Origin of the sequence: Microbispora sp. ZYX-F-249, assembly GCF_039649665.1 — a bacterium.
GTDB lineage: Bacteria > Actinomycetota > Actinomycetes > Streptosporangiales > Streptosporangiaceae > Microbispora > Microbispora maris.
Map to the genome: position 1 here is coordinate 1 of NZ_JBDJAW010000027.1, position 57671 is coordinate 57671.

General features: G+C 72.4%; 43 protein-coding genes (1 of these 43 running past the window's edge). 21 read left to right on the forward strand and 22 right to left on the reverse strand.

What is annotated here, in order from left to right; translation table 11 throughout:
* Positions 1-60: 60 nt before the first annotated feature.
* Positions 61-1281, reverse strand: a complete 1221-nt coding sequence (locus AAH991_RS27460) for a DUF6716 putative glycosyltransferase (protein ID WP_346228804.1) — start codon at positions 1279-1281, stop codon at positions 61-63.
* Positions 1278-2324: a hypothetical protein gene (locus AAH991_RS27465; RefSeq protein ID WP_346228805.1), complete on the reverse strand. Its 1047-nt coding sequence runs from the start codon at positions 2322-2324 to the stop codon at positions 1278-1280. Before AAH991_RS27465 ends, AAH991_RS27460 begins: the two co-directional genes overlap by 4 nt.
* A gap of 99 nt (positions 2325-2423) precedes the next feature.
* On the opposite strand from AAH991_RS27465, the gene AAH991_RS27470 reads away from it, so the two are divergent.
* From AAH991_RS27470 to AAH991_RS27495, 6 genes are all read left to right on the forward strand, one after another.
* Positions 2424-3242, forward strand: a complete 819-nt coding sequence (locus AAH991_RS27470) for an aldo/keto reductase (RefSeq protein ID WP_346228806.1) — start codon at positions 2424-2426, stop codon at positions 3240-3242.
* A 153-nt stretch (positions 3243-3395) separates the two neighbouring features.
* Complete coding sequence (locus AAH991_RS27475) at positions 3396-4898, forward strand: sulfatase family protein (RefSeq protein ID WP_346228807.1); 1503 nt, start codon at positions 3396-3398, stop codon at positions 4896-4898.
* Between the two features lie 330 nt (positions 4899-5228).
* Complete coding sequence (locus AAH991_RS27480; protein WP_346228808.1) at positions 5229-6578, forward strand: ABC transporter substrate-binding protein; 1350 nt, start codon at positions 5229-5231, stop codon at positions 6576-6578.
* An 84-nt stretch (positions 6579-6662) separates the two neighbouring features.
* On the forward strand, positions 6663-7637 hold the full coding sequence (locus tag AAH991_RS27485) for a carbohydrate ABC transporter permease (RefSeq protein ID WP_346228809.1): 975 nt from the start codon (positions 6663-6665) through the stop codon (positions 7635-7637).
* Positions 7634-8524, forward strand: a complete 891-nt coding sequence (locus AAH991_RS27490; protein ID WP_346228810.1) for a carbohydrate ABC transporter permease — start codon at positions 7634-7636, stop codon at positions 8522-8524. The genes AAH991_RS27485 and AAH991_RS27490 overlap by 4 nt, the downstream gene beginning before the upstream one ends.
* A 41-nt stretch (positions 8525-8565) precedes the next feature.
* Complete coding sequence (locus AAH991_RS27495) at positions 8566-9957, forward strand: GH1 family beta-glucosidase (RefSeq protein WP_346228888.1); 1392 nt, start codon at positions 8566-8568, stop codon at positions 9955-9957.
* A 164-nt stretch (positions 9958-10121) separates the two neighbouring features.
* Here the strand turns inward: AAH991_RS27495 and AAH991_RS40665 are convergent, their stop codons facing one another.
* Entirely contained in the window at positions 10122-11555 is a 1434-nt protein-coding gene (locus AAH991_RS40665) for a TetR/AcrR family transcriptional regulator (protein ID WP_507185156.1), read from the reverse strand.
* On the opposite strand from AAH991_RS40665, the gene AAH991_RS27505 reads away from it, so the two are divergent.
* On the forward strand, positions 11482-12219 hold the full coding sequence (locus AAH991_RS27505; RefSeq protein WP_346228812.1) for an NAD-dependent epimerase/dehydratase family protein: 738 nt from the start codon (positions 11482-11484) through the stop codon (positions 12217-12219). The two genes, AAH991_RS40665 and AAH991_RS27505, sit on opposite strands and share 74 nt — an antisense overlap.
* A gap of 46 nt (positions 12220-12265) precedes the next feature.
* Here the strand turns inward: AAH991_RS27505 and AAH991_RS27510 are convergent, their stop codons facing one another.
* The 9 genes from AAH991_RS27510 to AAH991_RS27550 are packed head-to-tail and all read right to left on the reverse strand — an operon-like array spanning position 12266 to position 29616.
* Positions 12266-15376, reverse strand: a complete 3111-nt coding sequence (locus tag AAH991_RS27510; protein WP_346228813.1) for a non-ribosomal peptide synthetase — start codon at positions 15374-15376, stop codon at positions 12266-12268.
* Positions 15373-17313 carry a non-ribosomal peptide synthetase gene (locus AAH991_RS27515; protein WP_346228814.1) on the reverse strand — a complete coding sequence of 647 codons (1941 nt, stop codon included), beginning with the start codon at positions 17311-17313 and terminating at the stop codon, positions 15373-15375. The genes AAH991_RS27510 and AAH991_RS27515 overlap by 4 nt, the downstream gene beginning before the upstream one ends.
* On the reverse strand, positions 17310-18755 hold the full coding sequence (locus AAH991_RS27520) for a condensation domain-containing protein (RefSeq protein WP_346228815.1): 1446 nt from the start codon (positions 18753-18755) through the stop codon (positions 17310-17312). Before AAH991_RS27520 ends, AAH991_RS27515 begins: the two co-directional genes overlap by 4 nt.
* A complete protein-coding gene (locus AAH991_RS27525; RefSeq protein ID WP_346228816.1) occupies positions 18752-18964 on the reverse strand; it encodes an MbtH family protein in 213 nt (70 codons plus the stop codon). Before AAH991_RS27525 ends, AAH991_RS27520 begins: the two co-directional genes overlap by 4 nt.
* Position 18965: 1 nt before the next feature.
* Positions 18966-20732 (reverse strand): condensation domain-containing protein, encoded by a 1767-nt coding sequence (locus AAH991_RS27530; RefSeq protein WP_346228817.1) that lies wholly within the window; start codon positions 20730-20732, stop codon positions 18966-18968.
* Entirely contained in the window at positions 20729-20962 is a 234-nt protein-coding gene (locus tag AAH991_RS27535) for a phosphopantetheine-binding protein (RefSeq protein ID WP_346228818.1), read from the reverse strand. The genes AAH991_RS27530 and AAH991_RS27535 overlap by 4 nt, the downstream gene beginning before the upstream one ends.
* Entirely contained in the window at positions 20956-22512 is a 1557-nt protein-coding gene (locus tag AAH991_RS27540; protein WP_346228819.1) for a condensation domain-containing protein, read from the reverse strand. Before AAH991_RS27540 ends, AAH991_RS27535 begins: the two co-directional genes overlap by 7 nt.
* A 1-nt stretch (position 22513) precedes the next feature.
* A complete protein-coding gene (locus tag AAH991_RS27545) occupies positions 22514-24040 on the reverse strand; it encodes a class I adenylate-forming enzyme family protein (RefSeq protein ID WP_346228820.1) in 1527 nt (508 codons plus the stop codon).
* Positions 24037-29616 (reverse strand): non-ribosomal peptide synthetase/MFS transporter, encoded by a 5580-nt coding sequence (locus AAH991_RS27550; protein ID WP_346228821.1) that lies wholly within the window; start codon positions 29614-29616, stop codon positions 24037-24039. Before AAH991_RS27550 ends, AAH991_RS27545 begins: the two co-directional genes overlap by 4 nt.
* A gap of 501 nt (positions 29617-30117) precedes the next feature.
* On the opposite strand from AAH991_RS27550, the gene AAH991_RS27555 reads away from it, so the two are divergent.
* The 6 genes from AAH991_RS27555 to AAH991_RS27580 all read left to right on the forward strand — a co-directional run bounded on the left by AAH991_RS27555 (position 30118) and on the right by AAH991_RS27580 (position 36845).
* On the forward strand, positions 30118-31041 hold the full coding sequence (locus AAH991_RS27555; protein ID WP_346228822.1) for a thiamine pyrophosphate-dependent dehydrogenase E1 component subunit alpha: 924 nt from the start codon (positions 30118-30120) through the stop codon (positions 31039-31041).
* The gene (locus AAH991_RS27560) at positions 31038-32015 is read left to right on the forward strand and encodes an alpha-ketoacid dehydrogenase subunit beta (RefSeq protein ID WP_346228823.1); all 978 of its coding nucleotides are present in this window, start codon (positions 31038-31040) and stop codon (positions 32013-32015) included. Before AAH991_RS27555 ends, AAH991_RS27560 begins: the two co-directional genes overlap by 4 nt.
* Positions 32012-33205, forward strand: a complete 1194-nt coding sequence (locus AAH991_RS27565) for a 2-oxo acid dehydrogenase subunit E2 (RefSeq protein ID WP_346228824.1) — start codon at positions 32012-32014, stop codon at positions 33203-33205. Before AAH991_RS27560 ends, AAH991_RS27565 begins: the two co-directional genes overlap by 4 nt.
* A 4-nt stretch (positions 33206-33209) precedes the next feature.
* The gene (locus AAH991_RS27570; protein ID WP_346228825.1) at positions 33210-34532 is read left to right on the forward strand and encodes a GH1 family beta-glucosidase; all 1323 of its coding nucleotides are present in this window, start codon (positions 33210-33212) and stop codon (positions 34530-34532) included.
* A gap of 402 nt (positions 34533-34934) precedes the next feature.
* Complete coding sequence (locus tag AAH991_RS27575; RefSeq protein ID WP_346228826.1) at positions 34935-35831, forward strand: aldose 1-epimerase family protein; 897 nt, start codon at positions 34935-34937, stop codon at positions 35829-35831.
* A 9-nt stretch (positions 35832-35840) separates the two neighbouring features.
* A complete protein-coding gene (locus AAH991_RS27580) occupies positions 35841-36845 on the forward strand; it encodes a phosphotransferase family protein (RefSeq protein WP_346228827.1) in 1005 nt (334 codons plus the stop codon).
* A gap of 2 nt (positions 36846-36847) precedes the next feature.
* On the opposite strand, the gene AAH991_RS27585 is transcribed toward AAH991_RS27580, so the two are convergent.
* Positions 36848-37015, reverse strand: a complete 168-nt coding sequence (locus tag AAH991_RS27585; RefSeq protein WP_346228828.1) for a hypothetical protein — start codon at positions 37013-37015, stop codon at positions 36848-36850.
* A 129-nt stretch (positions 37016-37144) separates the two neighbouring features.
* On the opposite strand from AAH991_RS27585, the gene AAH991_RS27590 reads away from it, so the two are divergent.
* Positions 37145-38392: an FAD-dependent oxidoreductase gene (locus AAH991_RS27590; RefSeq protein WP_346228829.1), complete on the forward strand. Its 1248-nt coding sequence runs from the start codon at positions 37145-37147 to the stop codon at positions 38390-38392.
* Positions 38393-38403: 11 nt separating this feature from the next.
* Positions 38404-39756 carry a class II 3-deoxy-7-phosphoheptulonate synthase gene (locus AAH991_RS27595; RefSeq protein ID WP_346228830.1) on the forward strand — a complete coding sequence of 451 codons (1353 nt, stop codon included), beginning with the start codon at positions 38404-38406 and terminating at the stop codon, positions 39754-39756.
* A 101-nt stretch (positions 39757-39857) separates the two neighbouring features.
* Here the strand turns inward: AAH991_RS27595 and AAH991_RS27600 are convergent, their stop codons facing one another.
* The gene (locus AAH991_RS27600) at positions 39858-40223 is read right to left on the reverse strand and encodes a thioredoxin family protein (protein ID WP_169982374.1); all 366 of its coding nucleotides are present in this window, start codon (positions 40221-40223) and stop codon (positions 39858-39860) included.
* A gap of 122 nt (positions 40224-40345) precedes the next feature.
* On the opposite strand from AAH991_RS27600, the gene ctaD reads away from it, so the two are divergent.
* Entirely contained in the window at positions 40346-42034 is a 1689-nt protein-coding gene (gene ctaD / locus AAH991_RS27605; RefSeq protein ID WP_346228831.1) for an aa3-type cytochrome oxidase subunit I, read from the forward strand.
* 56 nt (positions 42035-42090) lie between these two features.
* Here ctaD and AAH991_RS27610 read toward each other — a convergent pair whose 3' ends face one another.
* The 3 genes from AAH991_RS27610 to AAH991_RS27620 form a co-directional block, all read right to left on the reverse strand.
* Positions 42091-44481: an ExeM/NucH family extracellular endonuclease gene (locus AAH991_RS27610; RefSeq protein ID WP_346228832.1), complete on the reverse strand. Its 2391-nt coding sequence runs from the start codon at positions 44479-44481 to the stop codon at positions 42091-42093.
* A gap of 162 nt (positions 44482-44643) precedes the next feature.
* Positions 44644-45513, reverse strand: a complete 870-nt coding sequence (locus AAH991_RS27615; RefSeq protein WP_346228833.1) for a universal stress protein — start codon at positions 45511-45513, stop codon at positions 44644-44646.
* 81 nt (positions 45514-45594) lie between these two features.
* Positions 45595-46065, reverse strand: a complete 471-nt coding sequence (locus AAH991_RS27620) for a universal stress protein (protein WP_346228834.1) — start codon at positions 46063-46065, stop codon at positions 45595-45597.
* 412 nt (positions 46066-46477) lie between these two features.
* On the opposite strand from AAH991_RS27620, the gene AAH991_RS27625 reads away from it, so the two are divergent.
* Positions 46478-47209, forward strand: a complete 732-nt coding sequence (locus tag AAH991_RS27625; protein WP_346228835.1) for a permease prefix domain 1-containing protein — start codon at positions 46478-46480, stop codon at positions 47207-47209.
* Here AAH991_RS27625 and AAH991_RS27630 read toward each other — a convergent pair.
* Positions 47169-47492, reverse strand: a complete 324-nt coding sequence (locus AAH991_RS27630; RefSeq protein WP_346228836.1) for a helix-turn-helix transcriptional regulator — start codon at positions 47490-47492, stop codon at positions 47169-47171. The two genes, AAH991_RS27625 and AAH991_RS27630, sit on opposite strands and share 41 nt — an antisense overlap.
* Before the next feature lie 83 nt (positions 47493-47575).
* Here AAH991_RS27630 and AAH991_RS27635 point away from each other — a divergent pair, with 83 nt between their 5' ends.
* The 4 genes from AAH991_RS27635 to cydC are packed head-to-tail and all read left to right on the forward strand — an operon-like array spanning position 47576 to position 52945.
* Positions 47576-48763 carry a cytochrome ubiquinol oxidase subunit I gene (locus AAH991_RS27635; RefSeq protein ID WP_346228837.1) on the forward strand — a complete coding sequence of 396 codons (1188 nt, stop codon included), beginning with the start codon at positions 47576-47578 and terminating at the stop codon, positions 48761-48763.
* Between the two features lie 12 nt (positions 48764-48775).
* Complete coding sequence (locus AAH991_RS27640) at positions 48776-49522, forward strand: cytochrome d ubiquinol oxidase subunit II (protein WP_346228838.1); 747 nt, start codon at positions 48776-48778, stop codon at positions 49520-49522.
* Between the two features lie 10 nt (positions 49523-49532).
* Positions 49533-51215 carry a thiol reductant ABC exporter subunit CydD gene (gene cydD / locus AAH991_RS27645; RefSeq protein ID WP_346228839.1) on the forward strand — a complete coding sequence of 561 codons (1683 nt, stop codon included), beginning with the start codon at positions 49533-49535 and terminating at the stop codon, positions 51213-51215.
* Positions 51212-52945: a thiol reductant ABC exporter subunit CydC gene (cydC, locus tag AAH991_RS27650; protein WP_346228840.1), complete on the forward strand. Its 1734-nt coding sequence runs from the start codon at positions 51212-51214 to the stop codon at positions 52943-52945. The genes cydD and cydC overlap by 4 nt, the downstream gene beginning before the upstream one ends.
* 57 nt (positions 52946-53002) lie before the next feature.
* Here cydC and AAH991_RS27655 read toward each other — a convergent pair whose 3' ends face one another.
* The 4 genes from AAH991_RS27655 to AAH991_RS27670 all read right to left on the reverse strand — a co-directional run.
* Positions 53003-54304: a S1C family serine protease gene (locus AAH991_RS27655; RefSeq protein WP_346228841.1), complete on the reverse strand. Its 1302-nt coding sequence runs from the start codon at positions 54302-54304 to the stop codon at positions 53003-53005.
* A gap of 134 nt (positions 54305-54438) precedes the next feature.
* Positions 54439-55974, reverse strand: coding sequence for an acyl-CoA synthetase (locus tag AAH991_RS27660; RefSeq protein ID WP_346228842.1), 1536 nt, complete (start codon positions 55972-55974; stop codon positions 54439-54441).
* Positions 55975-56033: 59 nt separating this feature from the next.
* Positions 56034-57173, reverse strand: coding sequence for a Fic family protein (locus AAH991_RS27665; RefSeq protein WP_346228843.1), 1140 nt, complete (start codon positions 57171-57173; stop codon positions 56034-56036).
* 78 nt (positions 57174-57251) lie between these two features.
* Positions 57252-57671: the 3' end of a MetQ/NlpA family ABC transporter substrate-binding protein gene (locus AAH991_RS27670; RefSeq protein ID WP_346228844.1), read on the reverse strand. Its footprint extends 420 nt past the window's final position; the window shows 420 of its 840 coding nt (coding positions 421-840); its start codon lies off the right edge, out of view — the gene reads right to left on this strand; its stop codon occupies positions 57252-57254.

Consider the following 57671-nt stretch of genomic DNA (forward strand, 5'->3'; position numbering starts at 1 on the left):
GAACCTGGCGGCGGCCGGGCGGGCGCGGGACTGAGGCCACCGTGCCGATTCGGGCGGGGGCTACAGCGCCTTGAGGTAGCGGCGCATCCGGCGCTTGGCGCGGTAGCCGTACCGCAGCATCCGGGGCGGCACCTCCAGCCGCAGCCGGGCGCGGCGCCGGGCCGCCGCGTGCTCGGGGCCGTCGAGGAGCGAGCGCGCCGGCACCAGCGTTCCCGCGCGGGCCGCGGCGACCAGTGCCGCGACCCGGCCGGTCCAGTCGCTGACCGAGGAGTCGTGGAAGTAGTTGGCCCGGCACCACTCCTCGGCCGGAACCCGGAAGTCCGCCTTCGCGAGGTCGTCGAGGGTGCCCAGGCAACCGCTGCCCTCGAACACCAGGTTGATCATCTCCGCGCTGACCCCGAAGTCGGACAGCACGAGCAGCGGCACGCTCCCGGCGATCGCCTCCAGCGCGGCCGTGGAGCTGACGGTGACGAATCCGGCGGCGCGGCTCAGGTGCTCGTGCATCGGTCCGGCGGCGAAGCGCACGGCGCCCGCGGGCACCCGGCCCTCGGCCTCCATCACGGTCCACAGCCGCTCGTAGTGGTGACGTTCGTTGTGCGTCTGCCGTTCGTCGTCGCGGGCCCGCAGCTTGACCACCACGTCCAGGTCGGGCCTGGCCCGGCCGAGCTCGGCCAGGGCGAGCAGGACGCGCTCGCGCTCCTCGCGCCGCCGGGGCACCTTGGCCTGGGTGGCGAACACGACCCGGTCGCGTACGCCCCCGGCGCCGGGTGCCCCGGGTTCGCGGGACAGGAGGTCGAGGTAGGGCAGGCGGGCCAGCGCCACCGCCCCTCCCCCGCCGAGCCGCGCGCCGATCTCGGAGAACTCGGCGACCTCCCGGCCGCTGTGCACGACGAACAGGTCGCAGCCGCTGCGGAACAGCCACGCCTTCTCCGTCGCGGGCACCGAGATGCCGGGCAGGCCCGACACGAGCACCGGCCGGGGGCGCAGCCCGGCCAGCGTCTCCGCCGCCAGCGCGTCCACCACGGGGCCGGTGCAGGCCAGCAGCACGGCGTCCGGCCGGAACCGTTCGGCGGCCCGACGCAGCTGCCGGGCCGGCAGCACCGGGGGAAGTTCCCGCGTGCGGGTGCCGCTCACGGCGGCGGCGATCTGCGCCGCCGACGGGGCGATGGGCGTACGGACGACGGCCAGCTCCGTGACCCAGTCCCGCGGGGTCGCGTCGAGCAGGCCCGCGGCCCACTTGAGATAGGAGTCGGAGTCGGCCACGGCGAGCAGGCGGGTCAAGGAGCGACCTTTCCGGGATCGTGCTGGTGGGGCTGGTGGGGCAGGGGCTCGTGGGGCTGATGGGCGAACAGCTGGAGATGCGAGCGCAGCGAGGGGGCGGCCGAGGCCGTCCACCAGTCCTCCGGCACGTCCACGGTCTCCACCGGCACACCCCGTGCCGACAGCAGGACGCGCAGGGAGGTCACCGCGGTGGACGGCAGGCTCAGCACCCGCTGGTCCGGCCGCAGGTCGCGCAGCGTCATCTCGGCGGGCGCCCCGGCGTCGTACACGGTCAGCCCGGCGATCCGGCGCACCCGGTCGAGGTCGCGGGGGTCCTCCCGGCGGTGCGGGAAGTACGCGACGGGCTCGCCGATCCGCTCCAGCCAGCGCAGGTAGCGGTCGCGGTGGATGAGCCCGTTGCGTACGAGCGAGGTGCCGAGCACGACCGTGCCCTCCCGCGGCGGCGGGTCGGCCGGCTGGGCGCGCAGCCAGGCGAAGTCGTGCCGGACGAGCCGGACGCCCGCGCCCGCCACCTCCTCGGCGAGGCCGGCGGGCACCGGGAGCGCGGTGAACACCGTGGGCCCGCGGGTGCGCAGGCGGAACCCGGCGGCGGCGCCCAGCACCTTGCGGCCGGCGCCGGGCGTCCCCCGGGCGCGCAGCAGCGGGCGCCGCGCGACCAGCAGCTCCAGCAGGCGGATGGTGGCCAGCCCGTCGTCCACGAGCACCGTACGGCCGGGGACGGCCGTGAGGAGGGCGAGCTGGACGCGCCCGGAGAAGGCGTCGCCGACCGCCCACGTCCGGGCCGGCCGGGGAGCCCGCTGGGACGGCTCGGCGAGCTCCAGCCCCTCGGGCGGCCCGAGCCGCTCGAGCTCGCGGCGGGTCAGCCGCAGCGCGGGCAGCCCGGCCCGCGGCACCACCCTGGTGGCGGGTCCGAGGAGCCCCGCGTGGTGCGCCTCGACGACGCACAGCAGCTGCAGGGGGGACTCCACCCACGCGACGGCCTGCCCCTGCCCGGCGGCGTGGCGCCGTCCCTCGTTCTCCACGCCCCGTAATGAAACGTTCACGACGCGCTCACCCTAGCCGTCCAACACGACGGCGGCGGGAACGCCCGGTGAACAGACCTGGAAGGGATCTTCGCGGGGCGTTACGGCAGCATGGAAGGCATGAACGTCATCACTCTGAACAACAACGTGCGGATGCCCCAGCTCGGTTTCGGCGTGTGGCAGGTCGCCGACGACGAGGCCGAGAAGGCCGTCACGACGGCCCTCGAGTGCGGGTACCGCAGCATCGACACCGCGAAGCTGTACCGCAACGAGAAGGGCGTCGGCCGCGCCCTGCGCGCCTCCGGCATCCCCCGTGAGGAGCTGTTCGTCACCACCAAGCTCTGGAACGACGACCACGGCTACGACAAGACGATGCGCGCCTTCGACGCCAGCATGCGGCGCCTCGGCCTGGAGACCCTCGACCTGTACCTGATCCACTGGCCGGCTCCCCGGCAGGGCAAGTACGTCGAGACGTGGAAAGCCCTGGAGATGCTGTACGTCGACAAGCGCGTGAAGGCGATCGGCGTGTCGAACTTCACCGTCGCCAACCTGGAGCTCCTGCTCGCCGAGACCGAGGTGATCCCTGCGCTGAACCAGATCGAGCTGCACCCGCAGCTCGCCCAGCGGGAGCTGCGCGGCTTCCACGCGCACCGCGGCATCGCCACCGAGGCGTGGAGCCCGCTCGGGCAGGGCAAGGGGCTGCTCGACCTGCCCGTCCTGACCGACATCGGCGCGAAGTACGGCAAGACCGCCGCCCAGGTGGTGCTGCGCTGGCACATCCAGCTCGGCAACATCGTGATCCCGAAGTCGGTGACGCCGTCGCGCATCAAGGAGAACATCGAGGTCTTCGACTTCGAGCTGAGCCCGGACGACATGGCGGCGATCAACGGCCTCGACGAGGGCCGCCGGCTCGGGCCCGACCCGGTCGTCTTCGGCTGACCGGCCCACCGGGACGCGGCAGGACCGAGGACGGGACCGCGGCGCAGGCGGGCGGCGACATTCGCCGCAGTCCCGCCCCTAACGGACGCCACGCGGTCACGCGGTCACACGGCGTACGTTTCCCCTGGCCAACGCGTGGCAATGATTGCTGCCGTGCCCCAACCACGACGATCGAGAAAGCTGTGGGCCGGGCTCGCCGCGGCACTCCTGCTGTGCCTCGGGCTCACCGGGGCCGCCCGCGTCGAGCCCGCCCCCGCGGCCCATCGGCCCAACATCGTGCTGATCCTCACCGACGACCTGGACGCCGGGGATCTGAGCCGGTTCCCCAACATCACCGACCTCCTGGTGCGCCAGGGCACCACGCTGTCCCGCTTCTTCGTCACCAACCCCTGGTGCTGTCCCTCCCGCTCGTCCATCCTCCGCTCGCAGTACATGCACAGCCACCAGGTGGAGAGCAACCGGTCGCCGACCGGCGGGTTCCCGAAGTTCCGGCCGCTCGAGGCGTCCACCCTCGGGACGTGGATGCACGACGCGGGCTACCGCACCGCGCTGATGGGCAAGTATCTCAACAACTATCCCGAGGGCGCGCCACGCACGTACGTGCCGCCGGGCTGGGACGAGTGGCATGTCCCCGTCACCCGCCTGTACCAGGAGTACGGCTACACGCTCAACGAGAACGGCGCGCTCCGGCGGTACGGCGACGCCCCGGAGGACTACCTGGAGGACGTGCTGAGCGCCAAGGCCGCGGCGTTCGCCACCGATTCGACCGCCCGGGGAGACGCCCCGTTCTTCCTCTACCTCGCCCCGGTCGCGCCGCACCTGCCCGCGCACCACGCGCCGCGCCACGCCGGCGCCTTCGCCGGCGAGCGGGCGCCGCGCACCCCGTCGTTCGACCAGGAGGACCTGTCCGCCGAGCCCCGCTGGCTCAGCGGTCGCACGCCGCTGTCGGCCGCGGACACACGCAGGATCGACCGCGTCCACCGCGACCGGCTGCGCGCGATGCTCGGGGTGGACGACATGGTCGGCGCCCTGGTCGAGGCGCTGACCCGAACCGGCGAACTGGACGACACCTACATCTTCTTCACCTCCGACAACGGCTTCCACCTCGGCCAGCACCGGTTGCGCCCGGGCAAGACGACGCCGTTCGAGGAGGACATCCGGGTGCCGATGGTGGTGCGCGGGCCGGGCGTGCCCGCCGGGGGCGTCGTCGACGCGCTCGCGTCGACGGTCGACCTCGCGCCCACGTTCGCCGAGCTGGGCGGGGCCGCGGTGCCGCCCACGGCCGAGGGCCGCTCGCTGGTCCCGCTCCTGCGGGGGCAGGACGTCCCCTGGCGCGACGCCGTGCTCGTGGAGTTCTACCACCCCTCCTACTCGCCGCACTCGCCTCCCACGTACGCCGCACTGCGGACCGGGCGATACACCTACGTGGAGTACGAGACCGGGGAGCGGCAGCTCTACGACCTGTGGAACGACCCGGCGGAGACGCGCAACCGGGCGGCGTCGGCCGACCCCTGGCTGACCGCCGCTCTCTCGGCCCGGCTGGCGCTGCTGCGCGCCTGCTCCGGGCCCGGCTGCCGGCTTGCGGACGCCGCGGGCGCCGGCGTGTCCGTGGGCGGCGGCGTGTCCCTGGGGACGGCGCCGAGCGATACCGGATGAGGTGACGGAGCGCAATAGGACAGGCACCCCAGCGGATTCGGGGTGCCGTTAATCATTTCTGCCCATATCGGAATGGGAGCGCTCCCAAGCGTAGTATGTCCTACTATGTCCAGTTGAGCGGCTCTAACCACCCAGGGAGTAACAGTTAGGTTTCGGCATATTGACGCCCGCGTTGCTCATAGAGGACCCTTCGTGGGAGCGCTCCCAACGTGTTCACCAACACGGTGCTCAGCACGAGCACAACCTCTGATCGCGGGCCGTGAGATCGGGGACCGGCCTGGGATGCACCTCCCATGAACGACTTCGGGATACCACCTGAGAGGGGTCCGGATGATTAGCAACTCGCGCCGCGGCAGGCTGCTCGCGGTCGCCGCGGTGGCGGCGCTGGCTCTCGGCGCCACCGCCTGCCAGTCCGACGACAAGGGGACGGACACCGCGTCCGGCGGCGGGGCCACGCAGGCGGCCGGCCCCGTCACCATCACGCTCCAGACGTTCGGCGGCGGCAAGAACTTCGGCTACAAGGAAGCCGTCGACAAGTGGAACGCCGAGCACAAGGACATCCAGATCAAGTACGACAACCTGACCGACCAGTTCGAGCAGGTCTACTGGCCCCAGATGATCCAGTGGCTCCAGTCCGGCGCGGGCGCCGGCGACGTCGTCGGCATCGACGAGGGCGGCATGGGCCTCGCCAAGGCGCACCCCGAGTGGTGGGCCGACCTGGGCGAGTTCGGTCTGCAGAACCGCAAGAACGACTTCGCCGCCTGGAAGTGGGAGAACGGCGTCACCGCCGACGGCAAGCTGTTCGGCCTCGGCACCGACGTCGGCGGCATGAGCCTGTGCTACCGCCGTGACCTGTTCGAGAAGGCCGGCCTGCCCGGCGACCGCGAAGAGGTCAGCAAGCTCTGGCCCACCTGGGACGACTTCGTCGCCGTGGGCAAGAAGTTCCAGGACAAGGTCAAGGACACCAAGTTCGTCGACGGCACCAACACGCTCTACAACGTGGTCCTGGTGCAGGAGGCCGCCAAGAACGGCAACGTCTCCTACTTCGACAAGGACAACAACCTGATCGTCGACAAGAACCCGGCGGTCAAGACGGCCTACGACTTCGCCCAGAAGATCAGCCAGGAGGGCCTCACGGCCAAGCTGCGCAACTTCACGCCCGAGTGGAACACCGGCATGAAGAAGTCGCAGTTCGCCACCCTCGGCTGCCCGTCGTGGATGCTCGGCGCGGTCAGCGGCGACGGCGGCGCCGGACCGGACTTCAAGGGCAAGTGGGACGTCGCGGCGGTGCCCGGCGGCGGCGGCAACTGGGGCGGCTCCTGGCTCGCCGTGCCGAAGCAGTCGAAGCACCCCAAGGAGGCGGCGCAGGTCCTCGACTACCTGACCGGTAAGGAAGCCGAGGTCAGCGTCTTCAACTTCGCCGGCAACATGCCGAGCAACATCCAGGCCCAGCAGGACCCGGCCGTCCAGGGCGCGAAGAACGAGTACTTCAACGACGCTCCCGTCGGTGAGATCTTCGCCAAGTCGGCCTCCGCCCTGCAGCCGGTCTTCCTCGGCGTGAAGCACGCGCAGGTCAAGAACGCGATCGAGTCGGTCGTCTCCGCCATCGACGACGGCTCCGTGCCGTACGCGAACGGCTGGAAGAAGCTGGTCGACGACGCCGTGAAGGCCGCGGGCTGACCCTGCCCGCCAGGTGAGCACCGGCCCGCCGCAGCGGCACCCCGCCGGCGGGCCGGTCGCCTGCTTTCACCCGAAAGGTAACTCATGAGCCTGCACGTCGACGCCGGGCAACCCACCCGGGCACCGATGCCGCCCAGCAGGCGGCGCGCCAAGCCGAGACCGGGCCGGTCCTTCCTGACCTGGCTGGACCTCAAGGCCGCGCCGTATCTCCTGGTCTCCCCGTACTACATCCTCTTTCTGATCTTCGGGCTCTTCCCGCTCGCCTTCACCCTCTACTACTCGTTCTTCGACTACGACCTCACGGGCACGGTCGAGTGGACGGGACTCGGCAACTTCACCGCCCTGCTCGACGACGCCGCCTTCTGGCGAGCGGTCGTCAACACCCTCGCGATGTTCCTCATCGCGACGGTCCCCCAGATCCTGCTGGCGCTGCTGCTCGCCAACGCGCTGAACAAGCGGATGAAGTTCCAGCTGTTCGTCCGGCTGGGCGTCCTGCTCCCCCTCGTGACCTCGGTCGTCGCGGTGGCGGTCGTCTTCACCCAGCTGTACGGCCGCGACTGGGGCGTGGTCAACTGGGTGCTCGGCTGGTTCGGGGCCGACCCCATCGACTGGAAGGCCGAGCGTCTCCCCTCCTGGCTCGCCATCGCCACCATGGTCGACTGGCGCTGGACCGGCTACAACGCGATCATCTTCCTGGCCGGCATGCAGACGATCCCCAAGGACCTCTACGAGGCGGCCTCGATCGACGGCGCGTCCCGGCGGCGCCAGTTCTGGCAGATCACCGTGCCGATGCTCCGGCCGACGATGATCTTCGTCGTGCTCAACTCGACCATCGGCGGCCTCACGCTGTTCGCCGAGCCGACCACGTTCTACAACGGCAACGTCCACGGCGGCACGACCAGCCAGTTCCAGACCGTCTCGATGTTCATCTTCGAGCAGGGCTTCCGCGAGTTCGACTACGGCTACGCCTCCGCGGCCGCCTGGCTGCTGTTCCTGCTCATCCTCATCGGATCGGCCATCAACTTCCTGCTCATCCGCCGGATCGGGGGCAACAAGTGACCACGATCTCCGCGCCCGCCGGCACCCGGCGCCGCACCAAGGCGCCGAGTGGTGCCACCAGCCTCTGGACCGCCACGCCGATGACGAGGCTCGTCCTCGCGGTCACGATCATCATCTCGGCGTTCCCGCTGTACTACATGATCGTCATCGCCTCGCGGACCAACACCGAGGCGACCGACATGCCGCCGCCGTTCCTGCCCGGCGGCAAGCTCGGGGAGAACGTCCAGCGCGTGCTGTCCAACCCCGACGCGCACTACCTGACCGGTCTCACCAACTCGCTGATCATCGCCTGCACGGTGACGATCTCGGTGGTGTTGATCTCGACGTTCGCCGGCTTCGCGTTCGCCCGGCTGCAGTTCAAGGGCGGCAAGGTCCTGCTGCTGCTGGTGCTGCTGACGATGATGGTCCCGCTGCAGCAGATGGGCATCGTCCCCCTCTACCGCCTCATGGTCAGCCTCGAATGGGTCGGCTCGATCAAGGCCGTGATCCTGCCCTTCCTGCTCAACGGCTTCGGCGTCTTCCTCATGACGCAGTACACCCAGCAGGCGGTGCCCAACGAACTGATCGAGGCCGCCCGCGTCGACGGCGCCTCCACCCTGCGGATCTGGTGGAACGTCGTCCTGCCCGCCGTACGGCCGGGCATGGGGGTGCTGGGCATCAACACGTTCATGCTGATCTGGAACGACTTCATGTGGCCGCTGATCGTGCTGACGCCGGACAACCCGACGGTCCAGGTCGCCATCAACTCGCTCAACGCGAAGTACGGGACGGACTACGTGCTGATCTTCAGCGGCACGCTCATGTCGATCCTCCCGCTCATCGTCGTTTTCATCGCGTTCGGCCGACAGATCATCGGCGGACTCATGGAAGGTGCGGTCAAGGCGTGACAACGCAAGACACACGACCCGAGGCAGAAGCTCCCAGCCTGATGTTCCCCACCGGGTTCGTCTGGGGCGCCGCCACCTCCGCGTACCAGATCGAGGGCGCGCTCACCGCGGACGGGCGGGGCCGCTCCATCTGGGACACCTTCTGCAGCCAGGACGGGCGGATCGTGGGCGGCGACAACGCCGAGACCGCGATCGACCACTACAACCGGTACCGCGATGACGTCAAGCTCATGGCGGACCTCGGCCTCACGGCCTACCGGTTCTCCGTCTCCTGGCCGCGGATCCAGCCCGACGGCTCGGGCGCCTACAACGCCAAGGGCCTCGACTTCTACAAGAGGCTCGTGGACGAGCTGCTCAGCTACGGCATCGACCCGTGGCTGACGCTCTACCACTGGGACCTCCCCCAGGCTCTGGAAGACGCGGGCGGGTGGCCTTCGCGCGACACGTCGAAGCGCTTCGCCGACTTCGCCGCGACCGTGCACGCCGAGCTCGGCGACCGGGTCAGGCACTGGAGCACGGTGAACGAGCCCTGGTGCTCGGCGTTCCTCGGCTACGCCTCCGGCGAGCACGCCCCGGGACGGCGCGAGCCGGCCGCCGCGCTGCGCGCCGCGCACCACCTCAACCTCGCGCACGGCCTGGCGGTCCAGGCGATGCGGGCGCAGAACGCCGACTCGCAGATCGGCGGGTGCGTCAACGTCTACCCGGTCACGCCCGCCACCGGCAGCGAGGCCGACCAGGACGCCGCCCGCCGCATCGACGGGCTGCAGAACCGGTTCTTCCTGGACGCGCTGCTCAAGGGCGCCTACCCCGAGGACGTGCTGGCCGACCTCAGCCACCTGTCCGACATGGAGTTCATCCGGGACGGCGACCTGGCGACGATCTCCGCGCCGCTCGACATGCTGCTGATCAACTACTACAGCCGCTTCACCGTGTCGGGCGCGCCGGGCGGCGCCGCCTCGGCCGCCGCCGCGCCGACGGACTCCGGCTCGCCGTGGATCGGCAGCGAGCACGTCGGCTTCGTCAACGGCGGCCGCCCGGTCACCTCCATGGGCTGGGAGGTCGACGACAGCGGCCTGTACGAGATGCTGCGGCGCATCGCCGACGAGTACCCGCGCGTCCCGCTCTACATCTCGGAGAACGGCGCGGCCTACGACGACCTCCTCGGCGAGGACGGCACCGTGCACGACCCCGAGCGGGTCGCCTACATCGACGCCCACCTGCGGATCTGCCACACGGCCATCGAGTCGGGCATCCCGCTCCAGGGCTACTTCGCCTGGTCGCTCATGGACAACTTCGAGTGGGCGTGGGGGTACGGCAAGCGTTTCGGTCTCGTCTACGTCGACTACGAGACCCAGGCCCGCACCATGAAATCGAGCGCTTTGTGGTATGCCGACACCATCAGACACGGCGGACTGCTGAGTCGGGCACAATAAGCGCAGAACGCGATAAGGGGGCAGTATAAATGAACGGGGACCGCCGTTCCGGAGGCCGGCCGACTCTGGAAGCGGTCGCCGCGCGCGCCGGAGTCGGCCGCGGCACCGTGTCGCGGGTCATCAACGGCTCGCCCAAGGTGAGCGACCGAGCCCGCGACGCGGTGTTACTGGCGATCCAGGAGCTCGGCTACGTGCCCAACCGGGCGGCGCGCACCCTCGTGACGAACCGGACGGACACCATCGCGCTGGTGGTGTCGGAGTCGGAGCAGCGCGTCTTCGACGAGCCGTACTTCGCCGGGCTGATCCGCGGCATCGGCTCGGCGCTGTCGGAGACCGGCCTTCAGCTCATCCTCACGATGGCGCAGAACCGTGCCGAGCACGACCGGCTGGAGCACTACCTGACCGGACAGCACGTCGACGGCGTGCTGCTCACCTCGGTGCACGGCGCCGACCCGCTGCCGGGGCGGCTGGAGGAGATGGGCGTGCCGACCGTGCTCGGTGGCCGCCCGGTCGGGCTCAACCCCTACAGCTTCGTCGACATGGACAACCGGGCCGGCGCCCGGCAGGCGGTCAAGTATCTGCTCTCCAAGGGCCGGACGAAGATCGCCACCATCGCCGGCCCGCAGGACATGGGCGTGGGTGTCGACCGTCTCGCCGGGTACCGCGACGCGCTGCTCGCCACCGGCATGAGCGAGCGCGTGTCGTACGGCGACTTCTCCGAGGAGAGCGGCTCGGCCGCCATGCGCGAGCTGCTCGCCCGCCATCCCGATCTGGACGCCGTGTTCACGGCCTCCGACCCGATGGCGCTCGGGGCGCTGCGCGTGCTGAAGGAACAGGGCATGGTCGTGCCCGACGACGTCGCGGTGATCGGCTTCGAGGATTCCAAGGTGGCGCTGCACACCGATCCGCAGCTGACGAGCGTGCACCAGCCGACCGAGGCCATGGGCCGCCAGATGGTCCAGCTCCTGATCGCCCGGATCAACGGCGAGCCGCTGGAGCAGCCGGTCGTCATCCTCGACACCCACCTGGTGATCCGCGCCTCCGCCTGACGAGGCCACGCGTACGACGCGACCGCCGCGCACCCCTCGGGTGCGCGGCGGTCGCATTTCCAGCCAGGGTGGTGTCAATCTGCGGAGATGTGCGTCCAAGCTCTGCGCGGGGTCGTCGATCCAGGCCTGGACCGCCTGGTGGAAGGCGGCCCAGCCGGTCTGCGCGGCCAGTGCGGCCAGCCGGCCGGCGACACCGCGCCGCCGCAGCGCCTCCGCCACGGCTTCGGTGAGCGACGCGGCCTTGGCCAGGTCGCGTTCACGCAGTGCCGGTGTCACCGCGATGACGTGAAGTCGTGGTTCGGCGAACGGGCGGTTGTCCTCAAGGATGTGCTCGACCTTCCGGAAGGTGCGGAGCAGTATTTCGAGCGGCGCGAGATCTCGCGGTGCTTCGGCCACCGCCCGCGTCAGCGCGGCGCGCAGGTCGGATTCCCCGTCGAAGAGCACCTCGCGCCTGTCCGGGAAGTGCCGGAAGAACGTGCGTTCGTTGACGCCGGCCCGGGCGGCGATCTCGGCGGTGGTGGTCTGGTCGAACCCGCGCTCCCGGTACACGATGAGACGCGACCGGACCGCGGTAGAGACGCTCGGCCGGCCACTGGAACACTCGGGCAAGCCGCTCGTCGTCACCTCCGGCACCCTGGTCATGCCCGCCGGCCGGGAGACCACCGAGAAGGACGAGCCCGACGCGGCCGGGATCGCCGCCTTCCGCATCGCGGGTGAGCGAGCGTGTCTCGGCTTCGCCGCCCGGGGAGTGCGCGCGAGCGTGGTCCGCCTCGCTCCCACCGTCCATGGTCCCGGCGACCACGGTTTCATCCCCATGCTGATCGCCACCGCGCGGAAGACCGGCGTCTCGGCCTGCGTCGGGGACGGCGCCAACCGGTGGCCCGCGGTGCACCGGCTCGACGCGGCCGTCCTGTTCCGTCTGGCGCTCGAGAAGGCACCCGCGGGCAGCGTGCTGCACGGAGTGGCCGAAAGCGGCGTCACCCTGAAGAGCATCGCGGAGACGATCGCCCGAGGTCTGGATCTGCCCACCGTCTCGCTGACCCCCGACGAGGCCGCCTCGCACTTCGTGAGCCCGTTCATGGCCGTCGCCTACGGCTTCGACGGGCCCGTCTCCAGCTCCTACACCCGGGAACTGCTCGGCTGGTCGCCCACTCACCCGGCACTGCTCGAGGACCTGGAGCACGGCGATTACCTGGTCACGCCGGCCCCCTGACCTGAGGCGGACGCCCCGACAACACAGGACGCCCGCCTCGCGGTTGTCAGTGGCCGGCGGACGAGAGCAGGCGCTCGGCCTCCTCCTCCGACATGTCCTCCAGCTCGGCCACCAGCAGGTCCTCCAGCGCGACCGCCAGCTCGGCCACGGTGCGCCGCTCGAAGATCGTCCGTACCGGGACCTCCACTCCCGTCGCCCGGCGCAGCCTGGCCGCGATCCTCGTCGCGAGCAGCGAGTGCCCGCCCAGGGTGAAGAAGTCGTCGTGCACGCCGATGGAGGCGACGCCGAGCAGTTCCGCCCAGATCTCGGCCACCAGGAGCTCCGCGTCCGAGTCCGGCGGGACGTGCCCGGCCGACGACGCCCGGACCGGCGCGGGCAGCGCCGCACGGTCCACCTTGCCGCGGCTGGTCAGCGGCAGGGAGTCGAGCACGACCCATGCGGCCGGGACGAGGTGGCGCGGCAGGGTCCGCGCGAGGTGCGCGGCGAGCTCCTCCCCCGTCGCGGTCCCGGTCACGTACGCCACCAGTTCCTCGGCGTGGACCGTCACGAACGCCTGGCCGACACCCGGATGGTCGAGCAGCCGCGCCTCGACCTCGCCCGGCTCGATCCGGAAGCCGCGGACCTTGAGCTGCCCGTCGATTCGTCCGAGGAACTCCAGCGTGCCGTCCTGGTTCCAGCGCGCCCGGTCCCCGGTGCGGTACCTCCGCGACCCCGGCGGACCCAGCGGGTCGGGGACGAAGGCGGCGGCCGTGAGCGCCGGGCGGCGCAGGTAGCCGCGTGCCACCCCGGCGCCGCCGATGACCAGCTCGCCGATCGCGCCCTTCGGAACCGGGGCCCCGGCGGCGTCGAGCAGGTGGACCGTCGTCGCGCCGATGGGCCGGCCGATGGGCGGCCTGCCGTACGGCGTGGCGGTGAGGTCGGCCGCGGTCGCGATGACCGCGGCCTCGGTCGGGCCGTAGGTGTTCAGCAGGCGGACGCCGTCGCCGAACCGGTCGCGCCAGCGCGCCACCGCGCCGCCGGACGCCTGCTCGCCGCCGATGACGACCAGGCGGAGCGCGGGCGGCCAGGCGATCTGGTCGATCTCCTCGACCAGGTGATGCCAGTACGCGGTGGGCAGGTCGAGCACGGTGACCCGTTCCCCGCCCGGGGCGGCCAGCAGGTCGGGCAGCGTCGCCGCCCCTCCGGGCAGCAGCACCAGGGTCGCCCCCGCGGCGAGCGCGGGGAAGACCTCTTCGAGGTGGGTGTCGAAGCTCAGCGACGCGAACTGGACGACGCGGTCGCCGGGTGCCAGGGCGTACTCCTCGCGCATCCACCGGATCCGGGCCGCGATCGCGCGGTGTTCGACGGCGACGCCCTTGGGCCGGCCGGTGGAGCCGGAGGTGAAGATCACGTAGGCCACGTCGCCCGGGCGCGTCTCCCCCGGGCCGCCGTCGGCCGTCCCGTCCGCGTCGGCCAGCGGGTCGACGGCGGTGAGCCCGGCGGGCAGCGCCCGGTTCGTGATCACATGTGTCGCCCCGGCGTCCGCGAGCGCGAAGGCCAGCCTCTCCTCCGGCTCGTCCGGCTCGAACGGCAGGTAGGCCGCGCCCGCCCGCCAGACCGCGAGCAGGGCGGTGATCGCCTCGACCGAACGGGGCAGGCAGACGCCGACCACGTCGCCGCGGCGCACGCCCCGGGCCCGCAGCGCCGCGGCGAGCCGCGCCGCCCGCCGGTCCAGTTCCGCGTAGGTGACCTCGGTCTCCCCGCAGGCCACCGCGACGGCGCCGGGAGTGCGCCGGACGGCCTCCGCGACCATCTCGGGGACCCCCGGTCCGGGGGTTTCGGCGCCGTCCCCGGCCATGGACCGGATGTCGGCCTCGTCGTCGTCGGTCCACACGCGCAGCTCGGAGATCCGGCGTCGCGGCCCGGCCACGACCGACTCGAGCAGGACCAGGAAGCGGTCGGCGAGCCGGCGGACGGCCTCCGCCTCGTGCGGTGAGCCGCTGGACCCGTCGTGGCCGAACGACATGGCGATCTCGCCGTCCTCCAGCCACGCCTCGACGTACAGGCCGAGCTTGACCTGCTGGTAGCCGTGCGGGAAGGCGCCGACGGACAGGTCGCCGAACGGCCGGGTGGGTCCCGAGACCTGCGTGTGCAGGATGAACATGGTCGGCATCAGCGCCTCGACGGGGTGCCCGATCCGCTCGAACGGCACCGAAGGCCGGCTCATCGCCGTCAGCGCCTCCTGCCTGGTGCGTCCCAGCAGGTCGACGAACGACGGGTCGCCGTCCAGGTCGCCGCGCAGCACGACGGTCTGGGAGAGGTAACCGATCATCGCCTCCAGCTCGACCCGGTCGCGTCCGGCGACGGCCGTGCCGACGAGGACGTCGGTGTGGCCGGTGTGCCGGTGCAGGAGCACCTGGTAGGCCGTCATGAGCACGGTGAACAGCGTGGTCCTGTGCTCACGGGCGAGCCGGTCCAGCTCGTCGGCGACTTCCCGGCCGGTCCGGACGATCTGGTACGCCGCCCGGTCCTCGTCCCCGTCGCCCCCGGGGCTCTCGCCGCCGATGCCGCACGGCAGGTCGGGCGGCGGCGGATCGGCCAGCCGCTCCTGCCAGTACGGCACCGCGCGCTCGGCGCGGCGGCGCTGCCAGCGGGCGTAGTCGGACGGCTGCACCGGCAGCGGCGCCAGCTTCGGCGCGCGGCCGTGCAGGCGCGCGGTGTAGCACTCCGCCAGGTCGTCCAGGAGGATCCCCAGCGACCAGCCGTCGCCGATGATGTGGTGCATCGTGACGCACAGGACGTGGTCCAGCGGCCCGATCGCGATCACGGCGACACGCAGTGGCACGCCTTCCGCGAGGTCGAACGGCGCGTTCACCCGCTCGGCGACGAGCCGCCTGGCGTGCTCCTCGTCGCCGGCCTGGATCCGTTCGACCGGCGGGAGGATTCCCGGCGTCCCCGCCGGCTCGGCGACCGCCCAGGGGACGCCGTCCTCCTCCTCGAACCGGGTGCGCAGGCCCTCGTGCCGGGCCGCGAGGTCGGCGAACGCCCCGTCGAGGGCGTCCGGGTCGAGGGGTCCGCGCAGCCGGTGGACGAGGTACATGGTGTACGAGGCGTCGCGCGGGTTCAGCTTCTGCAGGAGCCACAGCCGTTCCTGGCCCGGCGACAGGGGCGCCCTCATGATTCCGACGCCATCTCGTCGAGCACGGCCGCCAGGTCCTCGGCGCTGAGGCCGTCGAGCTCGTCGCGCAGCGCGGCGATGTCGGCGAGGTCCAGGTCGTCGTCGTCGAGCCGGTCCATCGCCGCCGCCAGGCCGGCCACCGTGGGGTTCTCGAACAGCACCACGATCGGCACGTTGATCGCGAAGCGCGCCTGGATCCTGGCGACGATCTGGGTGGCGGTCAGCGAGTGCCCGCCCAGCTCGAAGAAGTCGTCGTCGACGCCCACCGGCTCCGCGATGCCCAGCACCTCTCCCCACATCGCCGCGAGGTCCTCCTCCAGCGCCGTGGCCGGTGGCCGGTACGGCCGGCTGCGGGCGCGGGTCCACTCGGGCACGGGCAGGGCCTTGCGGTCGAGCTTGCCGTTGGGGGTGAGCGGCAGGGCGTCCAGCACCACGAGGTGCGCGGGCACCATGTACTCGGGCACGCTGCGCCGAAGCCGGTCCCGCAGGGACGGCCACAGGTCGGCCTCCTCGGGTTCCCCGGCCGGGCGCACGACGTAGGCGACCAGGCGCGGCAGCCCGTCGGGGCCGTCGCAGACGCCGACGGCGGCGTCGGCCACCTCGGCCGCGGCGCGCAGCACGCTCTCGATCTCGCCGAGCTCGATGCGGAAGCCGCGCACCTTCACCTGCTGGTCGGCCCGGCCAAGGTAGCGGAGCCTGCCGTCCTCGATCACGGCCAGGTCACCGGTGGCGTACAGGCGGGCGCCCGGCGTCCCGGAGAACGGGTCGGGCAGGAACCTGGCGGCCGTCTGGCCCGGCATGCCGCGGTATCCCCTGGCCAGGCCGGCGCCGCCGATGTGCAGCTCGCCGGCCTCGCCGGGCGGCACCGGGCGCCCGTCGGGGCCGAGGATGTGCACCGTCGTGTCGCCGATGGGCTCACCCAGGTCGACGGGGGCCGGCGCCCCGTTTTCGTCGACCCGGGCCACGCGCCCGGCCGTCGACCAGACCGTCGTCTCGGTCGGGCCGTACACGTTCCAGAGCCGGGCGCCGTCGCCGAGGAGGGCGTCGGCGAGATCGCGGGGCAGTGCCTCGCCCCCGCACAGCCGGGTCGCGATGTTCTCGGGCACGCCGCCGGATTCGAGCAGGATGCGCCAGCTCGCCGGGGTCGCCTGCATGATCGTGACGGCCTCGGTCACGGCGCGCGTCCGCAGGGCCCGGCCGTCCGCCGTCTCGTGTCCGGAGGCGACCACGACCCGCGCCCCGCAGGCCAGTGGCAGGAGGAGTTCGAGCACCGAGATGTCGAACGACAGCGTGGTGACCGCCAGCCAGGCGTCGCGCGGGGCGAGCTCCAGCAGGGAGGCGAAGGACTCCAGCAGGTGGACCACCGCGCCGTGCGGCACGGCGACCCCCTTGGGCCTGCCGGTGGAGCCGGAGGTGTACATGAGGTAGGCCAGGTCCCCCACCGGGCCGTCGGCCGGCACGTCGCCGGGCACCCCGCCGGAGACGGGAACGCCGTCCCACGCCAGCTCGACGACGTCCGGGACGCCGTCGAGCAGCCGGGAGTCGACGCCCTGGCCGGCCAGGACCAGCCGGATGCCCGCGTCCTCCCGCATGAACCGGAGCCGGTCCTCCGGGAAGCCCGGGTCGAGCGGCACGTAGGCGCCGCCGGCCCGCCACACGGCGAGCAGGGCGACGACCATGCCGGGGCAGCGCTCCAGGCACAGCCCCACCGGGACCTCCGGGCCGACTCCGCGGGCGCGCAGCAGCGCCGCGAGCCGGTCGACCCTGTCGGTCAGCTCCCGGTAGGTCAGCAGGCCTCCGGCGCCGCTCACCGCGACCGCGTCGGGGCTCGTGTCACGCCACCGGCGGATCAGCGCGAGCGCCGTCGCGGCGTCCGTTCCCGTCCCCGGCCGCCCGGCACTCGGAGGCGCCGTCGGGCCGCTCACCGCGTCACTCACTTCCATGCACCTTTCACTTCGCGGAACACGCTCGCGAACGGGCCGCTCAGCGCGGACAGCCGGATGCCGGGGTCCGCCCCGGCCCGCCGTACGACCTCGGCGAAGCCGTCGATGAGGCGGCGCGCGGTCGCGGGCGTGAACAGGTCGCTGCTGTAGTCGAGGACGCCGCCCAGCCCCTCCGGTCCCCGCCACAGGTCCATCGAGACCTCGGACTTGGTGTGGCTGGGCGGGACCACGTGGACCTCCCGGTCGAGGTCGGCGAACCGGGTCCCCAGCAGATCTTCCTTGGGCAGGTTGTGCAGGTTGAACATGACCTGGCACAGCGGCGGCCTGCTGATGTCGCGGGGGACGCGCAGCGCGGCCAGGACGTGCTCGTACGGCACCTCCGCGTGCCGCATGCCGGCCAGGGTCGTCTCCCGCACGCGGTCCAGCAGCTCGTGGAACGACGGGTCGCCGGACAGGTCGGCGCGCACCACCATCGTGTTGCCGAAGTAGCCGATCAGCGGCGCCAGCTCGCTGCGGCCCCGGCCCGCCACCGGCACGCCGACGCAGAAGTCGGTCTGACCCGACGCCAGGGCGAGGGTCGCCTCGTAGGCGGCGATCAGGGCCATGAACGACGTGCAGCGCCGCTTCCTGGCCACCTTCTCCAGCGGCGTGATCACCTCCGGCGGCAGCAGCAGCTGCTCGCGCCCGCCGCGCCCGGACCACCGGGGCGGCCGGGGGTGGTCGGCCGGAAGGTCCAGCGCGGGGGCGCCGGCCAGGCGGCGCTCCCAGAACTCCACGCCCTCGGTGTGGTCCCGCTGTCTCTCCCCCACGGCGAAGCGGGGATACTGCGTGGCCAGCTCCGGCAGCTCGGGCTCACGTCCCTCGCGTGCGGCGGCGTAGCACTCCGTGAGCTCACGCAGGAGCACGTCGAGCGACCAGCCGTCCATCACGATGTGGTGCAGGACGATGCACACGACCGCGTCGTCCTCTCCCAGCCCGGCCAGGCCGGTCCGCAGGGGAGGCGCGTTCTCCAGGTCGAACGGGCGCTCGACGAACTCCTTCAACGCCCGTTCGAGGTCCGCCTCCCCGGAGAACGCGATCTTCTCCAGCGGCACCGGTCCCGGCGGCAGCACGACCTGCACGGGGGCGTCCCCGCGCAGCCGGAAACGGGTCCGCAGCACCTCGTGCCGCGCCACGATCCGGGTGAACGCGGCGGTCAGCGCGTCCACGTCGAGCGGCCCGCGCAGCCGCATGCACCAGGGCGTGTTGTAGGTGGTGTCGGCGGGGTCGAAGCGGCTGAGGAACCACAGGCGCTCCTGCCCGGGCGACAGCGGCCACTCCTGCCCGCCGGTGTCCCGGGCCGCGCCCCCGAGGGAGCGCAGCAGCGCCGCCCGGCGCTCGGGGGGCAGGCCGGCCAGCTTCTCGATCAGCGCGGCGCGGCGCTCGGCGGCGGTCATTCGCCCCGGTCGCGTACGCTCGGCGTTCCCTGGTCGCGTACGCTCCGCGGCCGCATGTCGGTCCACACCGTCTCGATGTGGTCCAGGCATTCCTGGCGGGTGCCCGCGAAGCCGGTGGGCCGCCACCCGGCGGGCGGCTCGCGGTCGCTCCACCATACGGAGAACTGCTCCTCGTCGTTGACGACCACGAGCATCGGGGAATCGGTCATGTCATCTTTCCCAGGGGTTCGTTGAGGGGGACGGCTCCCGGCCCCCGCCCTCGGCCAGGCGGGGACAGCCGGGCCAGCCGGCCGGATCGGCCGGAGGCGCCGCGCACAGGACGTAGTGATGAGGGGCGAGCACGTCGGTCCGGCCGGTCGCGGCGCGCATGAAGGCGGTGTGGACGGCCTCGGGCGTGTCCAGCCCGGGACGCGCGAGGAGGTACCCGGTCAGCCGGGGCGCCCCGCCGTCGCCGTCCTCCAGCGCGACCGCGGCCGCGTCGGTGCCGCACACCCGGCGCAGCAGCGCCTCGGTCTCCGGCAGGCTCACCCAGTCGTGGCCGATCGCCGTCCACCCGGCGGGGCGCGGCACCGGGTCCAGGCTCGCGATCTTCGCGACCTGGTCCAGCAGCACCTCCTCCGAGACGGCCCGGACCAGCAACTCCTCCAGGCCGGTGAGCATCCGCTCGGCGACGCCTCCGGGCAGGAAGGCCGTGTCCACCAGCACGTAGAACTCGCAGGTGGACGGGGCGGGACCGGTGGCGAAGAAGATCCTCGCCTTGACCGCGGGGTAGGCCCCGACGAAGAAGGTCCTGGTCCGGCCGCGCAGCGCGGCGAGCGCCGCGGCGTCCTCCGGATCGACCCGCGGCAGGCCCTGCCAGCGGCCGCCCTGCCTGACGTCGTTGAAGAAGGCGTCCAGGTCGATGTCGGCGCCGCGTCGCCACGCCTCGGCCTCCCACGCGGCCAGCACGAGCGCGGGCTCGTAGTGCCCGTTCCGGTACGTCGCCATGGTCCTGCGATGTCCGTGCCGCAGCGCGCCGGCGAACGTGCCGTCCCCGAGGTCGACGACGCACAGCCCGTCCTGGGCGGCGGGCCCGGCCATCGCCTCCATCCCCGGGTGGTGCCGGTTCGACACGATGAGCTGCAGCGCCGCCGTACGATGCCCGGTCACGGCGCTGAGCAGGGCGGCACTGGCGACCGTGAGCACGCTGGAGGTCGTCACACCGTGCCGGGCCGCGAGCGCCTCGGCGGCGACGGCCGCCGCCGGGGAGTCCATCCCGTGCCGGACGAAGCGCGGCTCCTCGGGTTCCCTCATCGGGAAGTCGAACATCGAACGCGGCGCGGACGCCAGGCCGGTCCGCCAGTGCCGCAGCGCCTGGCCGCCGGGCGGCGGGTCCGACCCCTCGAAGGCGGCCTGGTCGAGCGGCTGCCAGTCCGGGCCGGGCAGGTCCTCCCCGGCGACCAGCCGCGGCCACTCCGCGGCCACCGTGTTCAGCGACCAGCCGTCGAGCGCGAGATGGGACAGCGCGAGCGCGAGCGCGCGCGGCCGGCCCCGCTGGCAGACGACCGCGCACCGGATCGGCAGCTCGGCCGCGTAGTCGAACCCGGTCGCGGCCAGCTCGGCGGCCAGCGCCTTGGCCGCGCTCATCGGCTTGGCCGCCGCCTCGTACACGCCGACCGTGAGCCGGCCCTCCCGGCTCACCCGCTGACTGGTGCTCTCCCCGTCCCGGACGAACGCCGTGCGCAGCGTCTCGTGCCGCTCGACGAGGCGGCCAACGGCGCGCAGCACGGCGTCCACGTCGGCCGCGCCGGTCACCGGCAGGGTCCAGGGCAGGTTGAAGTAGGGGTCGCCGTCGTCCAGCCACTGGGTGGAACGCCAGATCCCCTGCTGGCCCCAGGTCAGCGCGGCCTGCCCGCCCCGGGCGCCGCGGAACTCCACGGTGCGCGGCGGCAGCGCCGTGAGACCGGACGCCTCCACCGCCGGCGGACCCGCGGTCACTTCCGCTGCCCCGCGATGTGCTCGACCAGGCCGTCGAGCGTGTCGATGTGGCCGCCGTCCAGGTCGACGTCGCAGTCGAACTCGGTCTCCAGCAGGTCGATCAGCCGGAGATAGGCGATCGAGGTGAGGCCGAGCGCGGGCAGGCTGCAGTCCGCCGCCAGGATGTCCGCGACGGCAAGGTCGCCGCCGCTCGCCTTCGACACCAGCTCGGCCACGCGCTCCCTCAGCATGCCTCCTCCCGCAGGCGGGCGACCTCCGCCGCGATCCCGGCGATCGTCGGCTCGTCGAAGAACACGTCGAAGGACAGCTCCACGTCCATCCGCTCACGCACCTTGGCGATGATCTGGGTGATCGACAGCGAGTGCCCGCCGAGGTCGAACAGGTCCTCGTCCGGGCCGATCTCCGGCATGGCGAGCACCTCGCGCCAGATCTCCCCCACCTCCGCGAGATACGGCACCGCGTCCGCCTCGCCGCCGCGGGTCGATGGGGACGACTCCTCGGACCGGGCGAAGGACGGCTCAACCGGGGACGGCAGCGGCAGGCCGGCCAGGCCGGCATCGGGAGCGGCGGCCACCGCGCGCAGCAGGGAGAGCAGGTCCCCGGCGACGGTCTCGCAGCCGGACCGGCTCAGGACGAGCGGGTTGAACTGCAGCCGGGCGGCGGCGCCGTCCGGCGCGTCCACCACCTGGAGGTGCAGCGTGCCGCGCACCGCGCCGTTGAAGGACATCCAGTCCACCGACGCCGCCACGCCGGGGAACTCCGGCGCGCCCCCGTCCCGCCCGCGGTAGCTGACCGACACCGGCGTCAGCGCGGTGCGGGGGCTGACGCCGCCGACGGCACGCGCGAGCGGCACCTGCCGGAACCGGTAGACGGCCCGCAACTCCTCGCGCAGGGACCGCGCGAACTCGGCGAACGTCCCGGCCGGGGCGGGAGCCGCCACCGGCAGCTCGTTCACGAAGGGGCCGATGTGGCCCTGCGTCTCCTCGGTCCTGGTCGACAGGTCGACGGCCACCGCCGTGCCCTCGTTGCCGTACGCCGCGAGCAGGGTGTGCACCGCGGCGAGCACCAGCTCGAACCGGGTGACGCCCATCTTGTCCGCGGCGACCGCGAGGTCGGCGGGGAGCGCGAAGTCGACGGCCTCGCCGGCCGCGGCGCGGGTCGAGATCCCGGACAGCCCGGGGAGGCGCAGGTCCTGCCGGTCCCGCCAGCGGTCGCGCCAGAACTCGGCGGCGTCGCCGAGCAGCTCGGCCACCCGGGCGTTCTCCCGCTCGACGGCCTCGCCGTACGTCGTGGCAAGGGCCGGCGACGGCAGCCCGGCGTAGGCGCCGGCGAGGCCGCGCACCAGGATGTCCTTCGACATGCCGTCGAAGACGGCGTGGTGGGCGACGACGACGAGCAGGTGCCGCTCCGGCGCGAGCCGGAAGACCGTGAACCGGGCCGTCGGCCCGGTCCGCAGGTCCAGGGCGAGGGACGCCTCGCGCTCGACCAGCTCGCGGGGCTCACGGCCGGAGGCGTCCTCGAAGCCGACGGGCGGCGGCACGGCGGCCGGCACCAGGCGCAGCACGCCGTCCCGCTCGGCCAGTGCCGCGCCCAGCTGCGGGTGCGCGCGGACCACGTCGTGGCAGGCGGCCAGCAGCCGGTCCACGTCCAGAGGGCCGTCGAACCGGATGGCCAGCGGCATGTGGTACACGCGGCCCCCGCAGCCCATCTGCTCCGTTATCCACATGCCGTGCTGAGCGAGGGACGCCTGCTCCCCCTCGTCTATGCGCGTGAGTGACATCTCACTTGCCTTCCGTGCTGATCACTGAGTCGCCCAGCAGCGCGGGCAGCTCCTTCTTGATGACCTTTCCTGACTGGTTCCTGGGCAGGCTGTCGACCACGAGGACCCGTTCGGGAAGCTCGTGCCAGGCCAGCCGGTCCATCAGGAAGGCGCGCACCTCACTCGCGACGAGCCCCGGCGACCTGGGCACGACCGCGGCGCCCAGCACGGAGCCCAGCACCGGGTGCGGGAGCCCGAACACGGCCGCCTCCGCGACCAGCGGGTGCTCGTGCAGCGCGGCCTCCACCTGCAGGGTGGACACCTTGAACGCCCCGGTCTTGACCACGTCGCTCTCCCGGTCGACCAGGTAGAGGTAGCCGTCGGCGTCCACGTATCCGACGTCGCCCATGCGCACCCAGCCGTCGCGGAACGACCTGGCGCTGGCCTCGGCGTCGCCGTAGTAGGACCGGGTGGCGGTGGGCGAGCGCATCCACACCTCGCCGGTCTCCCCGGGCGGGAGGGGGGTGCCCTCCTCGTCGGTGATGCGCAGCGAGCCGCCGAACGCGGGCCGCCCCAGCGCGGCCGGCCGCGTACGGTCGTAGATCATGATCGTCTGGGCGGGGGCGGCCTCGGTGGACGTGTAGTAGTTCGTCACGGTCGCGTTCGGGAAGGCCGCCGACAGACGCTCCGACACGGCGGGCGGGAGCGCGGCCGCCGCCGACCCCAGCAGCACCACGCTGGACATGTCGTGCCGCTCGTGCAGCCCGGCGTCGAGCAGCTCGATCGCCATGGAGGGCACCAGGAACACGGTGCCGGGACGGTAGGTCTCGATCAGCCGGGCGAACCGGCCGGGCGTGAACCTCGCCGGGGTCAGCACCGCCGGCCGGGCGTCCAGCGCGTTGACCAGCATGGTCTGGCCGGCGTTGGTGCCGATCGGGAACGCGTGCAGCAGGTGACGCGAGTGGGCGAACCTGCGGTGCTTGGGCTGCGTGACGCACCCGTAGGCCAGGTTGGCGTGGGTCGCGCCGACCCCCTTGGGCCGCCCGGTCGTGCCGGAGGTGTAGAGGATCTGCGCCAGGTCCCCGGGCCGCACCCGCGGTCCCTCCGGCGCCGTCCCCGGCTCGAAGCCGGCCTCCAGCTCCGCCGGGGTCGCGGTCCACGGCGCCTCCGCCGGCGCCGCGAGGTCCCGGCCGAGCAGCACCGCCGTCGCCGAGCAGTGCTCGATCATGTACCGCAGCTCGGCCGGCGCCAGCCGGTCCGACATCGGCACGGCCACCGCGCCCGCCTTCAGCACTCCGAAGAAGGCCACGGCGAAGTCGATCCAGTCACGGCTGCCGAAGTGCAGCGCCACCCGGTCGCCCGGGGTGACCCCGCGGCCCGCCAGCCCGGCGGCGAGCGCCGCCGACCTGCGCTCCCAGTCCGCGAAGGTGAGCGTGCCGTGCCCCTCCACGATCATCGCCACGCCGTCGGGTTCCTGCCCCGCGCGCAGCCGCAGCAGCTCCGGCAGGGTGAGCGCGGGCACTCCCCGTGTCCTCGTCGCCCCCGTCATGCGTGCTCCTTCTCGGGTTCGCGAGCCGCCCGTGTGTCCGCCCGTGTGTCCGCCCGTGTGCCTGCTTGTGTGTCCGCCCGGGCGGCCGCGACGCGCTCGGTCAGGGCCTGGTAGCCGACGACGTCGTCGGGCAGGGCGTCGGGCACGTCGGCGTCGAACCGGCGCAGCACCCGCACCCGCATGCCGACCAGGGCGATGACGGCGATCGCCAGCGCGAAGCAGGCGTACATGAAGCCGAGCCCTCGGCCGGGGCCGGTGCCGAGCACCACCCCCACCGTGCCGGCGAGCGGCCCGTCCGCGGCGAGCAGCGGCTCGAAGACCTGCGCGCCGTACGGCGCGACCAGGCCGAATCCGATGGGCAGCGTGGACCAGGCGACCAGCGTGTTCAGCGCGATGACCCGGCCGTGGAACCGCTGCGGCACCTTGACCTGGATGATCGTGGCGTAGACGCCGTTCAGCAGGGTGAGGCACAGCGACATGCCGAACGCGCCGACGGCGATGAGGAACAGGTCCTGGTACAGCCCGGTCAGCAGGCAGAACACCGACAGGGCGAGCGTGGACAGCAGCACGCCGTACAACCGCCTGCGCCGCGGGCCGCCCCAGGCCGCCATCGCCAGGCCGCCGAGGAAGGCGCCGAGCCCGCCCGCGAACGACACCCGGCCGACCTCGGCCAGCGTCGCGAACGACAGCACCAGCGGCGAGATCATCATGAACAGCGGGGACAGGAAGACGTTCAGCACCGCGAAGTAGAACAGCATCGCGCGGAAGCCCCGGTTGCCCCAGGAGTGGCGGATGCCGCCCAGCATCTCGGCGAGCACGCTCTCCCGCCGCTTCCACGCCATCGTCGCCGGGAAGCGGATCAGCACGATGGTGAGCGTCGCGACGACGTAGCTGGCCACGTCGATGACGAGGATGCCCTCCAGCCCGATCGTCGCCATCAGCCCGACCGCGATCAGCGGCACGATGAGCTGCGCGGTGCCGGTGGCCATCTGGACGACGCCGTTGGCGTGCCCGAGGAACCGTTTCGGCACGAGCTGCGGGATCGCCGACGTGTACGCCAGCCGTTGGAAGGTGAGCGCGACCGACAGGCAGACCAGCAGCGGATAGATGTGCCAGACCTGCAGGTTGCCGGTCCACAGCAGCAGTCCCAGCACGAGCTGGGTGCCGCCGGCGGCCGCGTCTCCGGCGATCATGACCTTGCGCCGGTCGAACCGGTCGACGATGGCGCCGGCCAGCGGGGCGACGAGCATGCCGGGCAGCAGCCCGAGCACGGAGAACAGCGCGAACCGGGCGAGCGAGCCCGTGGTCAGGTAGATCCACAGCGGGATGGCGAACTCGGTCAGCGCGGAGCCGGTGATCGAGACGAGCTGCCCGGCCGCGACGAGGAGGAAGCGCCGCATGCTGGGCGGCGGGCCGACGCGCACCTGCGCGCCCGCGGGGCCGTCCGGGCCGACCGGGTCGTCCTGCGCCGCGCCCGCGCCGGGTCCGGTTCCGGTCCCGGTCCCGGCGGACCGGCTGGAGACGCCCTGCAGCCACCAGGTGCGGGTCTCGTCCCGTTCCATCCCCTCCGTACGCCCGGAGGCGAGGGCGGCGTGGGTGCCGGTGACGATCTCGGCCAGCTCGTCGCTGCGGTACCGCAGGAAGAAGTGCCCGGCCTCGTCGAGGACGACGCACGCCGTGTCATCCGACAGGCAATGCCACTCCTTGTAACGTTCCTGGTAGAACTCCGCCGCCGGGTCGCGTTCGCCGACCACGGAGATCACCGGCGCGCGCAGCGCCGGGCCGCCGCCCTCCTCGAAGATCCGGGTGAAGTAGCGCTCGGCGGCGCGGGTGCCCTCACGGCGGTTGCGCACGATGAGCTTGACCTGCTCCCGGCCGAGGTCCTCCACGTCGAGCCCGGCCGCGGTCAGGGCGTTGACCCGCTGCTGGTCGCTGGTGAGGCGGTCGAAGAAGGTCCCGAGCCAGTTCAGGCCGCGGCCCGGGCGGGCGAAGGGGAACACGCCGCCGAGATACAGCGCGTCCACCGTGCGGCCGTCCGCCTCCAGCTTGCGGGCGATCTCCGCGGACAGCATGACGCCGAGGCCGCAGTGGCCGTACAGCACCAGCGAGCCGCCGTTCCTGTCCATGATCTCGCAGATCTCGGCCACGCAGTCGGCGACGACCTCGTCGAACGGCCGGGCCACCTCGCCCAGCTCGTGGCCGGGCACGGCGACCGAGTAGAGCGCCCAGTCGTCCGGCAGCGCGTCCGCGAGCGGCTGGTAGACGACCGCGCTCCCCCCGCCGTACGGCACGCACACCAGGGTGGTGGTGGCCCGCCGGGCGGGGGTGAGCCGGTGCAGCAGCGAGCGCGGCACGTCCCCCTCGGCCGTGAGCAGCCGGGCCAGCTCGCGGACGGTGCGGTGCTTGAAGACGTCGAGCACCGTGATCTGCCGGTCCGGATGCGCCTTGCGCAGCCGGGCGATGACGCGCATCGCCAGCAGCGAGTGGCCGCCCAGGGCGAAGAAGTCGTCGAGCGCCCCCACGCGCTCGACTTCCAGCACCTCCGCCCAGACGCGGGCCACGTCCTCCTCGGCGCCGGGCGCCGGGGCGACGTACTCGGCCGCCGCCACGTCGGCCTCCGGCTCGGGCAGCCGCGAGCGGTCCACCTTGCCGTGCGACTTGAGCGGCAGCTCGTCGAGCCAGGCGTACCGCGAGGGGACCATGTACGCGGGCAGCCGGTCGGCCAGCCACGCGCGGACCTCCGCGGTCTCCCCGGCCTCCCCGCCGGCGGGGACGAGGTAGGCGACGAGCTGCTCGCCGCGCGGCTCGACCACCGCCTGGGCGACGTCCGGATGGTCGGCCAGCACCGACTCGACCTCGCCGAGCTCGACCCGGTAGCCGCGGATCTTCACCTGCAGGTCGCGGCGGCCGAGGAACTCCAGGTCGCCGGTGCCGGACCACCGGCCGAGGTCGCCGGTGCGGTACATGCGCGACCCGGGCGGGCCGTACGGGTCGGGGACGAACCGGTCCGCGGTCAGGCCGGGCCGGTTCAGGTAGCCCCGCGCCAGCCGGTCGCCGCCGAGGTAGATCTCCCCCGGCACCCCGGCGGGCACCGGCCGCAACCGCTCGTCCAGCACGTACGCCCGCGCCCCGGGCAGCGGCGAGCCGATCGGCAGGCTCACGCTCGCCTCGGCCGGGCCGTCGGGAGCGGGCAGCCGGGCGACGTCGTAGGTGGTCACGCCCACGGTGGCCTCGGTCGGCCCGTAGTGGTTGACGACCCGGCAGCGGCCCAGCGCCGCGAGCTCGGCGGCCCAGCCGCGCGGGGCCGCCTCGCCGCCCAGCAGCAGCAGCTTCCTGGGCAGCAGGTCGTCCGGCCCGGCGTCCGCGAGCAGAGCGGCGAGGTGCGACGGCGTGATCTTGAGGTAGTCGATCCCGGTCCGCCGGAAGATCTCCGCCAGTTCGGGACCGGCGGTGCGCGAGGGCACCAGATGCAGGGTGCCGCCGGTCATCAGGCACAGGTAGAAGACCGTGACGCCGAAGTCGAAGGCGAGTGACTGGAGCAGGGCGAAGGACGAGCCCGGCTCCACGCCCAGCCGCTCCCGCACCCCGGCGAGGTAGACCATCACCTCGTGGTGCTGCACCGCGACGCCCTTGGGCCGCCCGGTGGTGCCGGAGGTGTAGATCACGTACGCGAGGTCGCCCGGCGCCGCGGACTCCCAGGGGTCAACCGGCTCCGGCGCGTCCTCCCCAAGGTGCACGGCGGTGATGTCGTCCGGGAGCCGGTCGTGCAGGTCCGGGCTGGTCACGACGATCGACGCCCCGGCGTCGGCCAGCACGTACTCGAGCCGGCCGCGCGGATGCTCCGGGTCGAGCGGCAGGTAGGCCGCGCCCGCCTTGAGCACGCCGAGCACCGCGACCGCGAGCCCGGTGGACTGCTCCAGGCAGATCGCCACGCGGTCGTCGCGCCGCACGCCCAGCCCGCGCAGCCGCCGGGCGAGCCGGTCGGCCGCGGCGTCCAGCTCGGCGTAGGTGAGGGCGTCGCCGCCGCAGGCGACGGCGGTCGCGGACGGGGTGCGGGCCGCCTGGGCGGCGATCACCTCGTGTAGCGCCGGCGCCCCGCCGAACGCGTCCGCGTCGGGCGCCCCGGCCTCGGGCCCCGCTCCCGCGAACCCGAGCACGCGGCCGCGCTCGGCCGCCGGGAGCAGCTCGAGGTCCGACACCCGCGCGTGGGGGTCGGCGACGATCGACCTGAGCAGGTTCTCGAAGCACTCCGCCAGGCGCGCGATCGTGGCCGGCCGGAACAGCTCGGTGCGGTAGGTGAGGTTGCCCACCAGGCCGTCGCCCTGGTCCATCAGGTACAGCGCGAGGTCGAACCGGCTGGCGGTGACCTCGAACGGGTAGGCCGCCATGGCCAGGCCCTGGGTCCGCAGCGGGGCCGACCGGTAGTTCTGCAGCGCGAACATCACCTGGAACACCGGCGACCTGCTCACGTCGCGCTCGACGCCGAGCTCGCCGACCAGCCGGTCGAAGGGCAGCTCCTGGTGCGTGTAGGCGTCCAGCGCCGTCTCGCGCACCCGGCCGAGCAGCTCGGTGAAGGTCGGGTCGCCGGACAGGTCGGCCCGCATCGGCAGCGAGTTGATGAAGAGCCCGACCACCCGCTCCAGCTCCGGCAGGTCGCGTCCCGAGACGGGCGACCCGACCGCGAAGTCGTCCTGGCCGGAGTAACGCCCGAGGAGCACCTGGAAGGCGGCCAGCAGCGTCATGTACAGCGTCGCGCCGTTCGCCCCGCCCAGCTCCGTGAGCGCGTCCACCAGCTCCCGGTCCAGCGCGACGTCGTGGGCGGCGCCCGCCGATCCCTGCTCCGGCGGGCGCGGCAGGTCGGTCGGCAGCTCCAGCGGCGGCAGCCCGGCCAGCCGCTCCCGCCAGTAGCGGATGTCGTCCTCGTGGGTCCGCCCGCGCTCCCACAGGGCGTAGTCGCCGTACTGCACGGGCGGCGCGGCGAGACCGGCGTCGGTCCCGGTCCGGTACGCCTCGTGCAGGGCGAGCAGCTCCTCCATCACGATGTCGCACGACCAGCCGTCGGTGACGGCGTGGTGCATGGTCAGGAGCAGCACGTGCTCGCGGGCGCCGAGCCGGACCAGGAGCACCCGCAGCAGCGGGCCGGTCGCCAGGTCGAACGGCCGGGCCAGCTCCTCCTGCACGGACTCCCGCGCGGTGGCGGCGTCGTCGGACACCCGCAGCTCGACCAGCCGCAGCTCCACCAGGGGCTCGTCGTCCAGCACGATCTCCGGCGTCCCGTCGTCGGTGGTGACGAACCGGGTGCGGAGGCTCTCGTGGCGCCTGGCGACCTCGGCGAGGGCGCGCTCCAGGGCCGCGTGGTCGATCTCGCCGCCCTCCAGCCGGACGGCGAAGGCAACGGTGTAGGCGGTGGTGCCCGGGGCGTACTGCTCCAGGAACCACAGGCGCTCCTGCGCGTGCGAAAGCGGCGGGTGGGTGCCGGCCGGCCGCGGCGGCACGGTGACCCTCGCGGCTTTCCCGGCCCTGAGCCGCTGCGCCAGCAACGCCTGTTTGGCCGGTGAGAGGCCGGTCCGGGTCACGACGCCGGCACCTCGGTTGAAATTTGCATTAAGAACATGGCATTCCTTTGTGCGCTCTGCGCCCCGGTCGCCGGCGAATCGATGCGAAGACGCGGGCGGCCAACGACCCGGCGGCGGAATCACCGCCGGTGAGCTTCCTGCCTGGTGCCTGGCGCGACACGGATTCCAATGCCGCTCGCGCCGGTAACCCCCATTTCGGACGCATGAGTGGGAACGCTCCCACGGCAGTGGAGGCTAGGGATCTGGACTTTCATTCGTCAAGTGTCATGGAAGTTTCTGTCCGTTATTAGCCCCAAGGCGGGGAATGTGAGGATATTGCCGCAGATCACAGACAATGTGGTCACACTGCCCCAAATCGTCCGTATGGCCAGGCATTGACAAGGCCACTTACCGGACCTACGCTCCGTGGGAGCGCTCCCAATATGGGTGCTCCTGTCCCTGGCAGCGAAGCCCGGCGTCGAGCGCGCCCTCGACCAGAGACGCACCAGGAGCCGACCACTTGTGACCGTCACCGCTGCACCGGCCCGGAGCCCGCTGTATGCCCTCGACGACGGGGATCTCCGCTCACTCCTCCTGATCCGGCACTTCGAACGCGCCCTGCTCCACCTGTTCGAGCAGGGCGTGCTGAGCGGCACCACCCACACCTGCCTCGGACAGGAGTACATCCCGGTCGCGCTGTCGGCCCTGCTCCGCGACGCCGACTTCGTGTTCAGCAACCACCGGGGGCACGGCCACTTCCTCGCCCGCCATCCCGACCCGCACGGCCTGCTCGCCGAGATCATGGGGCGGGAGGGCGCGCTGTGCGGGGGCGTCGGCGGCAGCCAGCACATCTACCACCGGCGTTTCCTGTCCACGGGCGTGCAGGGCGAGAGCCTGCCCGTGGCGACCGGGGTGGCCCTGAAACTGGCCGGCACGGGTGCGCTGGCCTGCGCGTACATCGGTGACGGCACCTGGGGCGAGGGCGCCGTCTACGAGGCGCTGAACATGGCGTCCCTCTGGAGGGTGCCGCTGCTGGTCGTGGTCGAGCACAACGGCATCGCCCAGTCGACCCCCACGTCCGCGCAGATGGCGGGCACGATCGCCGCCCGGGCGGCGGCCTTCGGCGTCCGCCACCACCACGTCTCGTCCACCGACGCCGGTGAGATCAGGCAGATCCTCGCCCCGCTGATCGACGCCGTGCGGACCGAACCGTCCCCGCTGGTGGTGGAGTTCGCCACGCACCGCCTCGGGCCCCACAGCAAGGGCGACGACACCCGGCCGCCGGAGGAGATCCGCCGGGCCGCGGAGTCCGACTGGTACGACCGGTACGCCGAGGCCGATCCCGAGCGGTTCGCCCGGATCGACCGGGAGCAGCGGGAGCTCGTCGAGCGGGTGGTCGCCGAGGTCTCCGCCCGCCCCCACGCACGGCCGGGGGGAGCGGCGTGACCAGGGTCTCCGAGCATCTCAACCAGGCGCTGCACGACCTGATGGAGTCCGACCCCTCGGTCCATCTGCTGGGCGAGGACGTCGGCGACCCGTACGGCGGCGCGTTCAAGGTCACCCGGGGACTGTCGGGCCGGTTCGGCTCGCGGGTGAGGTCCACGCCGCTGAGCGAGGGCGCGATCGCCGGGGTCGGGGCCGGGCTGGCCCTGGCCGGCGACAAGGCCATCGTCGAGATCATGTTCGCCGACTTCGTGGCGCTGGCGTTCGATCAGATCACCAACTTCGCCGCCAAGTCCACCTCGATGTACGGCAGGCCGGTGCCGGTGCCGCTCGTGGTGCGCTGCCCCACGGGCGGCAACCGCGGCTACGGCCCGACCCACAGCCAGAACCCGCAGAAGCACTTCATCGGCGTGCCGGGGCTGTCCCTGTTCGAGATGACGCCGTTCCACGACGCGGGCGAGCTGTTCGCCCGGATGTTCGGCCTCGGGCGGCCCTGCCTGTTCTTCGAGGACAAGGTCCTGTACACGCGGCAGATGCACCGCGTCGACGACCTGTTCCGGTACGAGCTGGTGGACGACGTGGCGCGGGTGTACCTGGACGGCGCGGGCCGGCCCGACTGCACGCTGGTCACCCACGGCGGGCTCGTCCACCGGACGCTCGACGCCATGCGGGCGCTGCTCCTGGAGGACGAGCTGGTCTGCGAACTGCTGGTGCCCGCCCAGCTCTACCCCGTGCCCCGTCTGCCGGGGCTGGAGGACGCGCCGCACGTCTGCGTCGTCGACGACGGGACCGAGGGCGGCACCTGGGCGGCCGAGGTGGCCACGGCGCTCTACCCGCGCCTGTGGGACCGCCTGCGCCGCCCGATCACGCTTGTCAACTCGGCGGACCGGGTGATCCCCGCCGCCCCCCATCTGGAACGCGAGGTGCTCGTGCAGGCCGACAGCATCCGGGCCGCGGTGAGGGAGGCGCTGTCGTGACCGAGTTCCGCGTACCCAAGCTCAACAACAACGACACGTCGTACATCCTCGTCGAGTGGCTGGCCGGGGACGGGCAGCAGGTGCGGGACGGCGAGCCGATCGTGCTGCTGGAGACGTCCAAGGCGACGGAGGAGGTCGAGGCCCCGGCGGACGGCGTCCTGCGGCGGCTGGTCGCCGAGGGGGCCGAGTGCGAGCCGGGGCAGGTGATCGCCCGCCTGCTCGGGAGCGCGGACGAGCCCGTCCGGGAGGCCGCCGGGCAGACCACGGACGGGAACCCGCACGGAACGGACACTCCCGCCCCTCCCGGCGACGCCGCCGGCGTGGTCGTCACGGGGCCCGCGCGCGACCTGATCGAGGCGCACGGCATCGCCATGGAGCGGGTGTACGCCCTCGGCCGGAAGGTGATCAGGCGCAGCGACGTCGAGGAACTCCTCGGCGGGCAGGAGCCCTCCCCCGCCGCGGACGACGCCCCGGCAGCCGGCGACGACGCACAGTGGATCACGCTGTCGCGGGCGCAGCAGCGGACGGCCGAGGTCGTCGAGCGGTCCCGGCGCGAGATCCCGGCGGCCTTCACGGCGATGAACGTCGACGTGACCGAGGTCCTGTCGCTCGCCCGCGACCTCACCCGCAAGCTGCGCGCCCTGGTCGGCCTGCCCGAGATGGTGGTGAAGGCGACCGGCGGGCTGCTCGACCGCTTCCCGATGTTCTTCGCGGAGCCCGGCTCGGACACGCGGGGCCCCGGCTTGCGGGCGAGAAGGGCCGTCACCGCGGACGTGGGCGTGACGGTCGACGTGGGCCAGGGGCTGTTCATCCCGGTCGTCCGCGACGCCGGCAACCGGACGCTCGCCGAGATCGCCGCCGACCTGGCCGGCTTCCGCACGACCGCGCTCAGCGGGTCGTTCCGGGAACGCGATCTGCGGGGCGGCGCCATCACGCTCACCCTGCACACGCACGACGGCATCGTGTTCGCCGTCCCCATCGTCTTCCCCGGCCAGACGTGCGCGCTGTCGCTGACCGCGCCGCGCTCGGAGGTCGTCCAAGACGGCACGGGCTTCGCCGTACGCAAGACCGCCACACTGGGCCTCGCATACGACCACCGTTACATCAACGGCCGCGATGCCGCGGAGTTCCTGCGCGAGCTCCGCACGGCGCTCGAATCACCCGCGCGTTTCCTCACTGAGAATGGATGAAGCCATGAACTCACCCGCACGGTTTCCGGCCGACTTCGTCTGGGGCGCGTCCACCGCGGCCTACCAGATCGAGGGCGCGACCACGGAGGACGGCCGCGGGCCCTCGGTGTGGGACACGTTCTGCGCGGTCCCCGGCAACGTACGCGACGGTGACAGCGGCGAGCACGCCGCCGACCACTACCACCGTTACGACGAGGACCTGGACCTGATCGCCGATCTGGGCCTGGGCAGCTACCGCTTCTCCATCGCCTGGCCGCGGATCCAGCCGACCGGATCGGGCAAGCCCAACCAGAAGGGCATCGACTTCTACCGCCGGCTCGTCGACGGGCTGGCCGAGCGCGGCGTCCGGCCGATGGCCACGCTCTTCCACTGGGACCTGCCGCAGGAGCTGCAGGACCGGGGAGGCTGGGAGAACCGGGACACGGCCGAGCGCTTCGCCGAGTACGCCGAGATCTGCTACGACGCCCTGGAGATCAGGGACTGGCTGACGATCAACGAGCCCAAGACGGTGGTCGACTGCGGCTACCGGTTCGGCCAGCACGCGCCGGGCTTCAAGGACGACGCGCGCGCGTTCGTCGCCTGCCACCACCTGCTGCTCGCGCACGGCCTCGCCTCCCGCGTGCTGCACGAGCGGCACCCGGGCCGCCGCATCGGGCCCGCGCTCAACCTGCACCCCACCTACCCGGCCGACGACACGCCGGAGGCGCGCGAGGCGGCCCGCCACCAGGACGGGCTGGAGAACCGGCTCTACCTCGATCCCGTCTTCAAGGGCAGCTACCCCGAGGACACGCTGCGCTGGATCTCCGAGCGCGGCCCGATGGCCGACCACATCCTGGACGGGGACCTCGGGATCATCAGCGAGCCCATCGACGTCCTGGGGGTGCAGTACTACACCCCGGTCTTCGTGGACGGCAAGGGCGAGCGGGTCTTCCTGCACGAGCGGGCCCAGGCCGAGTGGCTGGAGATCTACCCCGAGGGCCTGCACGACATCCTCGTCCGGGTGCAGCGGGACTACCCCGGCGTGCCGATGGTCATCACCGAGAACGGCCTGGCCACCGTGGACGGGGTCGACGCCGACGGCCGCGTCCGCGACGACCGGCGGATCGCGTACCTGCGCGGCCACCTGAGCGCCGTGCACCGCGCGATGGAGGAGGGCGCGCAGGTCGAGGGCTACCACGTGTGGTCGCTGCTCGACAACTTCGAGTGGGCCGAGGGATACAGCCAGCGATTCGGCATCGTGCACGTCGACTACGCGACGCAGAAGCGCACCCCCAAGGACAGCGCGCTCTGGTACCGCGACGTCGTGAAGAGCGGCGAGCTGCGCTGACGCCCGGCCCGGCCCCGCCGGGCCGGGCCCGCCTTCCGCCGCCTGGAGCGGCTCCTCCCGGCCTCCCGCACGCCCCCGGCGTGCGGGAGGCCGGTCCTTCGCCATGCCCTCGCGCAGCGACGTCTCCGCGCGTGTAAGTTTCAGCACGGACCGGTGGGCGGTCGCCCATGCACGTGCACGTGAGATGCGGTCTGCGGCAAATCGGTGCCGTTATACCGATCTACGCGATAATCCTGAGATTAAGTTGACGCGTCCGACGAAAAGACTTAGCTTTACCGGTTATGGGAGCGCTCCCACCACTGGTCCACCCCGCTTGGATCAAGGGCGATGAGCTGGGATAAGGTCCCTGCATACCGTCAGATGACCCACTTCTTGACGACGCGTCAGCGAGAGGACTCCCCCGTGCCCGATTACACGATTAGCGGCGGCGGTTACCAGGCCACGATCAGCGAGCGGGGCGGGGCCCTGCGGGCGTTGCGCCACGCGGGCCGCGATCTGGTGACGAGCTGGCCGGAGGGCGGGCCGGTGCCGTACTACAGCGGCACCATCCTCGCGCCCTGGCCGAACCGCGTCGTCGGCGGCACGTACGTCTTCGACGGGCAGCGCCGTCACCTGCCGGTCAACGAGCCCGACCGCGGCCACGCCCTGCACGGCCTGGTCGCCGGCCTCGACTGGAAGTGCGCGGAGCTGCTGTCGGTGGAGGACCACCACGGCCACGTACGGCTGACGCACGTCGTGGAGCCCACCGAGGGCTACCCGCACCGGATCGCCCTGGAGGTGCGGCACTCGGTGTCCGAGGAGGGCCTGTCGACCACGCTGACGGCGCAGAACGTGGGCGAGACGGCGGCGCCGTACGGCTGCGGGCCGCACCCGTGGCTGCTGGCCGGGGAGGACGTCACCGCCTACGAGCTCGGCCTGCCGGCCGGGCGCGTGCTGCTCACCGACGACCTGCTCGCCCCCACCGACCTGGTGGAGGTCGCGGGAACGCCCTACGACTTCCGGACGCCGCGGGTGATCGGGGACACCGCCGTCGACCACGCCTTCGCCGGCGTGACGGAGGGACGCGTGCGCGTGCTCGGGCCCGAGGGCGGGGTGGAGCTCACCTGGGACCCGGCGGTGATGCCGTGGGTCCAGATCTGCACGGGCACGGGGCTCGGCCACAGGGGACTGGCCGTGGAGCCCATGACCTGCCCGCCCGACGCGTTCAACTCGGGCACCGACCTGATCGTTTTGCAGCCGGGGGACAAGCACGAGGCCACGTGGACCATCGCGGTCACCACTCCTACCCGGGAAGACTGAGAAGACTTGATGGACAGCAGGACGAAGAGGCGGTTGTCCCCCGCACAACTCGACGAGGTGGCCCGCGACGCGCTGGGCTGCGGGCTGACCTCGTCGGAGGAGCTCGCCGACGGCTTCGCGAACGCCGTCTGGCGCCTCGGCCTCGACGACGGACGTGAGGTGGTGCTCAAGCTCGGGCCGCCGCCCGACCTGCGGTTGCTGACCTACGAACGGCACCTGCTGCGCACCGAGGCGATGGTCTACCACCTCGCCCAGCCCGTGGGGCTGCCGATGCCCGCCCTGCTCCGGGCGTCGTTCGACGATCCGGTGCTGGGCGGCGACTACCTCATCCTGTCCGCGCTCGACGGCGTGCCGTGGAACCGGACGACGGTCAGCCCCGCGGAGGAGGGCGCGCTGCGCTTCGAGCTCGGCCGCCACCTCGCCCGCCTGCACGCCATCCCGGGCACGGGCGTCTTCGGCTACCCGTACGCCGGGCTGACCGGCCACACGTGGCGGGAGGCGTTCCTCGTCATGATCGGCGCCCTGCTCGACGACGCCGTCCACTACAACACCCGGCTCCCGGCGACCATCGTGGAGATCGTCGGGCTCGTCCACCTGAACGCGCACGTCCTCGACCAGGTCACCACCCCGTCGCTGGTGCACTTCGACCTGTGGCCGGGCAACGTGTTCCTGGACGGCGACAAGCGCGTGCAGGCGCTCATCGACCACGAGAGGGCGTTCTGGGGCGACCCGCTCGCCGACTTCGTCACGCCCACCATCTTCGGCGAACTGCGCGAGGACGATCCGCTGCTCGCGGGCTACCGGCAGGAGGCCGGCCCGGTGCGGCTGGACCACGCCGCCCGCGTGCGCCTCGCTCTCTACCGGGTCTACCTTTACCTGATCATGCTGGTTGAGGACGGCCCGCGGCAGTACCCGGAGGAGGCCTACGCCCCCACCCGGGACCTCACCACGCGGTCACTGGCCGCCTGCCTGGACGTGCTGCGCGCGGGGTCCCGCAACCACGCCCACGTCTGAGGTCACGCCTCCAGCGTGAGGGACTGCGAGCCGCACCCGTTGCCGGTGTGCGGCTCGGAGTCGCCGGTCCCGGCGAGTGCCGCGGGGGCTCCGACGGTCAGCGACGCCACGAGGGACAGGACCATCGCCCCGGCCGCGACGCGCGGCAGGTGGCTGACACGAGCAATCACAGCGGACTCCCGAAGGCCGACTCCATTGATCACAAAATAGCGGTCCCGCATGCGCTCCGGTAGGCCCACTTCGGCCCGGCCCTGGCGGCCCGCCCTTCCGCGTGAGATGATTTCAGCGGGTGATGAATTATGGAGACGACATGTGTGATCGCGGGCGGCGGGCCCGCGGGGGCCATGCTCGCGCTGCTGCTGGCGCGCGCGGGCGTCGACGTCACGCTGCTGGAGAAGCACGCGGACTTCCTGCGGGACTTCCGCGGTGACACCATCCATCCCTCGACCCTCCAGGTGCTGGACGAGATCGGGCTGGCCGAGGCGTTCCACCGGCTGCCGCATCGCAAGGCGTACGTCATGTCGATGCGGACCGACGACGGCGAGGTGCCCATCTCCGACCTGCGGCGCCTGCCGGGCAAGTATCGCTACATCGCCTTCGTCCCGCAGTGGGACTTCCTCGACCTCCTCACCCGCGAGGCGGCCGCGTATCCCAACTTCCACCTGCTGATGAACGCCAAGGTCGTCGATCTCGTACGGCGCGACGGCGCGATCCGGGGCGTGCGCTACCGCGACGAGCGAGGCGAGGAGCACGAGATACGGGCCGTGCTCACGGTCGCCGCCGACGGCCGGCACTCCGACGTGCGGCGCGCGGCCGGGCTGGCGCCGAGGCGGTTCGGCGCGCCCATGGACGTCGTCTGGTTCCGGCTGCCGCGCGCGCAGGGCGATCCCGAGCAGCCGTTCCTGCGGGCGTCGGCCGGGCGGCTCATGGTCGCGATCAACAGGGAGACGTACTGGCAGCTCGCCTACGTCATCCCGAAGGGCGGCTTCGCCGCGCTCGAGGCGGGGGGCGTCGACGGGCTGCGCCGCGACGTGGAACGGCTGCTGCCCTTCCTCGGCGGCAGGACGTCCGAGCTGCACGGCTTCGACGAGACCGGCGTGCTCAGCGTCGAGCTGAACCGGCTCACGCGCTGGCACCTGCCCGGGCTGCTGCTGATCGGCGACGCGGCCCACGCGATGTCGCCGGTCTTCGGCGTCGGGATCAACCTCGCGGTGCAGGACGCGGTCGCGACCGCCAACATCGTCGGGCCGGCCCTGTTGCGCGGCCGGGCCCCCGCCGGGCTGCTCGCGAGGGTGGCGCGGCGCAGGAAGGCGCCCACGGCCGTCGTCCAGGCCGCGCAGCGGGTGGTGCAGGAACGGATCATCCGGCCGGCCCTCGCCGGTCCGGTGACGCGGATCCCCGACCTCACCCGCGTGCCGGTGGTGCGCTCGCTGCTGCCCCGGTTCATCGGGCTCGGCGTGCTGCCCGAGCATGTGCGGCTTACTGGTCAAGAAAAAAGATCTCAGCAAGTGGACAGGGAGGGGGCCGCACAGGACGCGGTGCAATAACCTTGGTGACCGTGAGCGCATCAAACCCCGACACCTCGCGTGCCCTGGACACCTGGCGTGACCTGCCCGCGGCCCAGCAGCCGGACTGGCCCGACCGCGGCGAGCTGGACAAGGTCGTCGCGGAGCTGGCGTCCCTGCCCCCGCTGGTGTTCGCCGGCGAATGCGACCAGCTCAAGGACAGCATGGCGGCCGTGGCGCGCGGCGAGGCGTTCGTCCTGCAGGGCGGCGACTGCGCCGAGACCTTCGCGGGCGCGACGGCCGAGAACGTGCGCAACAAGCTCAAGACGCTGCTGCAGATGGCGATCGTGCTGACCTACGCGGGCCGCGTCCCGGTCGTCAAGATCGGCCGGCTCGCCGGGCAGTTCGCCAAGCCGCGGTCCAAGCCCACCGAGGTCCGCGACGGCGTCGAGCTGCCGGCCTACCGGGGCGACATGGTCAACGGGTTCGACTTCACCGCCGAGTCCCGCCGTCCCGACCCGAACCGGCTGCTGCGGGCCTACCACTCCTCGGCGAGCACGCTCAACCTCGCGCGGGCCTTCAGCAAGGGCGGCTACGCCGACCTGCGCCAGGTCCACGCGTGGAACCAGGACTTCGTCGCGGAGTCCCCGGCGGGGCGGCGCTACGAGCAGCTGGCGCGGGAGATCGACCAGGCGCTGGCGTTCATGCGGGCCTGCGGGGCCGACCCCGAGGAGTTCCACACCGTCGAGTTCTACTCCTCCCACGAGGCCCTGATCCTCGACTACGACCGGGCGCTCACCCGGATCGACTCCCGTACGGGTCAGCCGTACGACGTGTCGGCGCACATGGTGTGGATCGGCGAGCGCACCCGGCAGCTCGACGGGGCCCACGTCGAGTTCTTCAGCCGCATCCGCAACCCGATCGGCGTGAAGCTCGGCCCGACGACCACGCCGGAAGAGGCCATCGCGCTGATCGACAAGCTCAACCCGGACAACGAGCCCGGGCGGCTCACCTTCATCGCGCGGATGGGCGCGGGCAGGGTCCGCGAGGCGCTGCCGACGCTGGTGGAGAAGGTCAACGCCAGCGGCGCCACCGTGGCCTGGGTGTGCGACCCGATGCACGGCAACACGTTCGAGGCGCCGAGCGGGCACAAGACCCGCCGCCTCGACGACGTGCTGGACGAGGTCGCGGGGTTCTTCGAGGTTCACCACGCGCTCGGCACGCACCCCGGCGGCATCCACATCGAGTTCACCGGCGACGACGTCACCGAGTGCGTGGGCGGCGGGCACGCGATCGTGGAGGAGGATCTGGCGCTGCGCTACGAGACCGCCTGCGACCCCCGCCTCAACCGCGGCCAGTCGCTCGACCTCGCCTTCCGCGTCGCGGAGCTGTACCGCTCGAGCTGACCGGCGCCGTTCCGCGCCTCCGGCTCACCGGCGTCTGATACCGCCGTCGCCCTCCGATCGATCGGACCGGGTGACGGCGGTTTCGTCTGCCGGGCGGACCCTCAGCTGTTCTTGGCCTCCGCCTCGATCTGGGCGCGGATGGCGTCCATGTCGAGCGCGCGCAACTGCCGGATCAGGTCCTCGAGCGCCGGCGCGGGCAGCGCGCCCGGCTGGGCGAACACCACGATGCCGTCACGGATCGCCATGATGGTCGGGATCGCGGTGATCTCGAAGCCCTCCGACAGGGCCGGCTGCGCCTCAGTGTCGATCTTGCCGAAGGTGATGTCCGCGTGCTCCTCGGACGCCTTCTCGAAGATCGGAGCGAAGGACCGGCAGGGGCCGCACCAGGATGCCCAGAAATCGAGCAGTACGATGCCGTTGTCGGCGATGTCGTTGAAGTTCTTCTCGGTTACCTCGATGGTCGCCACGGGCGACTCCTTTCGCTCGGTCTTCAGCGGGCATAACCAGCCGGACAATCCCAGCATTCCATTTCGCGATGCGTATCGCGTGATTGGGCAGGAGACCTTCTTGACGTAGAAGGAGCACCCGGATGACGACTCATGCCGTACGGCCGTCCGATCTGACGGCCCCGAAGGGTCCCGGAGCCCGGATCGCCTCATGGCTGTCGAGCACGGACCACAAGGTGATCGGCAACCTCTACCTGATCACCACGTTCGTCTTCTTCCTCATCGGCGGCCTGCAGGCGCTGATCATCCGGGCGGAGCTCTACGAACCCGGCATGCAGTTCGTCACGCTGCAGCAGTACAACCAGTTGTTCACGCTGCACGGCACCATCATGCTGCTGTTCTTCGCGACGCCGTTGTTCGCCGGATTCGCCAACGCGATCATGCCGCTGCAGATCGGCGCGCCCGACGTGGCCTTCCCCCGGCTGAACATGGCGAGCTACTGGCTGTTCCTGTTCGGCGGCCTGATGGTCCTCGGGTCGTACTTCGCGGGCGGGGCGCCGACGTTCGGCTGGACGGCCTACACACCGCTGTCGACCGCGGCGTACACGCCGCAGCTCGGCGGGGACCTGTGGGTGATGGGCCTGGCCCTGTCCGGCGTCGGGACGATCCTGGGCGCGGTCAACTTCATCACGACGATCATGTGCATGCGGGCTCCCGGCATGACGATGTTCCGGATGCCGATCTTCACGTGGAACGTGTTCTTCACCTCGATCCTCGTGCTGCTGGCCTTCCCGGTGCTCGCCGCCGCGCTGCTGGCCCTGGAGATCGACCGCAAGTTCGGCGCCCACATCTACGACCCGGCGACCGGCGGGCCGCTCATCTGGCAGCACCTGTTCTGGTTCTTCGGCCATCCGGAGGTCTACATCATCGCGCTGCCGTTCTTCGGCATCGTCACCGAGGTGATCCCGGTCTTCAGCCGCAAGCCGCTGTTCGGGTACGTCGGCATGGTGGGCGCGACGGCCGCGATCGCCGGGCTGTCGGTCACCGTGTGGGCGCACCACATGTTCGCCACCGGGCGTGTGCTGCTGCCGTTCTTCTCGCTGATGACGTTTCTGATCGCCGTGCCCACGGGGGTGAAGTTCTTCAACTGGACCGGCACGATGTGGCGCGGCCAGCTGACGTTCGAGACGCCGATGCTGTGGTCGGTGGGCTTCCTCGTGACGTTCCTGCTCGGCGGGCTGACCGGGGTGATCCTGGCGTCGCCGCCGCTGGACTTCCACGTGACCGACACCTACTTCGTGGTCGCCCACTTCCACTACGTGGTCTTCGGGACCGTCGTCTTCGCGATGTTCGCCGGCTTCTACTTCTGGTGGCCGAAGTTCACCGGGAGGATGCTGAACGAGCGGCTCGGGAAGATCCACTTCTGGATGCTGTTCATCGGGTTCCACCTGACGTTCCTCATCCAGCACTGGCTCGGCGCGCAGGGCATGCCGCGGCGGTACGGCGACTACTCTCCCCACGACGGCTTCACCTGGATGCACCAGGTGTCGAGCGCGGGCGCCCTGCTGCTGGGGCTGTCCACCCTGCCCTTCATCTACAACCTCTGGTGGACCCCGCGGCACGGGGAGAAGGTGACGGTGAACGACCCGTGGGGGACCGCCAACTCGCTGGAGTGGGCGACGTCGTGCCCGCCGCCGCGCCACAACTTCGTGTCGATCCCGCCGATCCGCTCCGAGCGGCCCGCCTTCGACCTGCGCTATCCGCGTCTGGGCGGCAAGCCGGGTGAGCCGCCGGAGACCAAGCGGGACTTCGTCGATCCCGACGCGAAATAGACCCGCTCGACGGAAAAGGGGCCCCCGTCGCCGGGGGCCCCTTCGCGTGCGGGTCGTCAGTGCTTGCCGCCGGGCAGGTCGAGCCCGATGAGCAGCGGGTCGTGGTCGGAGGAGCGGAACGCGTCGGGCCGGTACAGGCTCGGCGGGTTGAACTCCAGGTTGTAGTCGAGGATGCGCGGCTCGTCGGCGTTGACGTGCCAGATCGTCGCCCCGGTCACCCGCTTGACCAGCTGCTTGCCGGCCATGGCGTGGTCGAGCTCGCCGGACAGCCCGTCGAACAGGTAGCTGTAGCGCTGGGCCGCGGGGACGAACCGCTTGGACAGGCTGGTCAGGCCGCCCGCCTCCAGCGTGCCGATCGGGTCCTCCTCGCCGTACGCGTTGAGGTCGCCGATCACCAGCGGGTTCGGCAGGTCCATCGAGCCGATGAGGCCGAGCACCGCCTTGGCCTGCCGTACGCGCTCGGCGTTGTAGCAGCCCTGGCCGTCACCCTGGTCGGTGTCGCCCCCGGTCGCCTCCTCGTCGCAGCCCTTCGACTTGAAGTGGTTCACGAGCAGCGTGAACGGCTGCCCGCCGCCCGTCCGGCGGAAGGTCTGGATCAGCGGCGGCCGCCGGAAGACGGGGTCGGTGGACGACAGCGTCTCCCCCACCGGGCGCACCCGCGCCGGCTTGTAGATCGCCGCGACATGGATGAGGTCGGTGCCCGGGTAGGGGTGGGTCAGGGCGGCGTACGTGCCCGCGCCCACCTCGGCGTTCAGGGCGGCGACCAGCGCGTCGAGCGCGGTCCGCCCGTTGTTCTCGACCTCCATGAGCCCGACGACGTCGGCGTCGAGGCCCTTCAGCGTGGCGACGATCTTCTTGAGCTGCCGCTGCTGCTCCTCGGCGGTGTCGGCGCCGCGCGAGTCGAGCGTGGTGAACCAGTTGAGCGTGTTGAGGCTCGCCACGCGGACGTTGCCCCCCACCGGCGCGGGCGCCGGCTTTCTCGGGTTGGTGCGCGTGAACGTGATCGGCTTGGTCGGCTCCAGCCGGTAGGCCCCGAAGCCGTAGCTCAGCACGCCGGTGACGCCCTTCGCGGTGTCCCCGAGCCGGACGACCTCCGGGCTCGTGTACGGGATCGTGGCCGGGTTCTCGGTGTTCGAGCCGTCGTCGATCAGCAGCGACCTGCGGGCGTCCAGCGCGGCGTCCACGCCGGGCCGGTCGGTCGGCTGGAAACGCCTGCCGCCGGCGGCGACCGTCACCTCGCCGAACCTGCCGAGGTTGTAGTGGTCGGTCACGGTCAGCGGCTCGGGGAAGGTCACGAGCACACCCTCGTACGGCTCGAAGGTGGCCCCGGCGGCCCGCGGCAGGTCGTAGGCCTTCGGCGTGATCGTGCCGGTGCCGCACACGTCCACCGCCGTGACCGGGGACAGCTCGGTGAGCCCGTTGAACTCGGTGACCCGGCCGGTGACGAGCACGCGGTCGCCTGCCCTGACGTCCTTGAAGGTCGCCCGGGCGAACGCGAACAGGCCGTCGGAGGTGGCCGGGTCGGCGTCGGGAGTCGCGTCCTGGAAGTAGAAGCCGCTCTGCTGCCCGGTCTCCTGGAAGTCGCCGGTCACGATGCCCTCGACCCGGACGGTCTGCCCCACGAGCGGGGAGGCGTCTGCGCTGCCCTGGACCTCGGCGATCTGCCGGTTCGCCGGCACCTCGCAGGGGTCGGCGGTGGGCGTCGGCGAGGGAGAGGGCGAGGGGGTCGCGGACGGCGACGGGGAGACGGCGCCGCAGGGAGCCGGGGGCGTCGCCGTGTTGCGCGGCGCGGGCGTGCCCGCGGCGAAGTCGGCGGCGTTGTCGTCGGTGTCCGCGCAGCCGCCGCCGGCGCGCACCGCGGCGGTGGCGTTGCTCAGGCCCGGAGCCGCCGCCGTGCCCTCGAAGTAGTTGGCCGTGCCGTACCCGACGAGGTCGGCGATCTGCGCGGTCTGCTCCGGGGCGCAGGGCGAGGATCCGCCGTTGCAGGCCAGGCCCGTGGCCGAGCGGACCAGGGCGACCTTGCCAGCCGTGCCGCTCAGGCTGAGGGTCCCGACGGTGTCGGGGGCCGGGAGCGCGCCGCTCGGCGTCGATCCGGCGGACAGCTGCACGAGGTGGTACTGACCGGGGGCGAGCGCGCCCGACAGGTTCTGCTTCTGGGAGCCGAACAGGCCGGTCCCGGTGGCACTCGTGTACTGGAGGGACCAGCCGTCCAGCGAGATGGCGGCGCTGCCGCGGTTGAAGAGCTCGACGTAGTCGTTGGTGTACGGGGCGCCGGAGTTGCCGCCGCCTCCGTACACCTGGCTGATCACCACGTCGCCCGGCTCGGCCGAGGCGGGCGACGGCGACATGACCGCGACGCCGGCGGCCAGGAGACCGGCGGCCGCGAGCACGGCGACCGCGCGAAGGCCGGAGCGGTCATCGGGACAGGCCCGGGATAGAGCACGCATGCCCCGGACTTTAGGGGTAGACCACCGCGACACCAGGACCAATAAGTGTCTTTATCACAAACTTGTATGAATTTGCCGATTACCTGACGTCGCTACCGTACGCGCGCTGCCCTTGCGCGTCCCGCTTCGGCATGGATCGGTCCCGCCCTTGTCACCGCCGGATCAGGAACGGACGACGGCCACCGGACAGGTGACCGCGTCGATCAGCGGCCGGGTGACCGACCCCAGCCTGCCGAGGACGCCCCGGGCGCGGGTCGCGCCGACGACCAGCATGGTCGCGCCGGGAGAGGTGTCGGCCAGCACGTCGAGCACGGGACCCTCGACCGGCTGGAGCAGGGTGTGCACATCCGGGTACCGCGCGCGCCAGGGCTCCACGGCGGCCTCCAGCGCCTCGACGGCCTCCCTGCCCGGGACGTCGGACATCACCATGGGCGCCATCCCCGCGCTCCACGCGGCCGCCGGATACCGCCAGGCGTGCACCGCGATCAGCGGCAGTCCGCGCAGGGCGGCCTCGCGGTAGGCGAAGGCGAGGACGTGGTCGTCGCCGCCGCCGACTCCCACGACGACCGGACCGGGGTGCCTGCGGTGCGGGAGCGACCCCGCGCCGCGGACCACGATCACCGGGCAGAGCGCGTGCGTCGCCACGTGTCCCGCGACCGAGCCCATCACACGGCGCGCCGCGCCGCTCAGCCCGCGCGATCCCACGACCACGAGATCGGCCGTCTCCGACAGCGCGACGAGCCGGTCGGAGGCCGGCCCCTCGAACAGGTCCTCCCGCACGCGGACGCCGCTCGTGCACTGCCGGGCGCACTCCGCGCCGTGCCACAGCACGTGCTCGGCGGCGTGGAGCAGCGACTTGCGCGCCTCCTCGTCGCCCTCGCCGTACGGCGTCTGCCACGCGTGGCAGACGGTGATGGGCGTGTCCCGGTACTCGGCCTCGTCCATCGCCCAGTCGAGCGCCTGCATGGCGAAGTCGGAGCCGTCGTACCCGACGACGATGCCGCGGCCGGCGACCGGGCTGGTGGGTTCCATACCCTCATGCTCCGCCACGGGCCGCACGGCCCGGCAGGGCGGAAAGTCCCGAGACCGGCGGGACGTCCGGCCCCGGGGGGATCAGGATCTGCTGCCGGCGAGCACCCCGGGACGGCGGTCGTGCTCCATGCCGGGCAGCACGACGACGACCGGGCACCTGGCGCGCAGCAGGCAGGCGGAGACGACGGGGTTGAGCACGGGGTAGGGCTCGGAGTCGGCTTCGTGCGCCCCCAGCACCAGCAGGTCCGCGCCATCGGTCGCGCGCAGCAGGACCTGCGCCGGCGGCCCCTCGACGACCATCGGCTCGACGTGGCGGTCGCCGAGTTCGGCCACGGCCCGGGCGGCGACGTCGAGCGCTCTCCTGCGCTCGTCCTCCCGTGAGGTGCGGCTCGCGATCGGCGCGTAGTGGGCGTGCAGCCCGCCCGTCCACTCCCAGGCGTACACCGCCTCGACCCGCGCGCCGCGCAGCGACCCCTCGGCGGCGGCCCACCGCAATGCGGCCTGCGACGCCATCGACCCGTTGATGCCCACCACGATCTTCGGCTGGTTCACGTTCCGCCTCGCTCTCCGCTCTAAGTCTCGCCGACCAGGGTTAACAGGATGTTGCCGCGGCGAAACGGTCAGAAGACACCGCCCACGAGCATCCCTGTACCCAGGAAAACCGCCCGTACCTCCAACCCCAGCAGGGACGGGTCCATGTTTTTGGGGGGGCTGGGCCGCACCTGAGAACAGGGTATCCGCGAACCTCGACCGTGCCGGTACGCCGCTTTGCCGATCCGGGGACGGCCACAGGCCCGTTCGTTGCCACGCCACAAGGACACCGCACGACGGCCCGCGGCGGCAGTGCCGTCCGGCTCGCACCGCGCGGGACCTTCGGCCCGGCATTCCCGGTCCCCGGCTCAGGGATCACCCTGATGCGCCCCGGACCTCCCGGCCGTACGCTTGCGGCGGAACGGGAGGGACAATGGGGAACGCGGGGCCGATCGACGAGTACGTCGCGTCGATGCGCCATGCGCTGCGGGGTCCGGGCGGGGCCAAGCGCGACCTGCTGGCCGAGGCGCGCGACAGCCTGCTGGACGCCGCCGAGGCGTACGAGGGCGAGGGCCTGCCCCGGGCCGAGGCCGAGCGGCTCGCGGTCGCCGACTTCGGCACCGTGCCCGAGGTCGCGCCGGGTTTCCAGGGGGAGCTGGCGGTGAGCCAGGGCCGCCGCACCGCCGCGCTGCTGTTCCTCAGCGTGCCGCTCTCCGCGTTCATGTGGGCGGTGATCTGGCGGATCTTCCCCCAGACCGCCGAGATGGAGCAGATCAAGCCGGAGTGGTTCGGGCTGCTGGCCAGGACGGTCGACCTCCTCCAGCTCGCCGTGGGCGCGGTGGGCGGTGTCGCGCTGATCGCGTTCGGCCGGGGGTTGCGCCGCATCCGCCGTCCCGCGCTGCTCACCCGGTGGCTGGGGCTGTTCGTCTGGGTCCAGACGCCGCTGGTCGGGGCGATGGGCCTGACGCTGGCGGCGGCCGCGCAGGGCCCGGCGGGCTTCACCGGTTACCTTCCCGGGCTGGCCGTGGCCCTGGTCAGCGACGCGTTCTCCGTGTGGCAGCTGTACAGCGCGGCGCACTGCCTGCGCTGCACCAGGGCGCTTTCCGCGCTCCGCTCATCGAACCTCAGCGCAGCGGATCCAGGACGCTCCCTATCGCGGTCGTGAACGACCGCCAGGCCGACCGCTCCCCCGCCAGCGCCCGGCGCCCGGCGTCGGTGAGGCGGTAGGTCCGCCGTTTGCGCCCGCCGTCGGAGGCCCACTCGCCGGCGAGCAGCCCGGCCCGCTCCAGCCGGCGCAGCGCGGGGTAGACCGTGCCCGTCGGCACGTCCAGGGCGCCGCCGCTGCGTTCGCGCAGCGCCTCGATGATCGCGTAGCCGTGCAGCGGCTCCCGTTCCAGCACGGAGAGCAGCAGGGCGTCCATGTGGCCCCGGAGCGCGTCGGCGTTCACGCCCGCAGCCTATCCCGGTTAGTCATGCGCCGAGTCTATGCGTAGGCTGTCTATATGTAGACAGCCTACGCATGGAGAGATCTATGGACGTCGTCGACCTCGCCCGGCTGCAGTTCGCCGTGACCGGAAGCCTCCACTTCCTGTTCGTCGTGCTCACGCTCGGACTGGCCCCGCTGGTGGCGATCATGCACACCCGGTTCGCCATCGGCGGGAACCCCCTGCACGAGCGGATGACCCGCTTCTGGGGACAGATCTACGTGATCAACTACGCGCTCGGCATCGTCACCGGGCTCGTGATGGAGTTCCAGTTCGGGCTGAGCTGGAGCGGGCTTTCGCACTACGCGGGCGACGTGTTCGGCGCGCCGCTGGCCCTGGAGACGCTGCTCGCCTTCTTCCTGGAGTCCACGTTCCTCGGCCTGTGGATCTTCGGCTGGCACCGGCTGCCACGTGGACTGCACGTGGCGTGCATCTGGCTGGTGACGCTGACGGCGTACGCCTCGGCGCTGTTCATCATGGTCGCCAACTCCTTCCTGCAGAACCCGGCGGGCTCGGTGGAACAGGGCGGGCGGCTCGCGCTGCGCGACTTCGGCGCGCTGTTCACCAACCCCACCCTCGTCTTCGCGCTCCCCCACGTGCTGAGCGCCGGGCTGTGGGCCGGCGGGTTCGTCGTGATGGGCGCCAGCGCCTACCACCTGTTCCGGCGCACCACCGAGCGGGAGTTCTTCACCCGCTCCCTGCGCATGGGCGTGCTGACCGCCTTCGTCGGGTCGCTGTTCACCGTCGGGTTCGGGTACGCCCAGTTCGGGCCGGTCAGCGACGTCCAGCCGGACAAGTTCCACGGGGCGGTCCCCGGCGTCGCGCTCGGGTTGATGATCATGATCGGGCAGCTCGTCCAGTTCGCCGTGATGTTCGCGCTGGCCCCGCTGCTGATCCGCGACCTGCTGGCCCGCTGGCGCTGGCTGCACCCGCTCCTCATGGCCATGACCCCGCTGCCGTTCGTCGCGGCGATCGCCGGCTGGCTCGTCCGCGAGGTGGGCCGTCAGCCCTGGCTGGTGTACGGCAAGCTCTCGGTGGCCGACGCCCTCACTCCCGGGCTGACCCGGGCGGACCTCACCGCCTCCTTCGCGGGGTTCGCCGGGGTGCTCGGGCTGCTCGCCCTCGTCGACTACGTCCTGATCGCCCGTGCCGTACGGCGCGGCCCGGGGCGGGTCGCGCTCGGTGCCGCCGATCTGCCCGTCGCCCCGCCGACCGTCCCCGCCCACTCGCTGTAGAGGCAGGCCACCATGGACATTCTCTGGTTCCTGACGTTCGCCGTCCTGCTGGCCGGTTACTTCGCCCTGGAGGGCTTCGACATCGGCGTGGGCGTCCTGTTGTTCGCGCTGGGCCGCTCCCCCGCCGCCCGGGACCGCCTCGTCGGCGCGATGGCGCCGTTCGTGCTCGCCAACGAGGTGTGGCTCGTGGCGCTCGCCGGCGTGCTGTTCGGCGCGTTCCCGGTGCTGGAGGGCCTGGCGCTGAGCCGCCTGTATCCCCTCGTCGTCGCCCTGCTGCTCGCGTGGATCGTGCGCGACGCGGGGCTGTGGTTCCGCCGCAGGGCCGGCGGCGCGGCCTGGCGGCTGGTGTGGGACGGCGCGCTGTGCGCGGGCTCGGCGGGGCTGGCCCTCGCGTGGGGCGCGATCCTGGTGGCCGTCGTGCGCGACCTGCCCCCCTCGCCCCTCGACGTGCCGGCCGTCGCGGGGGGCGTCGCCCTTCTCGCGCTGCTCGCCTGGCACGGGCGCACCTTCGCGGCCTGGCGCCTGGCGGACGGCCCGCGCGCGGGCGGGCGGGCGCTGCTGCTGTCGGCCTGCGCCGCCGCTGCGCCCGCGGTGCTGGTCATGGCGGCCACGGCCGCGCACATGCTCGGCAACGCCGCCCCGGATCAGACACTGAGCGTGCTCAGTGTCATGGTGGTCCCGTTCGCCCCGATCCTCGTGGGCGCGCAAGTATGGGTGTGGCGCACCTTCTCCAGAGGCGCGCTGCCGACGTTCTTCTGATTGGGGACCGTTGCACAAGGATCTCCTCCGGCTGGCCCGCGCCGAGCGGAGCGTACGCCTCCATCTCGCCTGCTGCCTGGCGGCGGCGGTGGCGGCCGGGCTGCTCGTGCTCGTGCAGGCGGAACTGCTGGCCGGGGTGCTGTCCGGCCGCTTCCCGGTCGCCGCGCTGTTCCCCCTGGCGCTCGTCGTGGCCTCCCGCGGGCTGCTCGGCTGGGCGCAGGGCGTGCTCGCGGGCCGCGCGGCCACCGCGCTGAAGTCGGCCCTGCGGCGGCTGCTCCTCGGGCGGGTGGAGGGCCTCGGACCGGCCTACCGCTCGGGTGAGCTGGTGACGCTCGCGGGCCGGGGGCTCGACGCGCTCGACCCGTACCTGACCGGTTATCTCCCGTCGGTCGCCGTGGCCGGGGTCGTGCCGCTCGCGGTCGTCGTCCGGCTCTTCGTGGCCGACCTGGCCACCGCCGTGATCGTGGTGCTCACGCTGCCGCTGATCCCGATCTTCGGGGCGCTGGTCGGGTGGACCACCAAGGCGGTGACCGAACGGCAGTGGCGGGCCCTGTCCCGCCTCGGCGGCCACTTCCTCGACGTGGTCCGCGGCCTGCCGACGCTGCGGGCCTTCGGCCGGGCCCGCTACCAGGCATCGGTCATCCGCGAGGTGGCCGAGGCCCACCGCGCCGCGACCATGCGCACGCTGCGGGTGGCGTTCCTGTCGTCGCTTGTGCTCGAACTCGTGGCGTCGCTGTCGCTGGCGCTGGTGGCGGTGCCGGTGGGGCTGCGGCTGCTGTCGGGCTCGCTCGACCTGGGCACGGCGCTGCTCGTGCTGCTGCTGGCCCCGGAGGCGTACCTGCCGCTGCGTGCCATGGGCACGCGCTTCCACGCCGCCATGGAGGGCGTCGCCGCCGCCGACGAGGCGTTCGCGGTCATCGCACCCCCGCAGGACTCACAGGAGCCGGAGGAGTCGCGGGAGTCCCGCCGGCCGGCCCGGCCCGCTCCGGCCGCGACGAGCGGGCCGCCGCGGATCCGGCTGGAGGACGTCACCGTGCGCTACCCGGGCCGGGAGGAGGCCGCGCTCGACCGGGTGTCGCTCGTCATCGAACCGGGCGAGCGGGTGGCGATCGTGGGCCCGAGCGGCGCGGGGAAGAGCACGCTGCTGCACCTGCTGCTCGGGTTCGTGGCCCCGTCCGAGGGGCGGGTGCTGGCGGACGGGACGGATCTGGCCGGCCTCGACCTCGACGAGTGGCGGCGGCGGCTGGCCTTCGTGCCGCAGCGCCCGCACCTGTTCGCGACCTCGGTGGCCGACAACATCGCGCTCGGCTCGGCGGCCACGCCGGAGGAGATCGGGGCCGCCGCCGAGGCGGCGCAGGTGGCGGAGTTCGCCGGCGCCCTGCCGCGGGGGTACGACACCCCGCTGGGCGAGCGCGGGGCGAACCTGTCGGCGGGCCAGCGGCAGCGGGTCGCCCTGGCCAGGGCGTTCTGCCGCCCCGCCGCCCAGGTGCTGCTGCTGGACGAGCCCACCGCGCGGCTCGACGGCAGGAGCGAGGCCGCGATCGTGGCGGCCACGCGCAGGCTGGCGGAGGGCCGAACGGCGATCATCGTCGCGCACCGGCCCGCCATGATCGACCTGGCCGACCGGGTCGTCCGCCTCGACGGCGGCGCCCTCGTCCCCGCGGTTCCGGCGCGGGGAGGTGAGGCCCGGTGAGCCGCACGGGCACGGGCACGAGCACGGGGACGGCGTCGCCGCTGTCCGTGATCGCCGGGATGGGCCGCCGGCTCGTGCTCGCCGCGCTCGCCGGATCGGCGGCCGACCTCGCGGGGGTCGCGCTCATCGCGTCGGCCGCCTGGCTGATCACGCGCGCCGCCGAGCAGCCGCCGCTGGCGGCGCTGTCGGTCGCGATCGTGGCCGTGCGGGCGTTCGCCACCACCCGCGGCGTGTTCCGGTACGGCGAGCGCCTGGCCGGGCACGACGTCGCGCTGCGCGCCCAGGCGGGCACCCGCGAGCGCCTCTACCGGGCGCTGATCCCGGCGGGGCCGCTGCCGCAGCGCGGGGCCGACCTGCTCAGCCGGATGGTGGACGACACCGACGCCGTGCAGGACCTGCTCGTCCGCTGCCTGCTGCCGGCCGCCGCCGCCCTGGTCACCGGCGTCGCCGCCGTCGTCATCGCGGGCTTCCTGCTGCCCGCCGCCGCGTTCGTGCTCGCCGCCGGCCTGCTCGCCGCCGGGGTGCTGCTGCCCGCCGGCACGGCCGCGGCCGCCCGGCGCTGGTCGGCGCGGATCGCCCCGGCCCGCGCCGACCTGGCCGCCCGGGTGGCCGACCTGGTGCACGGCGCGGCCGACCTCGCGGCGTACGGCGCGCGGGACCGGGCGCTGTCGGCGGCGATGGACGCCGACGGGCGGCTGTCCCGGCTGGAGCGGGGACAGGCGCGGATCAACGCCGCCGCGCTCGGCGTCGGCATGCTGACGCAGGGGCTGACCGTCGTCGCCGTGGTCCTTGTCGCCCAGGCCGCCGATCTCGGCCGGGTCGCGACGGCCGTGGCCGCCCTGACCTCGCTGGTCGCCTTCGAGCCCGTGCTGCCCCTGGCGGCGGCGGGCGAGCGGTTCGCGGGGGTGGTCGCGGCGCTGCGCAGGCTCAGGGAGACCGCCGCCACTGCCCCGGCCGTGCGGGAGCCGGCGGACCCGGCGCCCGCGCCCGAGCCGCCGCTGACGGTCGAGGTCGAGGACCTCGTGGTGCGTCACGGCGACCGCGAGCCCGCGCTGCACGGCGTGAGCCTGACGCTGACCCCGGGCAGGCGGGTCGCGATTGTCGGCCCGAGCGGCGCGGGGAAGAGCACGCTGCTGTCGGCGCTGATGCGGACCGTGGAGTTCGAGTCGGGCGCGATCCGGCTGAACGGCGCCGACGTGCGGCGCCTGTCCTCCGACGACGTACGGGCGCTCATGACGGGCCTCACCCAGGACCCGTACGTCTTCCAGGCCACGGTCGGGGACAACCTGCGCCTGGCCGGGCCGGAGGCGTCCGCCGAGGACGTCGAGGCGGCCGTACGGCGGGCGCGGCTGGACGCGTGGACCGAGCGCACCGGCTGGGACACGGTGCTCGGCGAGGACGGCCGGACGGTCTCCGGCGGTCAGCTCCAGCGGCTCGCGCTGGCCCGGGCCCTGCTGTACGACCCGCCCGTCCTGCTGCTGGACGAGCCGGCCGAGGCCCTCGACGAGGAGACGGCCGACCTGCTGATGGCCGACCTGCTGGACGCCACCCGGGGGCGCACGACGCTGCTGGTCACCCACCGGCTGCACGGCCTGGAGCAGGTCGACGAGATCGTCGTGCTGGAGGGGGGCAGGGTCACCCAGCGGGGTACCCATGCCGGCCTCGTCGCCGTGCCCGGTTACTACCGGGACCTGTGGGAGTCGGAGGAGCTCACCCGCCACCGCGTCTGAACACGAATCGCCGGCGGGCCGTCCCCCCGGGGGCCCGCCGGCGACGATCGTGAGGCGTCAGCTCGTGGCCGACTGCTCCGCGAGCGCGGTGGTGATGGTGCTCTCCTTGCCGTCGCGGGTGAAGGTGACGGTCACCTTGTCGCCCGGGCGGGCGCTGCGGATGGTGCCGACCAGCGTCTCCGCGCTGTCCACCAGCTTGTCGTTGATCTTGGTGATCAGGTCGCCCTCCTTGAGGCCGGCCTTCTCCGCCGGGCTGCCGGCCGTGATCGACCTGACCACCGCGCCGGACGCGCCGCCGACCGCGTCGGCCACGCTCACGCCGAAGAACGCGTGGGTCGCCTTGCCCGTCTTGATGAGCTGGTCGGCGACCTGCTTCGCGGTGTTGATGGGGATCGCGAAGCCGACGCCGATGTTGCCGGAGCCGGAGCCGGCGGTGGCGATCGCGGTGTTGATGCCGACGACCTGCCCGGAGGCGTTGACCAGCGCGCCGCCGGAGTTGCCGGGGTTGATCGCGGCGTCGGTCTGGATCACGCCCCCGATCGTGACGGCCTGGCTCTGCTGCGGCTGCTGCTGCTCCATCCCCCAGGGGAACTGGGGCTGCTGCTCTTCTGGACCCTCGGTCAGCGTGCGGTCGAGCGCGCTCACGATGCCGGAGGTGACCGATCCCGCCAGGCCGAGCGGGCTGCCGATGGCGAGGACCGCGTCGCCGACCTGGAGCTTGTCGCTGTCACCGAGCGAGGCGGGGGTCAGGCCGGACACGCCCTGCGCCTGGATGACCGCGAGGTCCGTGGTGGGGTCGGTGCCCTTGACGACGGCGCTGGCGGTCCTGCCGTCGCTGAACTTCACGGTGACCGTGCCGCCGCCCGCGCCGCCCATGCTCACCACGTGGTTGTTCGTCAGGATCAGACCGTCGGCCGACAGGATGACACCGGATCCCTCGCCGCCGGCCGTGGCGGACTTCACCTCGATCGACACCACCGACGGCATGATCGCCTTGGCCACCGCGGCGATGGTGGTGCCCGAGGAGTTGGACACCCCCCTGACCACCGGACTCGCGATCACCGTCTGCCCGCCGTTCACGCTGTTGGCCACGAGGGCCCCGGTGACCCCGCCGCCCAGCGCCACGGCCACGAGGGCGAGGCCCGCGCCCGCCTTCTGTCGCGCGGTCAACGTGCCCTTCCGCGCCGGAGGCGGCGGAAACTGCGCCGTGTCATACGGACTGTTCCCATAGGCGCCGTACGACTGGTAGGCACCCGTGTACTGCCCGTGCCGCGGCGGGGTGCTGCCGAACTGGCTCCAGCCGTGACCGGGGAGTACCTCGGTGTTCTCGTTGCCGGGAACGTGCTCAGGTGAGCTCATCGCCATCCCCCTCAATGGATTCGCCGGTGATCCCGGCTCTCCGCCGGTACAGGTAATACGATGGCGCATCGGCGATAAGGTCACGCTAAGCGATCAGCGGCGGGGTCCCCCGAGCGCCCTACGCGTACTTTATGTCAGCCCGTCCGCGGCCAGTACTCGTCCCTGAGCAGGCGCTTGTACAGCTTCCCGGTGGGGTGGCGGGGCAGCTCGTCGCGGAAGTCGACCGATTTCGGGCACTTGTAGTGGGCCAGGCGGTCCCGGCAGTAGGCGATCAGCTCGGCCTCCAGGGCGGGACCGGCGCCGGCCGGGTCGGCCGGCTGCACGACGGCCTTCACCTGCTCGCCCATCTCGGGGTCGGGCACCCCGAAGACGGCCACGTCGGCCACCTTGGGATGCATCGCCAGCACGTTCTCGGCCTCCTGCGGATAGATGTTCACGCCGCCGGAGATGATCATGTAGGAGCGCCGGTCGGTGAGGTAGAGGAAGCCGTCCTCGTCCACGTAGCCGATGTCCCCCAGCGTGGTCCAGCCGCGGCCCTTGGGGTCCTGGACCGACGCGGTCTTCCCGGGGTCGCCGTGATACTCGAACGTCGGCCCGTCGGAGAAGTAGACGGTGCCGTGCTCGCCGGGCGGCAGTTCGTCGCCCTCCTCGTCGCACACGTGGGCCACCCCCAGCAGCGGCCTGCCCACCGTGCCCTTGTGGGCGAGCCAGTCCTCCGGCCCGGCGTACAGGAAGCAGTTGCCCTCCGTCCCCGCGTAGTACTCGTGGACGATCGGCCCCCACCACTGCATCATCCGCTCCTTGACCTCCACGGGGCAGGGCGCGGCGGCGTGGATGGCGCAGCGCAGCGACGACAGGTCGTACCGCCCGCGCACCTCCTCGGGCAGCTTGAGCATCTTGATGAACATCGTGGGGACCCACTGCGCGTGGGTGACCCGGTGCCGCTCGACGAGCGCCAGCGCCTCCTCGGGATCGAACCGCTCCATCACCACCACGGTCGCGCCCAGGCGCTGGAAGGACATGCTGTAGCGCAGCGGAGCGGCGTGGTAGAGCGGCGCGGGCGACAGGTACACGCTGTCGGCCGACGGCGCGAACAGGAACTGGATGAGCTGCACGAGGGCGCCGGGGGTCTCCAGCGGCGCGCGGCCGAGCGGCGGCTTGACCCCCTTGGGACGCCCCGTCGTGCCCGAGGAGTAGAGCATGTCGGCGCCCTGGCACTCGTCGTCGACCGGCGTCACGGGCTGCCCCGCCACCGCCTCCTCGTACGACGTGAAACCCGGGGCGACGCCGTCGAGCATGAGCCGCAGCTCGACCCCGGGTGTGGCCTCGGTGACGGCGCTCGCCACGCCGGCGAGCCTGGCCGAGGAGATGAAGACGCGCGCCCCGCAGTTGTCCACGATGTACGCCAGCTCGTCGGGCTGCAGGCGGGAGCTGATCGCCGTGTAGTACAGGCCCGAGCGGTGGGCCGCCCACGCGATCACCAGGAAGAGCGGGTGGTTCTCCAGCATGAACGCGATATGGTCGCCGGGCTTCAGGCCCGCGGCCCGCAGCAGGTGGGCGAGCCGGTTGGATTCCTCGTCGAGTTCACGGAAGGTGACCACGCGGCCGGAGCCCGCCATGATCACCGCAGGCTTGTCCGGCGTCACCGCCGCGATCGCGCCAGGGTGCATGACCGAACGGTACTCGGTTTACTCTCGATCTGGTAGAAGAAAATTCCGGATACGCCCGCTCAGTCCTCCAGCGCCCGGTAGGGGTCGCGCAGCGGCCTGGCCCGCTCGGCGAACGCCGCCTTGATCTCCGTCATCTTCGGCCCGGGCGCGTAGAAGCGGCCCTTCGTCTCGCCGTACGGCTGGAGCCACCCGCTTGCCGCGAGTTCTCGCAGGTCGCGGGCGGCCTGGCCCTGACTCAGGCCCTCGTCGGCCTGGTACATGCCCCGGCGCAGCCGGCGGGAGACGAACACCTGGTAGAGCGCGGAGACCGTGCGCGGGTGCAGGCCCTGCGCCTCGGTCCGCTCCTCCAGCAGCATCCACACCTCGCCCGCCTCGGCGAGCCTGCGCCCCACCCGCTGCGCCTGCATGTGGTGGCAGCGCAGGACGAACCGCACCCAGGAGAGCGTGTCCCCGTGCGGGCTCCACCGGCGGCGTCCCACCTCACCCAGGAGGTCGTAGTAGTCGTAGGTGGTGCGCCCCTCGCCCAGCCACTCCTCGATCGAGGCGAACTCCGGCGTGGTGATCTGGTCGCGGCCGAGCACGAGCGTCTGCAGCGCCCGCGACATGCGCCCGTTCCCGTCGCGCCACGGGTGGATCTTAACGAGGTTGAGGTGCGCCATGGCGGCGCGGACGTAGCTGGGCGCGTCGAGGTCGCCCTCGTTCAACCAATCGACGAGTTCCGCCAGCAGGGCGGGGACCTGCTCGTGGTCCGGGCCCTCGTAGACCACCTCGCCGGTGGCGGAGTTACGGACGTAGATCCCGCCGGGCCGCACCGTGCCCGGCGTCTTGTCCACGTGGTGGCCGATCATCATGAAGTTCAGCGCGTGCAGCAGGCCCGCGTCGTACCGGAAGACCCGGGCCCGCGACAAGGTGCCGATGTAGATGAGCGCCTGCCGGTAGCCGGCGATCTCCCGTGCGACGGCGGCCGACGCCTCCAGGGGGTCCTCACCCGACATGATCGACTCGATGTCCTCGACGCTGGCGTGGTAGCCCTCGATCGAGTTGGACCCCTGGATGGCCCGGGCCTGCAACTGCCGTCTCAGCAGGCCGTCCCAGCGGTGGGCCTCGGCCAGCCGGTATTTCAGGTCACGCCGCATCTCCTCGATCTCGGCGAGCACCTTCTCGTCCGCGGCCTCCAGCGCCGGCGTGCCGTACAACATGGAGCCACGAAAGCACGAACGAATCATCCGGTCAAGCGACCGGATGATTCGTTCATATTTGTTAGCGTCGGAGGCGCGTCAGGAGGCGGGGACGACCGAGCCCTTGAACGTGTCCTCGATGTACTTCTTCACCTCGGGGCCGGTCAGCAGCTCGATGAGCGTCTTCACCCGCGGGTCGCTCTCGCGTCCCTGGGCGACCACCAGGCCGTTGGCGTACGGGTTGCCCTCGGCCTTCTCCAGCACCAGCGCGTCGGAGGACGGGTCGAGGCTCGCCTCCAGCGCGTAGTTGCCGTTGATCACGGCGGCGTCCACGTCGTCGAGCGAGCGCGGCAGCTGCGCGGCCTCCAGCGGGCGGAAGGTCAGGTTCTTCGGGTTGCCGGTCACGTCGCGCTCGGTCGCGGCGGTGCCCACGCCGTCCTTCAGCGTGACCACGCCGTTGTCGGCGAGCAGCTTGAGCGCCCGGCCGAGGTTGGTGGCGTCGTTGGGCACGGCGACCGT

Bases quoted from the DNA above. Each gene is read 5' to 3' on its own strand.
- AAH991_RS27470 (WP_346228806.1), top strand. From the start codon at position 2,424: ATGAACGTCATCACTCTGAACAACAACGTGCGGATGCCCCAGCTCGGT.
- AAH991_RS27480 (WP_346228808.1), top strand. From the start codon at position 5,229: ATGATTAGCAACTCGCGCCGCGGCAGGCTGCTCGCGGTCGCCGCGGTG.
- AAH991_RS27485 (WP_346228809.1), top strand. From the start codon at position 6,663: ATGAGCCTGCACGTCGACGCCGGGCAACCCACCCGGGCACCGATGCCG.
- AAH991_RS27495 (WP_346228888.1), top strand. From the start codon at position 8,566: ATGTTCCCCACCGGGTTCGTCTGGGGCGCCGCCACCTCCGCGTACCAG.
- AAH991_RS27510 (WP_346228813.1), bottom strand. From the start codon at position 15,376: ATGAGGGCGCCCCTGTCGCCGGGCCAGGAACGGCTGTGGCTCCTGCAG.
- AAH991_RS27520 (WP_346228815.1), bottom strand. From the start codon at position 18,755: ATGACCGCCGCCGAGCGCCGCGCCGCGCTGATCGAGAAGCTGGCCGGC.
- AAH991_RS27525 (WP_346228816.1), bottom strand. From the start codon at position 18,964: ATGACCGATTCCCCGATGCTCGTGGTCGTCAACGACGAGGAGCAGTTC.
- AAH991_RS27535 (WP_346228818.1), bottom strand. From the start codon at position 20,962: ATGCTGAGGGAGCGCGTGGCCGAGCTGGTGTCGAAGGCGAGCGGCGGC.
- AAH991_RS27540 (WP_346228819.1), bottom strand. From the start codon at position 22,512: ATGTCACTCACGCGCATAGACGAGGGGGAGCAGGCGTCCCTCGCTCAG.
- AAH991_RS27545 (WP_346228820.1), bottom strand. From the start codon at position 24,040: ATGACGGGGGCGACGAGGACACGGGGAGTGCCCGCGCTCACCCTGCCG.
- AAH991_RS27570 (WP_346228825.1), top strand. From the start codon at position 33,210: ATGAACTCACCCGCACGGTTTCCGGCCGACTTCGTCTGGGGCGCGTCC.
- AAH991_RS27580 (WP_346228827.1), top strand. From the start codon at position 35,841: ATGGACAGCAGGACGAAGAGGCGGTTGTCCCCCGCACAACTCGACGAG.
- AAH991_RS27590 (WP_346228829.1), top strand. From the start codon at position 37,145: ATGGAGACGACATGTGTGATCGCGGGCGGCGGGCCCGCGGGGGCCATG.
- ctaD (WP_346228831.1), top strand. From the start codon at position 40,346: ATGACGACTCATGCCGTACGGCCGTCCGATCTGACGGCCCCGAAGGGT.
- AAH991_RS27610 (WP_346228832.1), bottom strand. From the start codon at position 44,481: ATGCGTGCTCTATCCCGGGCCTGTCCCGATGACCGCTCCGGCCTTCGC.
- AAH991_RS27615 (WP_346228833.1), bottom strand. From the start codon at position 45,513: ATGGAACCCACCAGCCCGGTCGCCGGCCGCGGCATCGTCGTCGGGTAC.
- AAH991_RS27625 (WP_346228835.1), top strand. From the start codon at position 46,478: ATGGGGAACGCGGGGCCGATCGACGAGTACGTCGCGTCGATGCGCCAT.
- AAH991_RS27635 (WP_346228837.1), top strand. From the start codon at position 47,576: ATGGACGTCGTCGACCTCGCCCGGCTGCAGTTCGCCGTGACCGGAAGC.
- AAH991_RS27640 (WP_346228838.1), top strand. From the start codon at position 48,776: ATGGACATTCTCTGGTTCCTGACGTTCGCCGTCCTGCTGGCCGGTTAC.
- AAH991_RS27655 (WP_346228841.1), bottom strand. From the start codon at position 54,304: ATGAGCTCACCTGAGCACGTTCCCGGCAACGAGAACACCGAGGTACTC.
- AAH991_RS27660 (WP_346228842.1), bottom strand. From the start codon at position 55,974: ATGCACCCTGGCGCGATCGCGGCGGTGACGCCGGACAAGCCTGCGGTG.
- AAH991_RS27665 (WP_346228843.1), bottom strand. From the start codon at position 57,173: ATGTTGTACGGCACGCCGGCGCTGGAGGCCGCGGACGAGAAGGTGCTC.